Annotated in this window: 56 protein-coding genes, 1 tRNA gene and 1 pseudogene; 42 read left to right on the top strand and 16 right to left on the bottom strand. The window is 59.8% G+C overall.

Annotated features, from left to right (window positions below; genetic code table 11):
* Positions 1–257: 257 nt before the first annotated feature.
* From CO666_RS16160 to CO666_RS16135, 6 genes are all read left to right on the top strand, one after another.
* A complete protein-coding gene (locus tag CO666_RS16160) occupies positions 258–1,853 on the top strand; it encodes an ABC transporter substrate-binding protein (RefSeq protein ID WP_097613110.1) in 1,596 nt (531 codons plus the stop codon).
* Between the two features lie 87 nt (positions 1,854–1,940).
* A complete protein-coding gene (locus CO666_RS16155; RefSeq protein WP_097613109.1) occupies positions 1,941–2,945 on the top strand; it encodes an ABC transporter permease subunit in 1,005 nt (334 codons plus the stop codon).
* 9 nt (positions 2,946–2,954) lie between these two features.
* Positions 2,955–3,845, top strand: coding sequence for an ABC transporter permease subunit (locus tag CO666_RS16150; RefSeq protein WP_097613108.1), 891 nt, complete (start codon positions 2,955–2,957; stop codon positions 3,843–3,845).
* Positions 3,845–4,861, top strand: a complete 1,017-nt coding sequence (locus CO666_RS16145) for an ABC transporter ATP-binding protein (RefSeq protein WP_097613107.1) — start codon at positions 3,845–3,847, stop codon at positions 4,859–4,861. The genes CO666_RS16150 and CO666_RS16145 overlap by 1 nt, the downstream gene beginning before the upstream one ends.
* On the top strand, positions 4,858–5,811 hold the full coding sequence (locus CO666_RS16140) for a peptide ABC transporter ATP-binding protein (RefSeq protein WP_097613106.1): 954 nt from the start codon (positions 4,858–4,860) through the stop codon (positions 5,809–5,811). Before CO666_RS16145 ends, CO666_RS16140 begins: the two co-directional genes overlap by 4 nt.
* 27 nt (positions 5,812–5,838) lie before the next feature.
* The gene (locus CO666_RS16135) at positions 5,839–6,378 is read left to right on the top strand and encodes a gluconokinase (protein WP_097613105.1); all 540 of its coding nucleotides are present in this window, start codon (positions 5,839–5,841) and stop codon (positions 6,376–6,378) included.
* On the opposite strand, the gene CO666_RS16130 is transcribed toward CO666_RS16135, so the two are convergent.
* The 3 genes from CO666_RS16130 to CO666_RS16120 form a co-directional block, all read right to left on the bottom strand.
* Positions 6,368–7,615 carry an NAD(P)/FAD-dependent oxidoreductase gene (locus CO666_RS16130; RefSeq protein ID WP_097613104.1) on the bottom strand — a complete coding sequence of 416 codons (1,248 nt, stop codon included), beginning with the start codon at positions 7,613–7,615 and terminating at the stop codon, positions 6,368–6,370. The two genes, CO666_RS16135 and CO666_RS16130, sit on opposite strands and share 11 nt — an antisense overlap.
* 89 nt (positions 7,616–7,704) lie before the next feature.
* Entirely contained in the window at positions 7,705–8,208 is a 504-nt protein-coding gene (locus CO666_RS16125) for an isoprenylcysteine carboxyl methyltransferase family protein (RefSeq protein ID WP_097613103.1), read from the bottom strand.
* Positions 8,205–9,257 (bottom strand): type III polyketide synthase, encoded by a 1,053-nt coding sequence (locus tag CO666_RS16120; RefSeq protein WP_097613102.1) that lies wholly within the window; start codon positions 9,255–9,257, stop codon positions 8,205–8,207. Before CO666_RS16120 ends, CO666_RS16125 begins: the two co-directional genes overlap by 4 nt.
* Positions 9,258–9,429: 172 nt before the next feature.
* On the opposite strand from CO666_RS16120, the gene CO666_RS16115 reads away from it, so the two are divergent.
* From CO666_RS16115 to CO666_RS16105, 3 genes are read left to right on the top strand one after another with little or no spacing between them, the layout of a single operon-like run.
* Positions 9,430–9,966, top strand: coding sequence for a tetratricopeptide repeat protein (locus CO666_RS16115; protein ID WP_097613101.1), 537 nt, complete (start codon positions 9,430–9,432; stop codon positions 9,964–9,966).
* 46 nt (positions 9,967–10,012) lie between these two features.
* Positions 10,013–10,618, top strand: coding sequence for an RNA polymerase sigma factor (locus tag CO666_RS16110; protein WP_097613100.1), 606 nt, complete (start codon positions 10,013–10,015; stop codon positions 10,616–10,618).
* Complete coding sequence (locus CO666_RS16105) at positions 10,615–11,418, top strand: anti-sigma factor family protein (protein WP_097613099.1); 804 nt, start codon at positions 10,615–10,617, stop codon at positions 11,416–11,418. Before CO666_RS16110 ends, CO666_RS16105 begins: the two co-directional genes overlap by 4 nt.
* A gap of 13 nt (positions 11,419–11,431) precedes the next feature.
* Here CO666_RS16105 and CO666_RS16100 read toward each other — a convergent pair whose 3' ends face one another.
* The 3 genes from CO666_RS16100 to CO666_RS16090 form a co-directional block, all read right to left on the bottom strand.
* Complete coding sequence (locus tag CO666_RS16100; protein WP_097613098.1) at positions 11,432–12,643, bottom strand: GGDEF domain-containing protein; 1,212 nt, start codon at positions 12,641–12,643, stop codon at positions 11,432–11,434.
* A complete protein-coding gene (locus tag CO666_RS16095; protein WP_245436797.1) occupies positions 12,627–14,552 on the bottom strand; it encodes a putative bifunctional diguanylate cyclase/phosphodiesterase in 1,926 nt (641 codons plus the stop codon). The genes CO666_RS16100 and CO666_RS16095 overlap by 17 nt, the downstream gene beginning before the upstream one ends.
* A gap of 451 nt (positions 14,553–15,003) precedes the next feature.
* The gene (locus tag CO666_RS16090) at positions 15,004–15,792 is read right to left on the bottom strand and encodes a glycosyltransferase family 2 protein (RefSeq protein ID WP_097613096.1); all 789 of its coding nucleotides are present in this window, start codon (positions 15,790–15,792) and stop codon (positions 15,004–15,006) included.
* A 254-nt stretch (positions 15,793–16,046) separates the two neighbouring features.
* Between CO666_RS16090 and rfbA the strand changes: the two genes are divergently transcribed.
* The 20 genes from rfbA to CO666_RS15990 all read left to right on the top strand — a co-directional run bounded on the left by rfbA (position 16,047) and on the right by CO666_RS15990 (position 34,490).
* Positions 16,047–16,958: a glucose-1-phosphate thymidylyltransferase RfbA gene (gene rfbA / locus CO666_RS16085; protein ID WP_097613095.1), complete on the top strand. Its 912-nt coding sequence runs from the start codon at positions 16,047–16,049 to the stop codon at positions 16,956–16,958.
* Between the two features lie 25 nt (positions 16,959–16,983).
* Complete coding sequence (locus CO666_RS16080; protein WP_097613094.1) at positions 16,984–17,358, top strand: sugar 3,4-ketoisomerase; 375 nt, start codon at positions 16,984–16,986, stop codon at positions 17,356–17,358.
* Position 17,359: 1 nt separating this feature from the next.
* Positions 17,360–18,466, top strand: coding sequence for a DegT/DnrJ/EryC1/StrS family aminotransferase (locus CO666_RS16075; protein WP_097613093.1), 1,107 nt, complete (start codon positions 17,360–17,362; stop codon positions 18,464–18,466).
* Positions 18,463–19,341: an ABC transporter permease gene (locus tag CO666_RS16070; protein WP_097613092.1), complete on the top strand. Its 879-nt coding sequence runs from the start codon at positions 18,463–18,465 to the stop codon at positions 19,339–19,341. Before CO666_RS16075 ends, CO666_RS16070 begins: the two co-directional genes overlap by 4 nt.
* The gene (locus tag CO666_RS16065; protein ID WP_097613091.1) at positions 19,341–20,660 is read left to right on the top strand and encodes an ABC transporter ATP-binding protein; all 1,320 of its coding nucleotides are present in this window, start codon (positions 19,341–19,343) and stop codon (positions 20,658–20,660) included. The genes CO666_RS16070 and CO666_RS16065 overlap by 1 nt, the downstream gene beginning before the upstream one ends.
* A complete protein-coding gene (locus tag CO666_RS16060; protein ID WP_097613090.1) occupies positions 20,657–21,637 on the top strand; it encodes an NAD-dependent 4,6-dehydratase LegB in 981 nt (326 codons plus the stop codon). The genes CO666_RS16065 and CO666_RS16060 overlap by 4 nt, the downstream gene beginning before the upstream one ends.
* Complete coding sequence (locus CO666_RS16055) at positions 21,630–22,343, top strand: nucleotidyltransferase family protein (protein ID WP_097613089.1); 714 nt, start codon at positions 21,630–21,632, stop codon at positions 22,341–22,343. Before CO666_RS16060 ends, CO666_RS16055 begins: the two co-directional genes overlap by 8 nt.
* Positions 22,336–23,181, top strand: a complete 846-nt coding sequence (locus CO666_RS16050) for an NAD-dependent epimerase/dehydratase family protein (protein WP_097613088.1) — start codon at positions 22,336–22,338, stop codon at positions 23,179–23,181. Before CO666_RS16055 ends, CO666_RS16050 begins: the two co-directional genes overlap by 8 nt.
* Position 23,182: 1 nt before the next feature.
* Positions 23,183–24,253, top strand: a complete 1,071-nt coding sequence (locus tag CO666_RS16045) for a radical SAM/SPASM domain-containing protein (RefSeq protein ID WP_097613087.1) — start codon at positions 23,183–23,185, stop codon at positions 24,251–24,253.
* Positions 24,254–24,373: 120 nt separating this feature from the next.
* Positions 24,374–25,390 (top strand): N-acetylneuraminate synthase family protein, encoded by a 1,017-nt coding sequence (locus CO666_RS16040; protein WP_097613086.1) that lies wholly within the window; start codon positions 24,374–24,376, stop codon positions 25,388–25,390.
* Positions 25,391–25,416: 26 nt separating this feature from the next.
* Positions 25,417–26,064, top strand: a complete 648-nt coding sequence (locus CO666_RS16035; protein WP_245436803.1) for a cytidylyltransferase domain-containing protein — start codon at positions 25,417–25,419, stop codon at positions 26,062–26,064.
* Positions 26,046–27,011 carry a PseG/SpsG family protein gene (locus tag CO666_RS16030; RefSeq protein ID WP_097613084.1) on the top strand — a complete coding sequence of 322 codons (966 nt, stop codon included), beginning with the start codon at positions 26,046–26,048 and terminating at the stop codon, positions 27,009–27,011. The genes CO666_RS16035 and CO666_RS16030 overlap by 19 nt, the downstream gene beginning before the upstream one ends.
* Complete coding sequence (locus CO666_RS16025) at positions 27,008–27,709, top strand: WbqC family protein (protein WP_097613083.1); 702 nt, start codon at positions 27,008–27,010, stop codon at positions 27,707–27,709. Before CO666_RS16030 ends, CO666_RS16025 begins: the two co-directional genes overlap by 4 nt.
* The gene (locus CO666_RS16020) at positions 27,706–28,338 is read left to right on the top strand and encodes a PIG-L deacetylase family protein (RefSeq protein WP_004677164.1); all 633 of its coding nucleotides are present in this window, start codon (positions 27,706–27,708) and stop codon (positions 28,336–28,338) included. Before CO666_RS16025 ends, CO666_RS16020 begins: the two co-directional genes overlap by 4 nt.
* Positions 28,323–29,189 (top strand): hypothetical protein, encoded by an 867-nt coding sequence (locus CO666_RS16015; RefSeq protein ID WP_179869699.1) that lies wholly within the window; start codon positions 28,323–28,325, stop codon positions 29,187–29,189. Before CO666_RS16020 ends, CO666_RS16015 begins: the two co-directional genes overlap by 16 nt.
* Positions 29,190–29,233: 44 nt before the next feature.
* Positions 29,234–30,100, top strand: coding sequence for a TIGR04325 family methyltransferase (locus CO666_RS16010; protein ID WP_245436802.1), 867 nt, complete (start codon positions 29,234–29,236; stop codon positions 30,098–30,100).
* A gap of 2 nt (positions 30,101–30,102) precedes the next feature.
* A complete protein-coding gene (locus CO666_RS16005; RefSeq protein ID WP_097613081.1) occupies positions 30,103–31,596 on the top strand; it encodes a glycosyltransferase in 1,494 nt (497 codons plus the stop codon).
* On the top strand, positions 31,496–32,710 hold the full coding sequence (locus CO666_RS16000; protein WP_245436796.1) for a CgeB family protein: 1,215 nt from the start codon (positions 31,496–31,498) through the stop codon (positions 32,708–32,710). The genes CO666_RS16005 and CO666_RS16000 overlap by 101 nt, the downstream gene beginning before the upstream one ends.
* On the top strand, positions 32,710–33,522 hold the full coding sequence (locus CO666_RS15995; protein ID WP_097613079.1) for a class I SAM-dependent methyltransferase: 813 nt from the start codon (positions 32,710–32,712) through the stop codon (positions 33,520–33,522). The genes CO666_RS16000 and CO666_RS15995 overlap by 1 nt, the downstream gene beginning before the upstream one ends.
* Positions 33,498–34,490 carry a glycosyltransferase family protein gene (locus CO666_RS15990; RefSeq protein ID WP_245436795.1) on the top strand — a complete coding sequence of 331 codons (993 nt, stop codon included), beginning with the start codon at positions 33,498–33,500 and terminating at the stop codon, positions 34,488–34,490. The genes CO666_RS15995 and CO666_RS15990 overlap by 25 nt, the downstream gene beginning before the upstream one ends.
* Before the next feature lie 40 nt (positions 34,491–34,530).
* Here CO666_RS15990 and rfbB read toward each other — a convergent pair whose 3' ends face one another.
* Positions 34,531–35,586 (bottom strand): dTDP-glucose 4,6-dehydratase, encoded by a 1,056-nt coding sequence (rfbB, locus tag CO666_RS15985; protein WP_097613077.1) that lies wholly within the window; start codon positions 35,584–35,586, stop codon positions 34,531–34,533.
* A gap of 178 nt (positions 35,587–35,764) precedes the next feature.
* Between rfbB and gmd the strand changes: the two genes are divergently transcribed.
* The gene (gene gmd / locus CO666_RS15980) at positions 35,765–36,826 is read left to right on the top strand and encodes a GDP-mannose 4,6-dehydratase (RefSeq protein WP_097613248.1); all 1,062 of its coding nucleotides are present in this window, start codon (positions 35,765–35,767) and stop codon (positions 36,824–36,826) included.
* Complete coding sequence (fcl, locus tag CO666_RS15975; RefSeq protein ID WP_097613076.1) at positions 36,827–37,777, top strand: GDP-L-fucose synthase; 951 nt, start codon at positions 36,827–36,829, stop codon at positions 37,775–37,777.
* A 237-nt stretch (positions 37,778–38,014) separates the two neighbouring features.
* On the opposite strand, the gene CO666_RS15965 is transcribed toward fcl, so the two are convergent.
* A tRNA-Gln gene (locus CO666_RS15965) sits at positions 38,015–38,088 on the bottom strand.
* Between the two features lie 243 nt (positions 38,089–38,331).
* Between CO666_RS15965 and CO666_RS15960 the strand changes: the two genes are divergently transcribed.
* The 3 genes from CO666_RS15960 to CO666_RS15950 are packed head-to-tail and all read left to right on the top strand — an operon-like array spanning position 38,332 to position 41,034.
* Complete coding sequence (locus CO666_RS15960; protein ID WP_097613074.1) at positions 38,332–39,888, top strand: Ppx/GppA phosphatase family protein; 1,557 nt, start codon at positions 38,332–38,334, stop codon at positions 39,886–39,888.
* Positions 39,889–39,896: 8 nt separating this feature from the next.
* Positions 39,897–40,616, top strand: a complete 720-nt coding sequence (locus CO666_RS15955; protein WP_097613073.1) for an RlmE family RNA methyltransferase — start codon at positions 39,897–39,899, stop codon at positions 40,614–40,616.
* Positions 40,617–40,650: 34 nt separating this feature from the next.
* Positions 40,651–41,034 carry a VOC family protein gene (locus CO666_RS15950; RefSeq protein ID WP_097613072.1) on the top strand — a complete coding sequence of 128 codons (384 nt, stop codon included), beginning with the start codon at positions 40,651–40,653 and terminating at the stop codon, positions 41,032–41,034.
* A gap of 4 nt (positions 41,035–41,038) precedes the next feature.
* Here the strand turns inward: CO666_RS15950 and CO666_RS15945 are convergent, their stop codons facing one another.
* Complete coding sequence (locus tag CO666_RS15945; protein ID WP_097613071.1) at positions 41,039–42,463, bottom strand: DHA2 family efflux MFS transporter permease subunit; 1,425 nt, start codon at positions 42,461–42,463, stop codon at positions 41,039–41,041.
* Between the two features lie 247 nt (positions 42,464–42,710).
* Between CO666_RS15945 and CO666_RS15940 the strand changes: the two genes are divergently transcribed.
* The 3 genes from CO666_RS15940 (at position 42,711) to CO666_RS15930 (ending at position 45,954) form a co-directional block, all read left to right on the top strand.
* Complete coding sequence (locus CO666_RS15940; protein WP_097613070.1) at positions 42,711–43,703, top strand: MBL fold metallo-hydrolase; 993 nt, start codon at positions 42,711–42,713, stop codon at positions 43,701–43,703.
* A 209-nt stretch (positions 43,704–43,912) separates the two neighbouring features.
* Positions 43,913–45,397 (top strand): IMP dehydrogenase, encoded by a 1,485-nt coding sequence (guaB, locus tag CO666_RS15935; protein WP_097613069.1) that lies wholly within the window; start codon positions 43,913–43,915, stop codon positions 45,395–45,397.
* Positions 45,398–45,399: 2 nt separating this feature from the next.
* Complete coding sequence (locus CO666_RS15930) at positions 45,400–45,954, top strand: hypothetical protein (RefSeq protein WP_097613068.1); 555 nt, start codon at positions 45,400–45,402, stop codon at positions 45,952–45,954.
* 9 nt (positions 45,955–45,963) lie between these two features.
* On the opposite strand, the gene CO666_RS15925 is transcribed toward CO666_RS15930, so the two are convergent.
* Positions 45,964–46,881 (bottom strand): LysR family transcriptional regulator, encoded by a 918-nt coding sequence (locus tag CO666_RS15925; RefSeq protein WP_097613067.1) that lies wholly within the window; start codon positions 46,879–46,881, stop codon positions 45,964–45,966.
* A 92-nt stretch (positions 46,882–46,973) separates the two neighbouring features.
* On the opposite strand from CO666_RS15925, the gene CO666_RS15920 reads away from it, so the two are divergent.
* The 3 genes from CO666_RS15920 to CO666_RS15910 all read left to right on the top strand — a co-directional run bounded on the left by CO666_RS15920 (position 46,974) and on the right by CO666_RS15910 (position 49,180).
* Entirely contained in the window at positions 46,974–47,729 is a 756-nt protein-coding gene (locus tag CO666_RS15920) for an SDR family oxidoreductase (protein WP_097613066.1), read from the top strand.
* Between the two features lie 121 nt (positions 47,730–47,850).
* Complete coding sequence (locus CO666_RS15915) at positions 47,851–48,267, top strand: MAPEG family protein (protein ID WP_097613065.1); 417 nt, start codon at positions 47,851–47,853, stop codon at positions 48,265–48,267.
* A gap of 271 nt (positions 48,268–48,538) precedes the next feature.
* Positions 48,539–49,180 carry a TetR/AcrR family transcriptional regulator gene (locus CO666_RS15910; RefSeq protein ID WP_097613247.1) on the top strand — a complete coding sequence of 214 codons (642 nt, stop codon included), beginning with the start codon at positions 48,539–48,541 and terminating at the stop codon, positions 49,178–49,180.
* Between the two features lie 70 nt (positions 49,181–49,250).
* Here the strand turns inward: CO666_RS15910 and CO666_RS15905 are convergent, their stop codons facing one another.
* Complete coding sequence (locus CO666_RS15905; protein ID WP_097613246.1) at positions 49,251–50,207, bottom strand: LysR substrate-binding domain-containing protein; 957 nt, start codon at positions 50,205–50,207, stop codon at positions 49,251–49,253.
* A gap of 257 nt (positions 50,208–50,464) precedes the next feature.
* Here CO666_RS15905 and CO666_RS15900 point away from each other — a divergent pair, with 257 nt between their 5' ends.
* Positions 50,465–50,764 carry a YjiS-like domain-containing protein gene (locus CO666_RS15900; protein WP_097613064.1) on the top strand — a complete coding sequence of 100 codons (300 nt, stop codon included), beginning with the start codon at positions 50,465–50,467 and terminating at the stop codon, positions 50,762–50,764.
* Positions 50,765–50,855: 91 nt separating this feature from the next.
* On the opposite strand, the gene CO666_RS15895 is transcribed toward CO666_RS15900, so the two are convergent.
* From CO666_RS15895 to CO666_RS15875, 5 genes are all read right to left on the bottom strand, one after another.
* The gene (locus tag CO666_RS15895) at positions 50,856–51,710 is read right to left on the bottom strand and encodes a DUF937 domain-containing protein (protein WP_097613063.1); all 855 of its coding nucleotides are present in this window, start codon (positions 51,708–51,710) and stop codon (positions 50,856–50,858) included.
* Between the two features lie 145 nt (positions 51,711–51,855).
* Positions 51,856–53,229: a glutamate--cysteine ligase gene (locus CO666_RS15890; RefSeq protein WP_097613062.1), complete on the bottom strand. Its 1,374-nt coding sequence runs from the start codon at positions 53,227–53,229 to the stop codon at positions 51,856–51,858.
* Positions 53,230–53,376: 147 nt separating this feature from the next.
* Positions 53,377–54,114 carry a 16S rRNA (uracil(1498)-N(3))-methyltransferase gene (locus tag CO666_RS15885; RefSeq protein ID WP_097613061.1) on the bottom strand — a complete coding sequence of 246 codons (738 nt, stop codon included), beginning with the start codon at positions 54,112–54,114 and terminating at the stop codon, positions 53,377–53,379.
* A 17-nt stretch (positions 54,115–54,131) separates the two neighbouring features.
* Positions 54,132–55,628, bottom strand: a complete 1,497-nt coding sequence (locus CO666_RS15880) for an inorganic phosphate transporter (protein WP_097613060.1) — start codon at positions 55,626–55,628, stop codon at positions 54,132–54,134.
* 63 nt (positions 55,629–55,691) lie between these two features.
* The gene (locus CO666_RS15875) at positions 55,692–56,240 is read right to left on the bottom strand and encodes an NUDIX hydrolase (protein ID WP_097613059.1); all 549 of its coding nucleotides are present in this window, start codon (positions 56,238–56,240) and stop codon (positions 55,692–55,694) included.
* Between the two features lie 233 nt (positions 56,241–56,473).
* On the opposite strand from CO666_RS15875, the pseudogene CO666_RS34555 reads away from it, so the two are divergent.
* A pseudogene (locus tag CO666_RS34555) lies at positions 56,474–56,656 on the top strand (LysR family transcriptional regulator); the annotation flags it as partial.
* Positions 56,657–56,740 lie beyond the last annotated feature (84 nt).

The raw sequence follows: 56,740 nt of genomic DNA, 5'->3' as shown, positions 1-56,740 counted from the left end.
GGGGCGGGCGAGTCCGGCCGATTGTACACGCTCCGAAGGCGCAATTATCCAAAATACGACGAAATCCCGGTCATTTTTATCCGAAAATGTCCAAATGAGGCCGATTTTTGACTGAAAATTTCTAAAATTGTCCAACTGGAAAAATTTTCTCCGTAGACCGTTGCTTTCAGTAGATAAATGTCGTTCCATCGAGCGTCGATCGGGATGTCTGTCCCAGGTCTCCAAACATCAAAAAAGAACAACCGGGAAACAATATTATGAAAAAGATCTCTGTCATGCTGGCAGCGACGGCCCTGATTTCGGTCATGGCGACGTCGGCCTGGTCCAAGACCCTTGTTTATTGCTCCGAGGGTTCGCCTGAGGGTTTCGACCCGAGCCTCTACACGGCAGGCACGACCTTCGACGCCTCGTCGCGCACGGTCTATAGCCGCCTCGTCGAATTCAAGCATGGCGGCACCGAGATCGAGCCGGGCCTGGCCGACAGCTGGAGCGTTTCGGCCGACGGCACTGAGTACACCTTCAAGCTTCATCCCGGCGTCAAGTATCAGACCACCGACTTCTTCACGCCGACGCGCGATTTCAACGCCGACGACGTCGTGTTCTCCTTCGAGCGCCAGCTGAAATCCGACAATCCGTGGAACAAGTATGTCGAGGGCGGTTCTTACGAATATGCCGCCGGCATGGGCTTCCCCGAGCTGATCAAGTCGGTCGAGAAGGTCGATGACCTCACCGTCAAGTTCACGCTCAACCATCCCGAAGCGCCGTTCCTCGCCGACCTCGCCATGGACTTCGCCTCGATCGTTTCCAAGGAATATGCCGACAAGCTCGCCGCCGACGGCAAGATGGCGCAGCTGAACCAGCAGCCGCTCGGCACCGGCCCCTTCACCTTCGTCGCCTACCAGCCGGATGCCGTCATCCGCTACAAGGCCAACGAAACCTATTTCAAGGGCAAGGAAAAGATCGACGATCTGGTTTTCGCCATCACCTCTGACGCCGCCGTGCGCGCCCAGAAGTTGAAGGCCGGCGAGTGCCACCTGATCCCCTATCCGAATGCAGCCGACGTTCCCGAGCTGAAGAAGGATGGAAATCTGACGGTGATGGAACAGGCCGGCCTCAATGTCGGCTTCCTCGCCTACAACACCCAGATGGCTCCCTTCGACAAGCCGGAAGTTCGCCGCGCGCTGAACATGGCGATCAACAAGCAGGCCATCATCGACGCCGTCTTCCAGGGTGCGGCCGCCGTTGCCAAGAACCCGATCCCCCCGACGATGTGGTCCTATAACGACGCCGTTCAGGACGACAAGTACGATCCGGACGCCGCCAAGAAGGCGCTCGCCGATGCCGGCGTCAAGGATCTCAGCATGAAGGTCTGGGCGATGCCGGTGTCGCGTCCCTACATGCTGAACGCGCGCCGCGCCGCCGAACTGATCCAGGCCGATTTCGCCAAGGCCGGCGTCAAGGTCGAGATCGTCACCCATGAATGGGCCGAGTACCTGAAGCTCTCCTCCGACGTGAAGCGCGACGGCGCCGTCATCCTCGGCTGGACCGGCGACAACGGCGATCCGGACAACTTCATGGATACGCTGCTCGGCTGCGATGCTGTCGGCGGCAACAACCGCGCACAGTGGTGCAACAAGGAATATGACGAGCTGATGACCAAGGCCAAGCTCACCGCCGATGTCGGCGAGCGCACCAAGGCCTATGAGCAGGCTCAGCTGATCTTCAAGAAGGAAGCCCCCTGGGCGACCCTCGACCATTCGCTCGTCTTCGTTCCGATGAGCAAGAAGGTCTCGGGCTTCTTCATGGATCCGCTCGGCATTCACCGTTTCGACGGCGTCGACGTATCCGAATAACAAGAATAATGTAAGAATGCCCGGCAGAGCTGGGCGCAGCCGGCGGTCAGGCACCCCCTGACCGCCGGAAACTATTGGACATCTGCCATGTTGCGTTTTTTCATCGGCCGCCTTGCGGTGCTGATCCCGACATTCCTCGGCGTTTCCCTCATTGCCTTCTCGTTCATCCGCATGCTTCCCGGCGATCCAGTCATGCTTCTGTCGGGTGAACGTGTCATGGCGCCGGAGCGGCACGCCCAGATCATGCACGATCTCGGTTTCGACCGGCCCATGTATGCGCAGTATTTCGATTATCTCGGAAAAGTGCTGCATGGCGATCTCGGCACCTCGATCGTGACCAAGCGGCCTGTTCTCGGCGAATTCCTGACGTTGTTTCCGGCAACGCTCGAGCTTTCCCTCTGTGCCATCATCCTCGCCGTCTGTCTTGGCGTGCCCGCCGGCGTCTTTGCCGCCGTCAAGCGAGGCACGTGGTTCGACCAGAGCGTGATGGGCGTGGCGCTCGTCGGTTATTCCATGCCGATTTTCTGGTGGGGATTGCTGCTCATCATCTTCTTCTCCGGCTATCTCGGCTGGACGCCCGTTTCCGGCCGCATCTCGCTGATGTATTTCTTCAAGCCGGTCACCGGCTTCATGCTGATCGACAGCCTGCTCTCCGGCCAGAAAGGCGCTTTCGCCTCGGCCGTCAGCTACCTCATCTTGCCCACCATCGTGCTGGCGACCATTCCGCTTGCCGTCATTGCGCGCCAGACGCGCTCGGCCATGCTCGAGGTTCTGGGGGAAGATTACGTCCGCACGGCGCGCTCGAAGGGCCTGAAGCCGCTGCGCGTCGTCGGCGTGCACGCGCTGCGCAACGCGATGATCCCGGTCATCACCACGATCGGTCTGCAGATCGGCGTGCTTCTGGCCGGCGCCATCCTCACCGAGACGATCTTTTCCTGGCCCGGCATCGGCAAATGGATGGTCGATTCGGTCTTCAAGCGCGATTATGCCGTGGTCCAGGGCGGTCTTCTTCTGATCGCCGGCGTCATCATGATGGTCAATCTGATTGTTGATGTTCTCTACGGCTTCATCAATCCGCGCATTCGTCATTAGGAGCGGTTCATGAGCACCGTCACCGTCAAAACCGGCCAGCCATCCGCGGTTGCGGAATTCTGGCATTATTTCTCCCGCAACAAGGGCGCCGTCATCGGCCTCGCGGTCTTCATCGTCATCCTGGTCGTCGCCGTCTTCGCGCCGCTCTTTGCGCCGCATGAACCGAACGAGCAGAACCGTGCGGTGTTGCTCGCCGTGCCTTCCTGGATGGAGGGCGGCAGCGCTTCCTTCCCGCTCGGAACCGATGCCGTCGGCCGCGATATCCTCTCGCGGCTGATCTACGGCGCGCGGTTTTCGCTCTTCATCGGCGTCGTCGTCGTCACGCTTTCGGTCATATGCGGTGTGCTGATCGGCCTCGTTGCCGGATATTTCCGCGGCAGCATCGATACCGCGATCATGCGCCTGATGGACATCATCCTGGCTTTCCCGTCGCTGCTGCTCGCCCTTGTGCTGGTGGCCGTGCTCGGGCCTGGCCTGACCAATGCGATGATTGCGATTTCGCTGGTCAACCAGCCGCATTTCGTGCGCTTGACACGCGCCTCGGTGATATCGGAGCGCGAGAAGGAATATGTGATCGCCTCGCGTGTCGCCGGTGCCGGTACGCTGCGCCTGATGTTCAAGACGATCCTGCCGAACTGTCTTGGGCCGCTGATCGTTCAGGCGACGCTTGCCTTCTCGGCGGCGATCCTCGATGCCGCCGCTCTCGGCTTCCTCGGCATGGGCGCCCAGCCGCCGACACCTGAATGGGGCACGATGCTCGCCGAATCCCGTGAGTTCATCTCGCGCGCCTGGTGGGTGGTAACTTTCCCGGGTCTTGCTATCCTGATTACCGTTCTCGCCATCAATCTGATGGGTGACGGCCTGCGCGATGCGCTCGACCCCAAGCTGAAGAGGTCGTGATGCCACTTCTCGAAATCGAAAATCTGACCGTCGAATTCCAGACGTCTTCCGGTCTTTTCCGCGCCGTCGACGGCGTTTCGCTTGCCTGCGACAAGGGCGAGATCCTGTCGGTCGTCGGCGAATCCGGCTCGGGCAAATCCGTGGCCATGCTGGCCCTGATGGGGCTTCTGCCCTGGACGGCGAAGATCACCGCCGACCGCCTGCAGTTCGACGGCCAGGATCTGCGCGGCATTTCCGCCCGCCAGCGCCGCCGGATCGTCGGCAAGGACATGGCGATGATCTTCCAGGAGCCGATGTCGAGCCTCAATCCGTGCTTCACGGTCGGCTTCCAGCTCGGCGAGACGCTACGTGTCCATATGGGCCTCAACCGCAAGGAGCGCCGCGAACGGTCGATCGAGCTTCTGAACCTCGTCGGCATCCCGGCGCCGGAGGACCGCCTGTCGAACTTCCCGCATCAGATGTCCGGCGGCATGAGCCAGCGCGTCATGATCGCCATGGCGCTCGCCTGCAATCCGAAGCTCCTGATCGCCGACGAGCCGACCACTGCGCTCGACGTGACCATCCAGGCACAGATCCTCGATCTGCTCGTCCGGCTGCAGAAGGAGCAGGGCATGGCGCTGGTGTTGATCACCCACGACATGGGTGTCGTCGCCGAAACCGCCGAGCGCGTGCAGGTGCAATATGCCGGCCAGAAGGTCGAGGAGCAGCCGGTGAGGGCGCTGTTTCGCGATCCGCACCATCCCTATACCGCAGCCCTGCTCGCCGCCTTGCCGGAACGCGCCGAGGTCGGCCATCGTCTGCCCTCGATCGCCGGCGTCGTTCCCGGCCAGCACGGCCGCCCGACGGGCTGTCTTTTCGCACCGCGCTGCGGCTACGCCACGGTCGAATGCGATCGCGGCGTCGTCCGCCAGGGACCGGAGCTCGGGCTGGCATTGTGCAACTATCCTTTGAAGGATGGCAAGCCGCTCGGGCATCCAGGCGTCTTGGCCACTGAAACCGCAGGAGACCTGGTATGACAGGCGCTGTTCTCGAGGGCAGGGATCTCGCCCGCTTCTACACCGTCAACCGCGGCCTCTTCAAAGCCGATGCCACCGTCAAGGCGCTGAACGGCGTCAGCTTCAGCCTCCATTCCGGCAAGACGCTCGCAGTCGTTGGCGAATCCGGCTGCGGCAAGTCGACGCTCGCCCGTCTGGTCACGATGATCGAGGATCCGACAGCCGGCGAATTGCTGATCGACGGCAAACCCGCGCGCGTCGGCGACCGCAGCCTGCGCAGCCAGGTGCAGATCGTCTTCCAGAATCCTTACGGCTCGCTCAACCCGCGCCAGAAGGTCGGCGCGATCCTCGAAGAGCCGTTGAAAATCAATACCGATCTCGATGCCGGCGCCCGCCGCCGTAAGGTCGAGGAGATGATGGCCCGCGTCGGCCTGCGCCCGGAGCATCACGGCCGTTATCCCCACATGTTCTCCGGCGGCCAACGCCAGCGCATCGCCATTGCCCGGGCTTTGATGCTGCGGCCGAAGGTGCTGGTGCTCGACGAACCGGTTTCGGCCCTAGATCTCTCGATCCAGGCGCAGGTGCTGAACCTGCTGATGGACCTGCAGAAGGAGATGGGGCTTGCCTATCTCTTCATCTCGCACGGCCTCTCCGTCGTCCATCACATCGCCGACGAGGTGATGGTGATGTATCTCGGCCGGCCGATCGAAACCGGGCCTGCCGCCGAGGTCTTCGCCAGGCCGCGTCACCCCTATACGGCAGCGCTGCTGTCGGCGACACCGATCGCCGATCCCGAGCGCGAGAAGAACCGCATCCGCCTGCAGGGCGAACTGCCATCGCCGCTGAAGCCGCCGTCCGGCTGTCATTTCAATCCCCGCTGCTGGAAGGCGCAGGACCATTGTCGCCAGGTTTCTCCCGAATTAAGGGGAGAGGGCGCGCAGCAATATGCCTGTCACTTCCCGCTCGACTGAGTGGGAAACCATGGCTTGGGAGGAATCATGCAGGGTGAGCGGATGAACAAACCGCATGCGATCATCGTCATGGGGGTCAGCGGCTGCGGCAAATCCTCCGTCGGCGAAAAGCTCGCGGGAGCCTTGCACCTCGCCTTTGTCGAAGGTGACGCCCTTCATCCGGCCGCCAATGTCGAGAAGATGTCGAAGGGCATTCCGCTGACCGACGAGGACCGGATGCCCTGGCTCGACCGCATCGGCGAAGACATGCAGGCCTCGCTGGAGAAGGGCGAGGGTATCATCGTTTCCTGTTCGGCGCTGAAGCGCATCTATCGCGACAGGCTGCGGGCGGCTGTCGGCGGCAATCTGTTCTTCGTCTACCTCGAAGGCTCCAAGGCGCTGCTGACGCAACGCATGGGCGAGCGCAAGGGACATTTCATGCCGGTGTCGCTGCTCGAAAGCCAGCTGGCGACGCTCGAAGTGCCCACAGCCGAGCCGGGCGTCGTCACCGTCGATATCGACGACACGGTGGACGGCATCGCGGTGACGGCCCTCAAGGGCCTCGCTGCCCTCGGCGTTACGGTTTGAAACGCTGCGGCGAATAGGCCGCGATATCGATGAACGGCGTCTCGCCGGTGATGAGTTCGGCAAGCGCGCGTCCGGTCACCGGCCCGAGCGTCAGCCCGTGATGGGCATGGCCGAAGGCGAACCACAGGCCCTGATGGCGCGGTGCCTTGCCGATAACAGGCATCATGTCGGGCGTGCAGGGGCGCGCGCCCATCCAGGGTTCGGGATCGAGCCTGCTTCCGAGTGGGAAGATCGTGCGCGCCACGGCTTCGGCCCGGTCGAGCTGGACCGGCGTCTTCGGCGCATCGAGTGTTGCGAACTCCGCCCCGGTCGTCAGGCGGATGCCGCGGTTCATCGGCGCCAGCAAATAGCCGCGTTCGGCATCGAGCATCCAGTTGTTGAGCATGGCATTGCCCTCGGCGGCATAATGCATGTGATAACCGCGCTTGACGCCGAGCGGAAAGGAATAGCCGAGCCGGCGCGTGGCAACGGCCGCCCACGGGCCGAGCGCCATCACCGCATCCTCGGCTTCGAGCGGCCCTTCCTCGGTCATGATCTTCCAGCCGGAGCCGAATTGGCCGAACGAGGCGGCGTCGCCTGTGACGAAGCGGCCGCCGAGGCTTTCGAAATAGCGGCGATAGGCCGAGGTCAGCCCATGCGGATCGAGCACCGACCAGGGGTCGCGCCAGCGAATGCCACCGGAAAAATCGCCGGTCAGATCAGGCTCCATGCGGGCGATATCGGCCGGAACCAGGCTATCGTACTCCACCCCGAATTCGTTCTGCCAGAGTGCTGCCTCTGCCAGAGCCTCGTCGCGCCTGGCCTGCGTCCGGAAAAGCTTCACCCAGCCGTCCTTGCGGATCAGCGCTTGCGCCTGCGACGCTTCGATTAGGTCCTTGTGCTCGGCAATCGAATGTTCGATCAGCGGCGCATAGACCCGGGTGATGATCGCGTGGCGCCGCGCATTGGAATTCCACCAGTAGCGGGCGAGAAAGGCGATCTGGCTCGGCAGCGCCCCGAGGTGATAATGCGCGTCAATGCGGTTATTCAAAGCATAACGCAGCAAAAGCCCGAGCTGTTGCGGAAAGCCGTAGGGCGCCACACCTTCGCGCTGGATCAGACCGGCATTGCCGAAGGAGGTCTCGTTGCCCGGCTCCTTGCGATCGATCAGCGTCACCTGCCGGCCGCGCCGCTGGAGATGGATGGCCGTGGAAACCCCGACGATGCCGGCGCCGAGCACGATTGCGTTCTTCGTCATTCCCCTGCATTCCGCTGTGTTGTCGGGGTGAAAATGCCCCTGCCGATCCCACGGCGCAAACGAAAAATCGCATTCATTTCAAAATCCAATCATTTCAAAATCATTGCGCTTTCCAGTGCGGCATTTTCGGCTTTCATGCGGATATGAAGGACGCAGGCGTTGAGAAGCGAAAAGCCGATCGCGTAGAACGGCAGGCCGAAGGCCAGCGGAAGGGCGGCGATCTCGCCGACGACGATCGCGTAATTCGGGTGCCGGAGGAAGCGATAGGGGCCGGATCTGACCAGCGGTGCGCCGGGCAGGATAATGATGCGCGTTGTCCAGCGCTCCTTCAGCGTCGCCAGCACCCAGAGCCTGAGCGCCTGCAGCCCCAGGAACACGCCAAACCAGAAGAGCTCGACCGGCCTTCCCGCTGCCAGCAGCCATAGGCCGACGAGCCAGCCGGCATGCAGCGCCACCATGACGGGATAGTGCTCCGGCGCCACTTCTCTGGCGCCTCGGGCGAGGAGGGCTGCCGTGTTGCGGCGGGCGAGCACGAGTTCGCCCAGTCGCTGCAGCGTCACGAAGGTCAGGAGCGCGATCGACGGCCACATTATGCGATCCTCCGAAGCGTCACGCAGCTCGCCGAGAAGCCCGGTCCCATGGCGATCATCGCCGCGCGCTCCGGCAATCCGGTGCGGATCGCCCGCTCAAGCACGAAGAGGATGGTCGGCGACGACATGTTGCCGTATTCGGCAAGCACGGCGCGTTCGTGATCGAGCGAGCCCGGGGCCAGCGACAGCGCGCTCTCCATCGCGGCCAGCACCTTGGTGCCGCCGGGGTGGCAGATGAAGCGGTCGATATCACCGGGTGTCAGCCCCTTGCGCGCCAGAATGGCCGTCACGGCCGGGCCGAGCTCCCGTTCGGCAAAGGGCGGCAGCGATTGTGCCAGCACGATGCCGAAGCCGCCGTCGTCGATCTTCCAGCCCATGATATCGAGCGTATCGGGAAAGAGATGCTCGCCTGTTGATTCCACCTCCGCCAGCCCGCCTTGGCCGGATCGCAGCACGCAGGCGGCGGCGCCATCGCCGAAAAGCGCCGTTGCAATGATGTTCGGCCGCGTCAGCTCGTCCAGCCGGAAGGCCAGCGTGCAGAGTTCGATCGAGACGAAAAGCACGACGGCGCCCGGCCGGCTGCGCGCCAGCCGCGAGGCGATCGCAAAACCCGACACGCCGGCCGCACAGCCGAGCCCGAACACCGGCACGCGTTCGATATCGGCCCTGAAACCCATCCGGCGGGCCATCTGCGCATCGAGGCTCGGCGTCGTAAAACCGGTCGACGAGACGGTCACGACACAATCGACATCGCCGGCCTCGATCCCTGCCTGGCGAAGGGCCGAGCTGGCGGCCTCGACGAAGAGCGCGCCCGCCACCTCGGCATAGGCCTGCATCCGGTCCTGCCAGCCATGCGGCTCGTCGAACCAGGCAAGCGGCCGCGCCGCATGGCGCTTTTCAATGCCGGCGCTGTCGAAGACACGGGCAAGGTGGCGGAAATCCTCGAAACGGTCGGCAAACAATCGGGCCGAGGCTTCGACCGCCTCTCTCTGGAAAATGACATGTTCGGGTGCGGCGACGGCGAGGCTGACGAGTTTGACGGTATCGGTCACAAAATTCTCCTTATCGTTCCCGGCGGAACGACGGAAAACACCCGGTTCCTGCAATCTATTCGGCTTCGAGCACTTCACGAAGCAGTGATTGAAGAAAATGGGAAGGCTTCCGAATAAAGCGAGGTGCAGCGGTGTTCTCTCCTCGCAACGTCACCTCCAGAGGAGTTTCCCCATGACGATCATGACCGCCCGCATTGCTTCCATCCTTCTCGGCGGCTGCCTTGCCGCTTCCGTTTTCGCCGGCCCGATGTTTGCTGCCGGCAATGACAGCAGCACGATGCCGACCTGCAAGAAGGGCGAGATCTACGACCAGAAGACCAAGAAATGCGTCAAGCAGCAGAGCGCCAACGTCTCGGACGAGAACCGCACTGACTATGCCTATTCGCTGGCCAAGGACGGCCGCTATGAAGAGGCGCTTGCCATGCTCGACACGGTCAAGGACCAGAACACGGCCGAGGTGCTGAATTATCGCGGTTATGCCACCCGCAAGCTCGGCCGCACCGACGAAGGCATCTCCTATTATCTCAAGTCGGTGAAGATGGATCCGCAATACGCCAAGGTCCGCGAATATCTCGGTGAAGCCTATGTCATCAAGGGACAGCTCGACCTCGCCAAGGACCAGTTGAAGTCGATCAAGGCGATCTGCGGCACGGGCTGCGAGGAATATCAAGATCTGCACGCCGCAATCCTCGATCCGTCGAAGATCTGATCGGCAGGTCAGGGGCGAAAAACGCAACCACGAAAGGGATTTCCGAATGTCGGTCGCGCGCACCCTGTTTCCTGCCTATAGTCACGCGAGAACGGAATCGCCGGTTCGTCGGGCGGTTCCGAAAGATGCAGGATCGTCGGAGGCGGCCATCGCGAGCGCAGCGGATATCAGGAGCGGCCTGACGGAAAATCTGGCCAGGCTCTGGCGTTATGGTCTCGTTCTCTCGCATCAGCGCGATGTCGCCGACGATCTGGTGCAGGCGACATGCCTGCGCGCGCTGGAGCGCGCCGATCAGTTCATCCCCGGCACCCGGCTCGATCGCTGGCTGTTTTCGATCCTGCATTCGATCTGGCTGAACGAGATCCGCTCGCGCCGGGTGCGCCAGGGCCAGGGTTTCGTCGATGCCGGCGAGGCGCTGACCTTCGACGGCGCCCGTGACACCGAAACCCATGTGATGGCGAACCAGGTGCTGAGACAGGTGAATGCGCTGCCCGAGGCGCAGCGGACGGTGGTTTTCCTCGCCTATGTGGAAGGACTTTCCTATCGCGAGGTTGCAGGCATACTGGACATCCCGATCGGAACCGTGATGAGCCGGCTGGCGGCTGCCCGCGCCAGGCTCGCCGGCGCCGGATCGGAAGGGGGACGGCAATGAACACCAAGCACACCATTCCCTCCGACGAAGACCTCATCGCCTTCATCGACGGCGAACTGACGGCCGAAGAGGCCGCGCGCATCGAAACGTTGGTAAACGAGGATAAGGCCGTCGCCGAACGGCTGGAATTCCTGGCCCGCGCCAGCCTGCCTTTCGAGCAGGCCTTCGCCCCGCTGTTGTCACAGGCCCCGCGCGAGAAACTGGAGAGGATGCTTGCCGCCATCCCCGCGTCTGAGACCGCAAAATCCGGCGTCGCGCCTATATTCGCCAGCCGCCGCCGCTTCCTCGGCGCGCTCGCCGCCTCGCTTATTGTCGGCATCGCGATCGACCGCGCCGTCATCGGCATGGGAGCACGCTTTTCGGCCAAGGATGAAAACAGCGAATGGCGCAGCGTGGTTGCCGACTATCTCTCGCTCTATACGCCGGAAACTCTGGCCGGCCCCGTGCCCGCCAGGGAAGCCCAGGCCGCCCAACTCGGCACTCTCGACGAAAAACTCGGCCTGTCGCTTTCCCCCGAAGCCGTCGCACTTCCGGGCATCGATTTCAAACGCGCCCTGCTGCTTCAATATGACGGCAAACCGCTTGCCCAGGTCGCCTATCTCGACCCCGAAACCGGGCCGATGGCGCTCTGCATCGTCCGCTCCGATGCCGGCCCCAAGGCGCCGGATGTCGAAAGCCGCAAGGGTATGAACGTCGTCTACTGGTCGAACGGCACGCACGCCTTCATGCTGATCGGCCATGCGCCGGCGGACAGGATGACGGCGATTGCCGATGGGGTGCGGGGCAGGGTCAGTGCGTAGCTCCGCGCAGCATTCAGGCTGACGCGTCCGTTCTTGCAAGCTTACCCTCAATCGCCGACATGACGACGCAATTCCGGGTGACTTTAGCCTGATAGAGCAGCGCATCGGCCTCGGCAACGAGCGGGTCGATCAAGTGGAGGACAGCCGCCGGTACGGCCGCAACACCCGCGCTGAACGTGACGATGGGAAAACCGTCGCGTACCGGAGCCGCTGAAATCTGCTCGCGCAGGCGATCGACGACCCTTGCTGCCTGCTGCAGGCTTGTGTCCGGCATCAGCAGCACGAACTCCTCGCCGCCCCAACGCCCCAGCCTGTCGTCCGCACGGATGCCGGCGAGGATCTTTTGCGACACGAAGACAAGCACGTCGTCGCCGGCGGAATGTCCCAGGCTGTCATTGATCGATTTGAACCGATCGATGTCGATGAGCGCGAGAGAGACGGCCGCCGATCGCTGCTGCGCACGCGGCAGTGCTGCATCGAATTCCCGCATGAACCCACGGCGATTGAGCGCACCGGTGAGCAGATCGGTATTGCTCATCTGCACAACCTTATGGTGGAGGCGTTCGAAAAGCGTGACGATGAAACCCAGCGACATGGCCAGCGGAACGGTCAGATTGACGATCAGCCCGAAAGCCGGAGGAAGACGGGTGTCCGAGGCAGGCAGCGCCGGCGCATTCATGGTCAGCACCGCATCGATCGCCGCCAGCACCATGACGAGAAACATCGCGACGACGATCAGTCCGGCACCTCTGCGGTGACGCTGTCTGAGCCGCCAGACAATGGTGCTGGTCCAGATCAGGCATCCCAGGGTGAAGGGCAGCATGATCGGTTGCCTGTCGGCCGACGGCAGGCCTTGCGCGATCAGCGCGTAGGCGCTTGTGAGCACTACGGTCGGCAGGAAATCGGAAGGACCGGCGCCGCGCTCCGACAGCAGCATGCGAAGAGAGGTTGCCTGAAGTGAGGCGGCTGCCACGATGAGGGATGGAAACAGCAGGGTCGCCACGTTCTCAGGGATCGAACTCCAACTTTCAGGCAGTATAATTCCCGGCTGCAGGAGGGCAATGATATCGGCGGCAATTCCGGCCAGTTGAGCGGCAATCCATATGTTGACGGCGGAACCGGCATCGGCGGCGACGGGGCGCACGACGATCAATGCTCCGACCATCACGACGCCGACCAGCGCGCCGGCGAACAATAAACCGGCAGGATCAATGAAGGTGAGCATGATGCCGGCGTGACACGTTGGGCCGCAAATTCAAAAACGCAGGGATGTCGCTTTCGCGCATCGGCCGCGAATAGAAATATCCCTGGATCAGGAAACCGCCGAGTTCTCTGAGGACGGCCAGTTCCTCCCGCGTTTCGACGCCCTCGATGACGCAGTCGAGGCCCATGTCGCGACCGAGCGCCAGCAGCGATTTGACGATCTTGTAGCTGGCCGGTTTCTCATGCAGGTCGGTCACGAAACTCCGGTCGATCTTGATCTTGGTCAACGGCAGGGCGTGAAGCCGTGAAAGGCTCGAATAGCCGATGCCGAAATCGTCAAGCGATATGCCGCAACCGAGTGCCTTCAAGGCGGTGATCGCGCTTTGAATTTGACCGAAATCGGCGGCGAAAGCCGTCTCGGTAATCTCGAGTTCGAGACGTTTGGGATCGAAACGGCTGGCGTGGATAATGCTGATGAGATGCAGCAAACCTTCCGGCGAGGTCAGGTCCTGCGCCGACAAATTGAAGGAAAGCCGGATGCCCGTCGGCCAATTGGCCGCGACAGCGAGCGCCTTTTCGAGAAGCGGCCGCGTTATGCGATTGATGAAGCCCGCCCTTTCGGCGACGGGAATGAACTGAGCCGGGGGGACGTTTCCGAGAACGGGGCTCGTCCAGCGCGCCAGCGCCTCGAACCCGACGGTCTCATCCAATCGGACATCGACGATCGGCTGAAACACCACACTCAGCTCTTCCTGCAGATTGGCCATCTGCAGGACTTGTTCGATCTTTGCATCGCGACGGATTTCCGCGTCGTGATCCGAGGAGAACAGCACCGCCTTGCCACGCTTGGTCCGCTTGCCGTGATAGAGCGCGTAGTCGGCACGCTCGAAAAGATCTGCCGCGCTCGTGGCCTTCTCCGGATAGACCGCAAAGCCGATGGAACAGGAAATCTGCACGGCGGCTTCCGCAAAGACGAATGGCACCCGCAGCGCGGTACACAGGCTTTCGCCGAGGGCCAGCAATTCGGCCTCGCTCGTCGGCCCGGGCATGATCAGCGCGAATTCATCACCGCCGAGTCTGGCGAGATGCATGTTCGCAGGACATAGCCCGGCAAGACGCTGCCCGACTTCGTGGAGCAATTTGTCGCCGGTGCCGTGGCCATAGAGGTCGTTGACCGGCTTGAAGCCATCGAGATCGATGATGCCGACGGCAAGGCTTTGCCCATGGGTCTCGGCGTCGGCAAAGCTTTCCCCGAGATGGGAGAAGAACGCCCGGCGATTGGGAAGCTCGGTGAGGCTGTCGAGATTGGCGAGCCGAAAATTTTCGTTGCTCAGCGCCTCGGTCTTTATCTTCGCCTCGATCAGCCGGGTAAAATCCCGGTATTGAATGAGAAGGATGACCAGCATGGTGCCGGAAACAAGCCCGGTATTGATCGCGATGGCGATGAAGACGGCATTGCCCGACAGTGCGAAAAAGATGAAGAACGCGCCGTTGACGACGGCAGCCACGGTAAAGGCTGCCGGACGCAGATGCATCAAACAGAAAATCACGCCGATAACGGTAATCGCCATGTAGAAGGCCACATGGCCCTTCGCATAGGCGTCGCCGTAAGGAAACAGCAGCAGAGCCCAGCCGGTGAAGGCGACGGCGAGGATGCTGGCGAGGCGATTGGTGCGCGCGAGCGCCCGCGCGGCGACCTCATGGGTCGGCGCGATCCGCAGGGAGCGCGACCAGGAGATGATGCGAACCGCGCAAACCAATGTCAGAACGATCGGGATGTAGACAGCCAGCCAGGCGGGCGCGACCAATATATGGGTCGCGGCCAGCACCCATGTATTGATCAGGAGAATGACATACATGAGCGGCAGTTGATAGGAGAAGGCCCTGTACTGCGCCTTGAGCAATTCCGGCTTGTCCAGAGGGATGGACATGAACGCCCGAACCTTCGCGAGCCTGCTCGTCAGAGGGATCGGCTGTATTGTCATGGATCCGCGCTCTGCCCGACTTTCTTGTAGACCATGGTCACTTGCATAATTCTCATGAAGCTGAACGGAACGGCTTCGGTGAATAAACAAGTCGCAGGGCCGTCTTCCGGCCAGCCACGACGGTTCTATCGGCTTCGGGATCATTGTTTGAAAGATGCAATCGACTCATTCGATTGCATAGGCCTCTTGCAGGCCGATCGGTTGTGTCCTCGACTTAGATCAAGTCGAGGACAGGGAGCCTGTCGGACGTCTGGCCTTCCACGATCGATTTAAGCGCAGAATGCGTTAATGCTTCTGCATCGCAGACCGGATGCGGGCAGGATTATTCGCAAAATGGATATCCAGTTCGCAAAGCGGCTCCGGGTGCCGCATGAAAGCCAACGCGGCAAATCCGCTGCTACCGATTTCGTGTCAAGAACTGACCGAGGCGGTTGATAAGCTTCGATGCCCAGAACACAGGGACCGAGACCTTGAGGCCATGGCCGGCAAGCGCACGCAGCACTTCCTTGTTCTGACGCGATATGTTCTGGACGTTTTTGTTTGTCGCGCCCCCCAGACGCATCCTGACGAGCACGCGGGGGATATAAATGGTTCTAATGCGCGCGACTTCCAGAAATCGCATCATCAATTCGACGTCGGCTGCCAGCCGATAACGCAGATCGAACGTCCCGAACCGGTCATAGATGCGACGCCGAACATAGAATGTCGGATGCGGCGGACACCAGCCGCGCGCAAAGGAACCGGGTTGAAACGCACAGGATTTCCAATAACGGACTTTGCGATCGGTATGCTGGTTGGAAACATAGATGAGATCGCCATAGCAGCCGTCATAGGTTTCGTCTTCCAGCGCAGCCGCCACAGTTTCGAGGGAGCCGCTGCTCTCGAAAGTGTCGTCCGCATTCAAGAATCCGATGATGTCGCCGCTCGCAAGCCCAATCCCCTTATTCATCGCTTCATAGATACCTCCGTCCCGTCCCGAAAGTACGCGCCGGTTCTCCGCCGGCGCCGCAGCGATAATGGCGAGCGTGGAATCGCTTGAGCCACCGTCGACGATGATGTGCTCGAAGTCGCGGTAGGTCTGAGCGTCGACGGACCGCAACGTATCGGCAATGGTCTGCTCGGCGTTCCAGCAAACAGTGATAAGGCTTATCCGGGGCGGGCGTGGATCGGCAGTATCTGCGGCCATTTTAACGGGTGTCTTGCTCACGTTCTAAGGGAGGAAATTTGGCCAACCCGTAGCAGACGGAATGGCGGCGTCGCAATCCGGTACTGTAGATTATCCTTGATCAATGCCTGATCGATAAGCGATTGCACTGGTTCTCGTCTCGGTAAGTGCATTGCATGCAGGTCGATCTATCTGTAGTGAGCAGTGTCTAACAGCGATCGTCATCACGATAGGCTCGTGAGTGCGTGCGGATTTATCAAGTTACAGGAGGTCTCTTGTCTTCGAAGAAAAAGCTGCGCAAGGGCATCTTGCTCGCCGGGGGCTCGGGCACTCGGCTCCACCCCGCAACCCTCGCCATTTCAAAACAGCTTCTTCCGGTTTTTGACAAACCGATGATCTATTATCCCCTGTCGACGCTGATGCTTGCGGGAATCCAGGATATCTTGATCATCTCAACGCCTCAGGACACGCCGCGTTTTGAGCAATTGCTTGGTGACGGCGCCCAATGGGGGTTGAACCTTCAATATGCCGTGCAGGCCGCACCAGAAGGCATTCCCCAGGCATTCTCGATAGGCAGGGAATTCATCGGGCGAGAGTCGACCGCCCTCGTGCTTGGCGACAATATCTTTTACGGCAACCTCCTGACTCATGATTTATCCGCAGCTTCCGAAAGATCGGACGAAGCGACAATCTTCGCGTATAAGGTCCACGATCCCGAACGGTATGGGGTGGTGGAGTTTGACGGTCAGGGCAAAGTCCTCAGCCTGGAGGAAAAGCCAACCAAGCCCCGCTCTTCTTACGCTGTGACTGGTTTGTATTTCTACGACAATGACGTGGTTGAGATTGCTGGCAGTTTGAAACCCTCGCCGCGCGGTGAAACCGAAATTACCGACATCAATCGGCATTATTTATCGGCTGGCAGGCTGAATGTTGCCGTACTGGGACGGGGGCATGCCTGGCTTGACACGGGGACGCATGATTCTCTCCTTGAAGCCAGTCAGTTCATTGCCACCATCGAGCGACGCCAGGGGCTGAAGATTGCTTGCCCCGAAGAAATCGCCTTTCATTTGGGATACATAGATGCCGAGCAGTTGCTAAGGCTGGCAGCTCCACTTGAAAAGAGTTCTTACGGTCGATACCTCATCAGCCTGGTGAGGGAGCCAGCTCCGCATTTCCCTCCCGGCTGAACCGGCAAAAACTGGAAAACCGATCTTGTCTGCTTTTACCCTGCTTACGCTAAAGACGATGTCCGATGGAAGAGGCGCGCTGACCGTCATGGACGGAATATTGCCATTTCCGGTTGTTCGAAGCTTCTGGATCTATGGAGCCGACGGATATACACGCGGTGGTCATCGTCATCACCAGACTCGACAGGCGTTGGTGGCGCTTTCGGGAAGCGTGATGGTTTTGATGGACGACGGAAAAGCCCGAGAAGAGATTACCTTGTCGTCACCGGACCAGTGCCTGTTGGTAGAGCCAAGGGACTGGCACGAAATGACCTTCGGTCCCGGTTCAATCCTGCTCGTTTTTGCCTCTCGCGGATATGATAAGGATGATTACATCGACACCCCCTATGAACGGCTCTGAGATGATTGAGTATGAAAGTCTTGCGCAGGCCAACCGCGCGCTGATGGAAGAGTTGGAGTCGGTTGCTTCTCGTGTCATTCGCTCCGGGTGGTACATACTTGGGAATGAGGTCTCCTCATTCGAAGCTGAATTCGCCGCCTTTGCGCAAAGCAAGCATTGCGTAAGCGTAGCCAACGGTCTGGATGCGCTGATCCTATCGATCGAAGCGCTCGATCTGCCGAAAGGCAGCGAGATCATCGTTGCCTCCAATACCTATATAGCCACTATTCTGGCAATTCTTCGCGCCGGCCACAAACCCGTTCTGGTGGAGCCCGAGCGCGAAACTTTCAATATCGATCCGGAACGCTTGTCCGCGGCGATCACTCGCCACACGCAGGCAATCTGTGTGACGCATCTTTTTGGTAAGGCCTGCCGGATGACCGAGATCGCCGCGTTTGCAAGCGAGCATGGTCTCAAGGTGATCGAGGATTGCGCGCAGTCTCATGGGGCACGCTATGACGGCAAGCTGACCGGCACCTTTGGAATTGCCGGCTGCTTCAGCTTCTACCCGACCAAGAATCTTGGAGCTCTCGGAGATGCGGGCGCGATCGTCACGGATGATGACGAATTCGCAGATCGCTTGAGGCACATGCGCAATTATGGGTCGAAGAAAAAATATGAGAACGTCTATGTCGGTGTAAATTCCAGACTGGATGAGATGCAGGCGGCATTCCTGCGGGTCAAGCTGCGTTACCTCGATCAGGTGACTGAACATAAGCGGGCATTGGCCGGTATCTATTTTGCCAATCTGCCCAACTGGCTCGCGCAGCCGCTTCGTCGACCTGCCGAGTATGACGTGTTTCATATTTTCGGGATACGTCACCCGGCTCGCGACGAATTGCGTCAATGGCTGCTGGATAACGGGGTCAAGACCGAGATACATTATCCGATCGCGCCGCATAGGCAGAAGGCAATGCAGGGCATTCTTTCCGGCGATTATCCCATTGCCGATGAGCTGCATGCCACCGAGCTGAGCTTGCCTATTTCGGCCGGGCATAGCAGCGATGAGATCGAGCGCGTCTGCAGCCTTCTTGCGGCGCTCCCCGAAAAGCTGAAGTTGGCGGCATGATAGAGCGCCTGAAAGAACCGGCCTCGGCACGAGAGGGTGGCGATTGGGATATCGTTATCAAGCCTTCGAAGGGCAATACGCCGGATCTCGGCCTTGTCTGGCAATATCGCGATCTCGTCTGGATGTTCTTCCGGCGGGATTTCACGACATTCTACAAACAGACCGTTCTCGGGCCTGTCTGGTACATCATCCAGCCGTCGCTGACGGCCATGACCTATTATCTCGTCTTCGGGAAAATCGCCAACCTTTCCACCGATGGCCTTCCACCCTTTCTGTTTTACATGTCGGGCACGATCATCTGGAGCTATTTTTCCGCCTGTCTGACCAATAATTCCGACGTCTTCTCGAAGAACGCAAATCTGTTCGGAAAGGTTTACTTTCCCAGGCTTGTGGTGCCGCTATCCGTTGCGATGAGCGGCCTTGTCGCATTTGCGATCCAGTTCCTGCTCCTGTTGACGGTTTTCATCGGGATGAAAATTGCCAATCCTGACTTGGCCCTGAGCTATTGGTTCCTGCTTCTGACGCCGCTGGTGCTCATCTATATTGCCGTGCTCGGCATTGGTGCCGGGCTTGTCGTGTCCGCTCTTACGGTCCGTTTCCGCGATCTCGTCTACGCCGTCGGGTTCATGAGCCAACTCTGGATGTATGCTACGCCAATCGTGTATCCATTCAGTCAGATTCCGGAACGGTATCATTGGTTCTATTACATCAACCCAATGACGACGCCGGTTCAAACCTTCCGCTGGGCGTTATTCGACGCTCCCGCCCTGCCTGCCAGTCTTTGCCTCGCCAATCTGGCGGTAACGGTCGCCGTCACGCTATGCGGGCTGGCACTTTTCTCGCGCGCGGAAGCAAACGCGATGGATACCGTCTGATGAACGATATCGTTATTCGAGCTGAGCACGTCAGCAAGCTATATCGTCTCGGCGTGATCAATCACGGCACCCTCTATCGTGACCTGCAGAGCTGGTGGGCGAGATGGCGCAATCTTCCGGATCCGAACGTGTCGGTCTCCGACTTTACGTCCGACCGCAGCAGGCCATCGCGGCTCAAGGGAGACATTTTCCATGCGCTTGATGATGTCTCTTTCGAGGTCGGGCACGGCGAGATTGTCGGGATTATCGGCAGAAACGGAGCCGGTAAATCCACGCTGCTGAAGGTGATGTCGCGTATCACAATGCCCAATTCCGGCTTCATAGGGATACGAGGCAGAATTGCAAGCCTGCTTGAGGTTGGCACCGGATTTCACCCGGAACTCACCGGTCGAGAGAACGTCTATCTCAATGGCGCCATCCTCGGCATGAGCCGTGCCGAGGTCAGGTCGAAATTCGATGAAATCGTCGAGTTTGCGGAGATTGGCGAATTTATCGACACGCCGGTGAAGCGCTATTCGTCCGGCATGTATGTGCGTCTGGCCTTCTCCGTCGCGGCGCATCTCGAGCCGGAAATCCTTCTCGTCGACGAAGTATTGGCCGTGGGCGATGTCAACTTCCAGAACAAATGCATGGGGCGCATGCAGGAAGTCACCAAGGCTGGCCGAACGATTATCTTCGTCAGCCACAACATGACGGCGATAAGCAGCATCTGCCCGAAATCGATCCTGATGGCCGATGGAAAAGTCGCTGCGATGGGCGATACCGCGGATGTGATAAAGGCCTATCTCGACCGCCCCGAATTCGGGGGCGCGGCGGTCTACTCTGTCAATCCCGACGACGTCGACGGAAAGGCAGTCATTTGCCGTGTTGCGGTGCTGAATGCCGAGGGCGAGGCTTCGGGAACGCTGGAGTTGTCGAAGGATTTCACGGTCGAAGTCGAATACGAATTGAGGGAGCCGCTTTCCGGCCTCTCGGTCGGGATGCAGATCAAGATGGAAGACGGCTATACCACCTTCATCAGCCTTTCCGATCCCGAACTCGATGTCGGGCGTTTGGATGCACGCCCGGCCGGTTATTATCGCGCCCGGGTCAAATTTCCAGGATATCTTCTCAACACCGGCACCTACTACGTGCGTTTGGGCATATCGAGCCGGTTCTCGATATATTCCGTCGCCGAGGGTATTCGGTTTGACGTAGAGGACAATGTGGGAATCATCCAGATGCTGGGTCAGCAACGGAAGCCGTCGATTTCGGCGATACAGTTGCCTTGGGAAGTTGAGAAGCTTTTCCTGCGCGATTCTGAAGGTGTTTTGAAATGAAGAAAGCGCTTGTCACCGGGGCAGACGGGTTTATCGGCTCTCATCTTGTCGAGACTCTGGTCAGATCGGGCGTCGAAGTTCGCGCCCTCTGCCAATACAATTCGTTTTCCAGCTGGGGCTGGCTGGACCAATCGGAATACCGCGGCCAGTTCGAGGTGATCCTTGGAGACGTCCGCGATCCCGCGCAGATGCGCTCCGTTGCTAAGGGCGTCGACACGATCTTCCATCTTGCCGCCCTGATCGCCATTCCCTACTCCTATCAGGCCCCCTCAAGCTATATCGATACCAATGTGCATGGGACGCTGAATGTTCTTCAAGGTGCTCTCGACGCGGGTGTCGGAAGGGTGATCCAGACCTCGACGAGCGAAGTCTACGGCACGGCGCGTTTTGTGCCCATCAGCGAGAGCCATCCCCTGCAGGCGCAGTCGCCCTATTCGGCTTCCAAGATCGGCGCCGATGCGATCGCCTACAGCTATCATTCGAGCTTTGATCTCCCGGTGACGATTGCAAGGCCGTTCAACACCTTCGGGCCGAGGCAATCGGCAAGGGCGGTTATTCCGACTGTGATTTCACAGCTTTTGAGCGGACGGACGACCCTGAAGCTCGGTGCGCTCTCGCCCACCCGGGATTTCAATTTCGTGCAGGATACCTGCGATGGCTTTCTGGCGCTCGCGGCCTGCGACCGAGCGATCGGCCAGACGGTCAATATCGGCTCCGGCAGCGAGATATCGATCGGCGATACCGTCCAGCTCATCGCCGACATCATTGGCGTCAGCGTCGAGATCGAATGCGACGAACAGCGGTTGCGTCCGGCAAATAGCGAAGTGGAGCGCTTGTGCTGCGACAACAGTCTGATCAAGTCTCTGACGGGGTTTTCGCCGCGCTACAGCGTGGAGGATGGTCTGAGAGCGACGATCGAATGGCTGCGTCAGCCGCAGAATCTGGCGCGATACAAGGCGGATATTTTCAATGTCTAGACGCGCAGTCATTCTGGCGGGGGGGATGGGAACGCGGTTGCGGCCCTATACCGTCGTCCTTCCGAAACCGCTGATGCCGATCGGCGATTATCCCATTCTCGAGGTCATCATCCGGCAGCTGATCTCAGGCGGATTTCAGCACATAACGCTTGCCGTCAACCATCAGGCCGAACTGATCAAGGCGTTTTTCCAGGATGGCGACAAGTGGGGCGTCCGCATCGACTATTCGCTCGAGGACGAGCCGCTTGGCACGATGGGGCCGCTGCGGTTGATCAAGGATCTGCCTGAGAATTTCCTGGTGATGAACGGCGACATTCTGACCGACCTGAACTATGCCGACTTTCACGATACCCATGTCCGTGACGGCAATATCTTTACAATTTCGTCCAAAACCCGTCAGCATCGCATAGACTACGGCGTTCTCGATACCAACGAGGCAGGACGCCTGACCGGCTTCCGGGAGAAGCCGACGGCCGAGTATAAGGTCAGCATGGGCGTCTACATGGTGTCTGCGAGGGCCGTCGAGCATATACCGCAACGCGGTGCTTATGGCTTTGACCAGCTGATGCTCGATCTCCTGGCCGCCGGCAAGCCGGCCACGGTTCGCGATTTTCCCGGCTATTGGCTCGATATCGGACGCCCCGACGATTATGCGTTGGCGATCGAAGAGTTCGAAACCATGCAATCCAGGTTCTTGAATGGTTGATGCCATCGTCACCGGTGCTGGCGGCTTTCTCGGGAAACGCCTGGTAGAGCGGCTTGAACGGGCCGGCGTTGATGTGCTTGCGCTTGACAGAACACATGGCGACATAGCCGAAGAGCGCCTTTGGCAGGAGCTTCCGGCGGCGCGCACGCTGTTTCATCTTGCCGGCAGAACATTCGTTCCGGATAGCTGGACACAAGGCCCGAGCTTCACCGCCGCCAATGTTCTCGGTACGCAGCATGCTTTGAACTGGTGCAAGCGACACAAGGCCAAACTGGTATTTGCAAGCGCCTATGTTTATGGGGTGCCGGAGCGGCTGCCGATCCACGAAAGCGACCCGGTTAGGCCGAACAACCCCTACGCTCTTTCCAAACATCTGGCCGAACAGCTCTGTGAGTTCGCTGCCACATACGAGCAGATACCGGTGGTGGTATTGCGCCTTTTCAATATATATGGGGTTGGGCAGCGCCTGGAATTTCTGATACCGACGCTTCTGGATCAGATACGAACAAAGCAGGAAATACAGGTCATGGACCTCAGTCCGCGGCGGGACTATGTCTTTGTTGACGATGTTCTGAGCGCCTTCGCCAAAGCCATGGACGTGGCCGAAGGCTACCACTGCATCAATATCGGGTCTGGAACGTCCTATTCGGTGCAGGAAATCATCGATATCTTGCAGAAAGCCGCCGGCACTGACCTACCTGTAGTGTCGTCTTGCGCTGTTCGGCGGAATGAAATACCTGACGTGCGGGCGGATATTACGCGGGCTCGCGACGTTCTTGGATGGCGGCCGGAGTGGGATCTGCCGGCCGGCATCGGCGTGATGATGAAGGAGTCGTAAATTGAACGAGCGTTACGTTCCGATCAATAAGGGCAACTACTCGATGGACACGGACGAGCGCGAAGCCGCGTTCGACAGATTCCGTGGCGAAGGATGGGAAGCCGAATACGCGGATTACCGTCGCAAATGGTCGGAATATGCCCTGAACCAGCAAGTTTCGGATTACCCGCTGCTCGTCGATCTCGAGCTGGCGTCGATCTGCAATCTGCGTTGCCCGATGTGCTATACGATCAGCGACGAGTTCAAGAAGAGCGTCAACACGACCCGAATGGACTGGGACCTCTATTGCCGCATCATCGATGAGATCGGCGGCAAGGTTCCTGCGATCCGCTTGTCGCTGCGCGGCGAGGCGACGCTGCACAAACGCTTCGCCGACTGTGTGCGCTATGCCAAGGACCACGGGATCAAGGAAGTCTCGACCCTGACGCATGGCTTCAAGCTCAACAGAGACTATTTCGCCCAGCTCGTCGATGCCGGCATCGACTGGATCACCGTTTCGATCGACGGCACCGGTGAGACCTATGAGAAGATCCGCAAGCCGATCAAGTTCCAGGCCCTGCTCGACAAGATCAAGGACATAAAGAAATACAAGGACGAGCGCGGTCTCCATCGTCCTGTCATCAAGGTGCAGGGCATTTGGCCGGCAATCCGGGAAAATCCTGATCTCTATTACGACACCTTCGCGCCTCACGTCGATCTCGTGGCCTTCAATCCGCTGATCGACTATCTCGGAAACGATTCCGATATCGCCTATCTCGACAACTTCACCTGCCCGCAGCAGTACCAGCGCCTGGTGATCGGTGCCGACGGATTGGTCATGAAGTGCTCGAACGACGAGGAGAACCGTGAGGTTATCGGCGATGCGAACACCGAAACCGTGCACCAGATATGGCACGGGGAAAAAATGAACGCAGTGCGCGCTTTGCACAAGGAACCGCAGGGCTTCCTGAAGAGCGAGGTCTGCCGCAGGTGCTACCTGCCGAGAGAGACCAATGACGAAACGGCTGAGATTTGCGGCAGACAGGTCATTGTGCGGAATTACGTCGATCGGAACCAGGAAATCGGGCGATAATCGACTGAAATACGTGCGCACAGGCAACCTCTTCAGGTCGACATTTATCGCGCCTGGAGCATAGGGCATGCTGCCAAGGGCGCGAGGCAAATTGCCGGTCGTGATTACAGGGAGTAACAGATGTTCCGCAACTATCGGCCTGATCGCTGCTATATTATAGCCGAGATCGGCGGCAACTTTACGACGTTCGATCAGGCAAAGCGCCTGATTGACGAGGCAAAGGCGTCAGGGGTCGATGCTGTCAAGCTCCAGACTTACCGGGCAGAAACACTGTCGAGCCGCAACGCCATGTTCGATATGGAAAACACCGGCGTCACCTCGCAGTTCGAACTTTTCCGTAAATATGAAATCAGTCACGAACTGCACGAGGCGGTTTTCCGCTATGCCGAGGAGAGCGGGCTGGATTGGTTTTCGTCGCCTTCGCACGAGACGGATGTCGATCTCTTGGAGAGATGCGGAGTTGGAGCCCATAAGGTGGGCTCGGACGACGCGGTCAACATTCCCTTTCTCCGTTATCTCGCAAAAACCGGCAAGCCGATCATCCTGTCGACGGGGATGTCGACGCTCGATGAAGTTCGGGAATCCGTCGCCGCAATCAAGGAAGCCGGCAACGACAAGCTCATTCTGCTGCATGCCATCACGAGTTATCCGACGCATCCGGAAAATGTGAACCTGCGCGCGATGGAGACGATGATGGAGGCGTTTCCGGATCTCGACGTCGGCTATTCCGACCATACGCTGACGCCTGTCGCAAGCCTTTGTGCGGCGGCAATGGGTGCCCGCGTTATAGAGCGGCATTTCACTTACGACAAATCCGCCGACGGTCCAGACCACATGCTTTCTGCCGATCCGGCGGAAATGAAATGGCTTGTGGATGCGATCCGCGCCTTCGAGATCATGAAAGGCAGCGGTCGCAAGGAACCGGCTGCAAGCGAGGCGACGACCAGGCTGAACAACCGCAAGAGCATCGTTGTCAGCCGACCGCTCAAAGCCGGCCATATCATCTCTGCCGGCGACATCTCGGTCAAACGGCCGGGGACGGGAATCGAACCTAAACATCTCGAAACCCTTGCCGGGCGGCGAGTGATCAAGGATCTGGACGGCGACGCCGTCCTCCAGTGGAGCGATCTGGCGTGACGCTTGGGATCATTATCCAAGCGCGGATGGGGTCGACGCGGCTGCCGGGAAAAGTGCTTCGCGACATTTGCGGAAAGCCCCTTCTCGGACATGTCCTTGGCAGACTTCAGATGTTGAAGCGCCCTGCCAAGGTTGTCGTTGCGACATCGTCCGCCAGTGAGAACGATATGATCGAAGCCTGGTGCCTTGAGCATGGCGTCAGCTGCTTTCGCGGCGACGAAACCGATGTTCTCGATCGTTACTTTCAGTGCGCGAGAGCGCTCGGCATGTCGGATATCGTGCGGTTGACGGCAGATAATCCTTTCACTGACATTGAGGAGCTTGAGAGGCTGATCGATCTGCATCAGAAGCAGGGATTCGACTACACGCATGCCTTTGGCCAGTTGCCTATCGGTGTCGGCGCCGAGATATTCACCTTCGAAGCCCTGTCGCGCAGCCACCGCGAGGGGAAGCTGCCGCACCATCGCGAACACGTGAATGAATACTTCACCGATCGGCCCGAACTGTTCAAGATCGGTCAGCTCGATGTGCCCTCGGCCAAAATCTCTCCGGAGCTGCGCCTGACGGTGGATACGGAGGAAGATTGGAGCCGCGCTCGTGCGCTCGCAGCGCAGGCGGGCGAAAATTGGCTCGGGACGGAAGAAGCGATCAGACTATGTTCGTCTTCTGCATAGAAAGTTCACATGCACGCGGCATGGGGCATCTGTTTCGGTCGCTGACGCTCGCCACCGAATTGCGTTCACGCGGTCATCAGATCCGGTTTTTGGCGAACGATCATCCGAATTCTTTGAAAATTATCCGGGAGCGCGGCTTTGACGTGGCGTGTTACGATCTCGCCGCCGTGACGGGCTGGGAGAAGGATTTCCTCGAAGCCACCGCCCCGTCCTCGATCTGGATCAACGACCGCCTCAATACGCAGCGGTCCCACAGCGAGACCATCAAGCGCCTGGGCGCCAAGCTTGTTACTTTCGACGATCGTGGTGATGGCGCGGAACTTACCGACATGAATATCTGCGCTCTGTTGTTTGAAAAGACGGAGGGGCTGAAGGGCGGGGATGTACGGCTGGGGGTGGAGTATATGATACTCAATCCCGAAATCGCTGGGTATCGCCGAGTTCGGGAAAAACTTGCATCGATACTCGTCACGCTCGGCGGCGCCGATACTTATGGAGTGACGGTCCGCGTCGCCAAATGGCTGAGCAGCAAGCCCTTCCCCGTCACCATCGTGACAGGCCCGAGCTTCCAGCACATGGCGGAGCTTGAAGAGGTCGTCGCGATGGCTGCACCGGATCGGTTCAGATTGCTGAATCAGGTGCCGTCGCTTGCGGCGGAGATGTACGGGCACGATCTGGCGATTACCGGGGGCGGTCTTACGCCCTTCGAAGCGTGTGCGGCCGGTCTGCCCTGCGTCGTGGTCGCAAACGAGCCTTTTGAAATCCCGGTCGGGCGTGCGCTCGAAGAGCTTGGAGCAGCGTTTTTCGCCGGACATCACTCCGCTTTTGATCTCGGCATCCTGGAAAAGGCAATTCCCATCAGGAGTATGAGCGAGACTGCCATGACCAAGGTCGACCTTGGCGGGGTTGGCCGCGTCGCCGATCTGTTGGAAAGATTGGCGGCATGAGCCTGACAGTCGTGATCCATCAACCGGATTTTGCATCCTATCTCGGCTTTTTTCAGCGTTTCCTGAACGCCGACCTCTACATCGTTCTGGATCACGTTCAGTTCGTCCACGGCACGAGCAAAAGCTGGACGCACCGTGACAAGATAAAGACGGCGCAAGGCGATCGCTGGCTCACTGTCGGGATCAAAAAGCCGAGCCTTGGCACCCCGATCAATGCGGTGGAATTGGCGCCCGGCACTGGGTGGATAGATCAGAACCTTTCGCTGCTTCGTGAAAACTATCGCAAATCCGCCGGCTGGAGCGAAGTCTTTCCCCGCATCGAAGCCCTCTACGGCAAGCGGTTCGACCTCTTGGCCGATTTCAATATGCATTTCCTGGACGGTATTCTGGATATGCTTGAAATCACCATGCCGACAGTACGATCAAGCACTCTAAGCCCCGAGGGTCATAGGAACGAGTTGCTTGTCGAATTGCTGGGCAAAGTGGGAGCGACGCGTTATCTCTCGGGTCTCGGCGCGCGCGACTATATGCGGCCGGAACTGTTCGAGGCAGCCGGAATCGAAATCGAATGGCAGCATTTCGTCCATCCGGTTTATCCACAGCCCTTCGGCGAGTTCATTCCCTATCTCAGTATTCTCGACACACTGTTGAATTGTGGTATTGCAGGCACGCGTGACCTGCTCTGGAGTTGCAAATGAATATTCTCGCGATCGGTGCCCATTTTGACGACGTGGAGCTCGGCTGTGGTGGTGCACTGGCGCGCCATACAGCAAACGGCGATACGGTTTACGTCTATGTCGCGACCGTATCCGGCTTTTCCAACCAATATGACCAGTCCGTGCGCAGCAGCCAGGTCGCCAGAGCAGAAGCGGACGCCGCGATGGAAATCCTCGGCGTGCAAAAGATGTTTTGCGGCGAGTTCAAAACGCTCCAGATCGAATTCGTCGACCCGCTGAATATCGAGATCCTCAAGCTCGTGCAGGATCTGAAGATCGATATGGTCTATACCCACTGGGTGGGCGATATCCATCATGACCATCTGGCATTGTCGCGTGCATCGCTGCACAGCTGCCGCCATGTGCCCCGCCTGCTAATGTACCGCAGCAACTGGTATCATTCGACGGTCGATTTCAGGGGGAATTTCTACGTCGACATCACCGCCCATTGGGACCAGAAGGAAAAGGCGATCCTTGCCCATGAATCCGAGATGGAGCGCACCGGGCGGAAATGGGTGAGCTTCTTCCGCAATGAAGCCGAGAACGCCGGCCAGCGCATTGGTGTAAAATACGCCGAAGTCTTCGAGGTGGTGAAGTGGCTGCAGCCTTGAGAAAGATTTTGACCTTTGGCTCCATGCTGCTTCCGTATGGTGTGCATGAGCTGAAGCGCAGGCTAAAAAATCGTCACAAGTTATCTGCGGATGTCGCCAGATCGCTGGCCGAAAATAGACAGCTTGCCGGGCTGCACGCAGGGCAACGCTGTTTCATTTTAGGAAATGGCCCGAGCGTCAAGGGCTTGGACCTGTCGCGGCTGCAAGGCGAAAATGTCATAACCGTTTCCAATGGTTATCTGCACTCCGATTTCGACAAGTTCCAGTCTCGTTATCATTGTGTTCCGCAAATTACCTACGGATTGATGACACCGGAGGACGTGGTCCGCTGGTTTGAGGAGATGCATTCGCACCTGGGTGGCGCGGAACTGTTCCTCAGCTCCACGGAAGCGGAACTGGTTCGAAAACACGATCTGTTTTCAGGACGAGCGGTCCGCTATCTGATGCTCGGCGAAAGCTTCGACGAAAGACCGTCGATGGAAATCGTCGACATCTCTAAACCGGTGCCGCGTGTGGATTCGGTGCCGGTGATGGCCTTGATGATAGCGATGTATCTCGGCTTCAAGGAGATCATCCTGCTCGGCGTCGATCACGATCGTTTCCTCTCGAAAAGTTACGAATACGCGTTCGACCTCAAGGTGCAAAAAGGAAAAGATTTCACCGTAAATGCGGACGGCAGCCCGACCATGAGCCGTCACGACGACTTTCAGCAGGCCGCGCGGCTGTGGCGACAATATCGAGCCATCGCAAATATCGCGAGGGCGAATGATATCCGCATCTTCAATTCCACACCGGGTGGGGCGCTGGACGAATTTGAGCGACGGCCTTTCCAGGCCTGGTTTGAAGAATGAGACGGTTTAATTTCTCGCTCCCGGGAATCCACTGTTTGCTTGAGGTGACACGAGAATCGCCGCAAACGCGCGCACGGGAGATCTGGACCGAATTCCGGCGGCACAACATCGTTTTCGACGGACCTTACGACGATTGGCGTTCGGCAATGGTTGATTCAGCCGGCTATGATGCGCCGGCTATTCTTGCAAAAGCAGTCGAAGCGACGCGCGCAGTCGTTCAGGGTCGTGCCTCATACGAGCGGGACACGGTCATCTTCAAGGAAGGAAGCTCCTCGCATCCGCTGCTCGCCTGGCTTCTCTATGCTGCCTCCAGATCCGATCGTCGTTTGAGAGTGGTCGACTTTGGTGGGGCGCTCGGAAGTTCCTATTTCCAACACCGTTCGAAACTGGCTCATCTCGCGGAATTGAAATGGTGCGTGGTCGAGCAGCCTCATTTCGCAGACGCAGGGCGAGCAGAATTTGAAGACGGGGTTCTGAGCTTTTCTCATAACCTCGAAGAGGCAATCGATCTTGTGAATCCCCACATCGTCCTGCTCTCTGGCGTGCTCCAGTATCTTGAATATCCTCATGAGCAACTCGAGAGCCTTCTTTCGAAAGGCGTCAAGTTCATCCTTGTCGACAGGACAAGTGCGCAGTTCGATGTCGCCGAAGTCCCTTTTGTGCAGCATGTGCCGGAACGCATCTATCGCGCGAGTTACCCGGTATGGTTCTTGAACGCGAACGAATTGCAGGATCATTTCGCGAGGCATGGCTACGAGGTGCTGGACAATTTCCAGCCCGCCGGGGCATTCGGAACAGCAACTCCGCCACCCTTGCAGGAATTGAAGCGGTGGGGCATTGGCGTTACGCCAGCTCGGGGACAATACGAATGGTCGTATTCTGGCTGGTTTCTTGAGAGGCGGGAAATTTAGCGATGCGGGTTAACGTCATTATCCCTGTCTTCAATCGTCTGGAAGACACTCGGAAGGTGTTGGACTCTCTCAGGAGACAAACTCTCGCCGACGCTTTGACAATCGTCGTTGTCAACGACGGTTCGACCGATGGAACGGCAGAATACCTGCAGTCGCAGGGCGATGTGGTCGAAATCCGAGGCGACGGCAATCTTTGGTGGGGAGGCGCCATCGGGGAAGGACTGAAACACGTCCTTCCATCCTGTCAGGCCGAAGATTATATCCTGCTTCTGAACAATGACACCTGGTTCGATGAGAATTATGTTGAAACCCTGGTGCAAACTTCCAAGGCGAATGGCGAAGCCGCCGTCGGAAGCGTTATCCATGAAGAGGGGAAGGACCCACCTATTGTCAGTATTGGCCCTCGGGTCAACATCAACAGGTTCGCGATTTGGGATCTCCTTTCGGAATTAACCAAAGCGCAACAACGGTCGCCTGACAGCCAATACCGCGTGGATGCATTGAGCGGTCGAGGGACTCTCTATCCAGCCCTGCTGTTTCGGAAATATGGCGGCGTTCGGCCACGCCTTCTGCCACATTATATGGCCGATTATGAAATCGCTATGCGCTTTTCGCGCGCTGGAGTGCCGCTGATCGTCAGCTCAAAAGCAATCGTTTATTCGCCTCCAATATATGGAAACGACGTCTCCAAGCTTTCATGGAGAAAACGATTGTTTGGCAGCCGCTCTCCTCACAATGTGTTTCAACGCTTGGTCTTCTATTCGCTTGTCGGTTCACCGGTGCAGAGATTGACCGCACCTTTCCGCATGGTCTATTTCTTCTGCGCTCGTGTTCTTTTAGGAAGCGTGACGTCAAGGCTTAAGAAATTTGCCTTTTCCCTTGTGCGTGCAAAGCGGCTTGGCGAACTGAGACGTCACGGAGTAAGCTTCGGCCGCGATGTTGTGCTCTATGGCGCCCCTCTGTTGCAACGGCATCCTGACAGTGAGATCGACCTCGGTGATCGCGTCGTCCTGTGTTCTGATTCACGATTTACAGCGCTAGCTCTCAATCATCCGGTCAAGATAGCGACCATTCGCGCGGGATCGAAGATCAGCATTGGCGCAGACAGCGGAATCAGTGGTGCAACCATCGTCTCGGCTGTCCGGATTTCAATTGGCGCGGAAGTACTGATGGGAGCCAATGTAACGATTTTCGACACGGACTTTCATCCAATACATCCGGAAGGGCGCCGTCATTCGGATGTCGAGGCGGATATTAAGACTGCACCGGTGCATATTGGCGATAATGTGTTCATTGGTACCAATGCCCTGATCTTGCGGGGCACAGACATAGGACGTGACAGCATTGTCGCTGCGGGTGCGGTCGTCCGGGGAAATTTCCCCGCAGGGGCGATAATTGCCGGGAACCCTGCAAAGGTTGTCGGTAGCGTCTATACAACATCCCAGGAACGTCCTGGTAGCCAACCGGACGGTGAACATGAAAATAGCAATATTTGACACATATTACGCGCGTTTTCTGAGCCAATTCTATGCGCGGCGGCCACAGCTGCGAAAATCGGCCTCGCCGGAACAGACCAAAGCCTTGTTGGCTGCTGCGTTCGGCACGTCTGATTTCTATTCGCGCCACCTCACGGAGCTTGGCTGCGATGTCATCGATATCATCGGCAATTGTGTCCCGCTTCAGTCGGCCTGGGCGCAAGAAAACAACGAACCGTTCAGCGCTTGGGCGATGAAATTGCCGCATCGGTTTTTCAGGCTGCCTTATGTGGGCGCACGCCTGGCGGCGCTTCCCGGCTTGCTGGAGGTCGCGATGGCCCGGGTTCGAGCATTCAAGCCGGATGTCCTCTACTGTCAGGATCTCAGCTTCTTTCCTCCGCATGCGCTGGCAGAGTTGAAAAAGAGCGTGCCGCTGATTGTCGGCCAGATCGCCTGTCCGCTGCCGCCGGACGGGTTCCTGCGGCCCTATGACCTTATTCTGACGTCTTTCCCCCATTTCGTGCCCCGTTTTCACGAGATGGGGATAAAGTCCGAATATTTCAGGATCGGCTTCGATACTCGGGTGCTCGATATCCTCGGCAATGTCCCACGCGACGTGCCGGTGAGCTTCGTCGGCGGCATAAGCCGTCATCATGGCAAGGCCGTCCCCTTGCTCGAACATCTTGCCGATACGACGCCGATACAGTTTTTCGGCTATGGCGCGAAGACGCTTCCGCGTTCTTCGCCGATTCGTAAACGTCACAATGGCGAAGTCTGGGGGCCGGATATGTATCGCGCGCTGGCGCGCAGCCGGATCACCATCAACCGACACATCAATGTTGCCGAAAACAATGCCAATAACATGCGGCTCTATGAGGCGACCGGTGTCGGATCGCTGCTGATAACCGACAGGAAAGACAATCTCGGTGAGATTTTCGACGTCGGCAAGGAGGTAGTCGCCTATTCCAGTCCTGAGGAAGCGACAGAACTCGTCCGCTACTATATAGACCACCCCGATGAGGCCGATGCCATCGCAAAGGCCGGTCAGGCAAGGACGCTGAAGGACCACACTTACAAGTCGAGAATGGAAGAATTGGTGCCGATCCTCGAACGATATCTGGAGAAACACGGCTGATGTCGTTTCTGCGCGCGAGTCTCAATCGCTTTCCGGGAGTGAAGAGCCGGTTGAAGCGATTGCGTGAACAACTGCTGCCGGCGACGTCGGTGTCCTCCCACTATGTCGAGATTGATTCAGCGCGGCGAGACAGCGAAAGCTCGCGCCTTGCCGCATCTTGGAAAGCGAGTGATCTGCCGGCACGCCAGAGGGCCCTCGTCGAGCGACAACTGAAAGAATATCGCGTCGGTGTTTCCGTCGATGTATTCGATGTTTTTACCGCTGCGCTGCGTAAGATCGACAATCTCCCAGCCGCCGGTTCATTGCTCGAAATCGGTTGCTCCAGCGGATATTACTCCGAGGTCCTGGAGGTGAGTGGCCTGCCGCTGCGATACCGCGGCTGCGATTACTCCGATGCTTTCATCGATATGGCGCGCAACATCTATCCGGGGCTGTCGTTCGATGTGGAGGATGCGACGCGGCTCAGCTATCAGGATGGCGCTTTCGATATTGTGGTCTCCGGATGTTGTCTGCTGCATATTCCCAATTATGAAGCGGCGATCGCCGAGAGCGCCCGCGTTGCCAGGGAATACGTGATTTTTCACCGTACGCCTGTTGTCTACGGCGAGCCGACCAAGTATTTCCGCAAGCAGGCCTATGGCATCGAGACCATAGAGATCCATTTTTCCGAGCCTGAGCTATTGGATATGTTTCGAGTTCATGACCTGGAAGTCCAGGCGACCTTTACGCTGAGCGAGAATGCCGATCCACGCGACAGCAGCAAGGGCAACGCAGGCCGCACCTATTTGTGCAGGAAACAATCCCCATCATGACGAACTACTTTTGCACCCTTTTTGATAGCGGCTATCTCATCAAAGGGATGACCATGATGGAGAGCCTCGTCCAGTGGTGCCCCGACGCCCATGTTTTTGTGCTTTGCATGGACGAAAAGACGCGGGAAATATTGACCGCTTCCAAGAGGCCCTACATCACCTGCATTGCGCTTGCCGATCTGGAGACCCCGGAACTCCTGGAGGCCAAGAAAGCGCGCGGGGTTGCCGAATATTGCTGGACCCTGTCTCCGTGCTTGCCGAGTTTCGTGCTGGAGCACCATCCGGAAATCGATTTCATCACCTATCTCGATTCCGACCTGCTGTTCTATTCGTCGATCCAACCAATCTTCGACGAAATCGGCAATAATTCCATTGCCATTATCGAGCATCGCTTTGCCCCGCGGCTGAAAGACAGGGAAGTGAATGGCCGTTTCTGCGTGGAATGGGTGAGTTTCCGACGCGACGAGGAGGGAATGCGCTGCCTGAACCGCTGGCGCGAGCAGTGCATCGAATGGTGCTACTACCGCCTCGAAGATGGTAAGATGGGCGACCAGAAATATTTGGACGAGTGGCCGGATCTCTATCCGAATTGCCATATCATCGAGCATCCGGGAGCTGGGATTGCTCCCTGGAATTACGAAAAGCTGCATTTTTCGCAGGATGCCTCAGGCAGGATCGAGGTCGAAGGTGCGCCTCTGATCTTCTATCACTTCCATCAGTTCCAGTTGCTGACCAATGGCCTGTTCGATCGACTGTCAGCTTTTTACACCGCCGTTTGCGAGGAGCCGGCCGCTGTCTACAAGGCTTATGAGCGCGCGCTGATGCGAGCCCTGAAGGGGATCAGAACGATTTCTCCAGGCTTTTCCGACGGCCTCCGCCCCTTTTTCATGGTAATGGCACGCAGATGGGTGCAACGTCATGTGCCTCTGTCGCTCAAGCGCTTCCTGCACCATTTCATCAGGTATTAAAGTCACGCTTACGCAGAGGAGTCTTGCTTCCTCCAACCTGTTATTGGTACTGACAGTCGATCCATTGGCGGTAGCTGCCGCTTGTGACGTTCTCGACCCATGCTTGGTTGGCGAGATACCACTCGACGGTTTTGCGAATGCCCGTATCGAACGTCTCGTTCGGACGCCAGTCCAGTTCCCGTTCTATCTTGGCCGCATCGATAGCGTAACGGCGGTCGTGACCAGGCCTATCCCTGACGAAAGAGATCTGCGCTTTATAGCTTGCCCCGTGTGGCAGGGGCCTCAATTCGTCGAGGATCTCGCAGAGCGTGTTGACCACCGACTGGTTGGTTAGCTCGTTTCTGCCGCCGACATTATAGGTTTCTCCGACCTTTCCGCTCTCCAGAACGCGCCGGATCGCGCTGCAATGGTCCTTGACGAACAGCCAGTCGCGAACTTGCATTCCGTCCCCGTAGATCGGGATTTGTTTCCCCGCGAGCGCATTGTGAATGACCAGGGGAATAAGCTTCTCCGGAAAATGATAGGGACCGTAGTTGTTCGAACAGTTCGTCGTCAGTACCGGCAGGCCGTAGGTGTGATGATAGGCGCGAACGAGATGATCACTGGCCGCCTTGCTCGCGGAATAAGGGCTGTTTGGTTCGTATTTGCGATGCTCGCTGAAAGCGGCTTCCGCGGGTGCAAGTGAACCATAGACCTCGTCCGTCGACACATGGAGAAAACGAAAGCTTTCTTGGTGAGCTGCATCCTGCAGGGCGAGAAATCCACGGACGGCCTCCAGCAGGCGAAAAGTGCCGACAATATTCGTCTGGATAAATTCCTCCGGCCCATGGATCGATCGGTCCACGTGACTTTCGGCAGCGAAATTGATGATTGCGCGGGGACGGTGGGAGCGGAGCAGATCTTCGACGAGATCGCAGTCCGCGATGCTGCCTTTGACGAAGAGATGACGCGGATCACCCCAGATGGAGCCAAGATTGTCCAAGTTGCCGGCATAGGTGAGGGCATCCAGGTTGATCACCGGCTCATCATGAAATGCAAGCCAGTCGAGCACGAAATTCGCACCGATGAAGCCGGCGCCTCCCGTGACCAGGATCATATTATCCCCCTCGGATATCTGGTAATGGAAAGCTCTAGTCTCATTGTGTCAGTCTCGCGTCAACCGAAGAGATCGACAATGCGCTTTCGCTGGATTCGGCCGGGCCACATTGGGGTTGCACTCGTTCGGCCGTTTCCATAAACACGACCCGAGGATTGTATTGAAAGACGATGTGAAAATGACAAAAATCGCGCTTATTACTGGGGTGACCGGTCAGGACGGTGCCTATTTGGCCGAATTGCTGCTGAGCAAAGGCTATACGGTGCACGGCATCAAGCGGCGGTCCTCGTCTTTTAACACCGGCCGTATCGAGCATATCTACCAGGATCCGCATGAGGCCCATCCACGCTTCGTCCTCCACTATGGCGATATGATCGACTCGACCAACCTTCTAAGGATTGTGCAGCAGACGCAACCCGATGAAATCTATAATCTGGCAGCACAAAGCCATGTGGGTGTCAGCTTCGAGACGCCGGAATACACGGCCGATGCCGATGGTATCGGGACGTTGAGGCTGCTCGAAGCGATCCGTATTCTGCGGCTCGAGGGAAAGACCCGGTTCTACCAGGCATCGACGTCGGAACTCTACGGCCTTGTTCAGCAAGTGCCGCAGAACGAGAAGACGCCCTTTTACCCGCGTTCTCCCTATGCCGCAGCCAAGCTCTATGCCTACTGGATCGTCGTGAATTATCGCGAGGCTTACGGCATGCACGCGTCTAACGGCATTCTTTTCAATCACGAAAGCCCGCTTCGCGGCGAAACCTTCGTCACGCGCAAGATTACGATGGCAGTGGCGGCCATCAGCCTCGGCCTTCAAGAGAAGCTCTTCCTGGGGAACCTTGACGCCCAGCGTGACTGGGGCCATGCACGAGAGTATGTCGAGGGCATGTGGCGCATGCTGCAGCAGGACAAGCCGGATGACTACGTGTTGGCGACGGGTGAGACGACGCGTGTCCGCCAGTTTGTCGAGTGGGCCTTTGCCGACGTCGGCATTACCCTGGAATGGAAGGGGTCCGGCGTCGACGAAAAGGGCTATGACTCTGCGTCCGGTGCGTGCCTTGTGGAAATCGATCCTCGGTACTTCCGCCCGACGGAAGTCGATCTTCTGCTTGGTGATCCGACCAAGGCGCGCCAGAAGCTGGGCTGGCAGCACAAGACCCCGGTTCGTGAGCTCGCCGCCGAAATGGTGCGCGAGGATGTCAAGCACTGGAAGGCTCTAAACAGCCGGAAAGAGATCTGAGTGTACGACTTATCCAACAAGAAGATCTGGGTTGCCGGCCATCGCGGTATGGTCGGCAGTGCTCTTGTGCGTCGGCTTCAATCGGAAGATTGCAACGTCATCACGGCCACGCGCCGTGAGGTCGATTTGAAGCGGCAGGATGAGGTCGAGAAATTTGTTGAAGCAAACCGGCCTGATGTGATCGTTCTCGCCGCTGCCAAGGTTGGCGGCATCCTCGCGAATGACAGCTATCCCGCGGAATTCATCTATGACAATCTGATTATTGAAGCCAACATCTTCGAAGCCGCCCACCGCGGCGGAGTGGACCGGCTGCTGTTTCTGGGTTCAAGCTGCATCTACCCCAAGCTCGCTCCGCAGCCGATTCCCGAAGAGGCTCTGTTGACCGGTGCGCTTGAGCCAACCAACGAATGGTACGCGATCGCCAAGATCGCCGGTATCAAGCTCGCGGAAGCCTATCGCAAGCAATATGGGCGGGATTACATTTCCGCGATGCCCACCAATCTATACGGCCCCGGCGATAATTTCGACCTGAATTCCAGCCATGTACTACCCGCGCTTATCCGCAAGGCGCATGCAGCGAAACTTCGCAAAGACCCGGATATGGTGGTCTGGGGCACAGGCACCCCGCGCCGGGAGTTTCTTCACGTCGACGACTGCGCAGACGCGCTGGTGTTCCTGCTCAAAACCTATTCGGGCGCGCAGCACGTCAATGTCGGCTCGGGTACGGATCTCGAAATTATCGAGTTGACCCGTTTGGTCTGCCGCGTTGTCGGTTACCAGGGCAAGATCATTCATGATCTTTCCAAGCCCGATGGCACGCCGCGAAAGCTGATGAGCAACCAGAAACTGCAGAACATGGGCTGGAAGCCGCGCATTTCGCTCGAGGACGGCATCCGCACCACTTACGCGTGGTTCCTGGAGTCCGAGAAGAGATCAGATCGAGCGGTCTGATATCGGGTCGGCGAGAACTGGTGTCTCTAGTTTCGTGTCGATGTTCCGACAGAGAATGTGTTGGCGGGCAATGCCTGAGCAACGATGCGTGGATTTCAAAGCGTGAGAGAGTCCATTCTGCGTCGCACGGCGCTCCATGGAATCCGCGAGAATCAACGCTTTTTCCGTGACTTCTTCGTCTTCAATTCAGGCAGTAGCGAGAAAGAGCTTGATACGTGCTTGATCAGCAAAATTGATTGGCTGGGGAACCTGGACTCGAACCAAGATTAACGGAGTCAGAGTCCGTCGTTCTACCATTGAACTATTCCCCAGCAGTTGCCGCCGAAGCATGGCTTGGCTGCTGTGCGGCGCTTATAACCAAAAGCGGGCGGATTGCAAATACCCGTTTTGAAAAAAATCGGTGCCGCGCGAAAGGCGTGAAACCCGCCGCAAATCCCCCGTCCAAAAAAGAATTTGGCGATTTCGGCGGGCGCTGATATTCTTGCGGCAACGCAAAAATCGAATGAGCGCCTGCTGCATACCTCAGGACTTGCGCGGCGCGGTGGAAAAACAACGTGGAAGACCCCGAAGGCGGCGCAAAGCCGCAATTTGACGGGGCGTCGGCGGCAGGGCGCAAGGACGGCAAGAAGTCCAGGCGCCGCAAGGGCAAGCGTGGCGGGCAATCCCGCAGCGCGGCTCATCCCGCTTCGCATGAGCCATCCGGCGGTGCCGGACAGCCTGCGCGCCCGATGGAAGATGCGGCCGGCAATCCGGCCCGCAAGCGCAAGCGTCGCCGTCGTGGCGGCCAGGGCGTTGCGCAAGGCGGTTCCCCTCATCCCCATGCCATGGAGCAGCCGCAAGCGGCGGGCAATGCTGCGCGCTCCGAAGGCGAGCCGGCGCCGGGCCGGCGCAACCGCCGCAAACATCGCGGCAAGCGCGGTCTGCAGGGCCGGCCGCTGACGGCGGCAAAGCCTTCCCCGCCGCAGCAGGAAAGCCGCGCCGAAGAGACGGCGCGTATATCAGTTCCGCGCGAAACGCAAAACGGTACAGCCGCCGGCCGCAAGGGCCGCGGCGATAATCATCCCGGCTTTCAGGGGGATCGCCAGGCCGGTGACTATCCATGGCCGGAAGAACTCTATGCCGCGCTCGACCTCGGCACCAACAATTGCCGTCTGCTCATCGCCCAGCCAACCCGCCCGGGTCAGTTCCGCGTCGTCGATGCCTTTTCCCGTATCGTGCGCCTCGGCGAGGGCCTTGCGGCCAGCGGCCGCCTGTCCGACGAGGCGATGGAGCGGGCGATCGAGGCGCTGAGGATCTGCGCCTCCAAGCTCAGAAACCGCGAGATCCGCCGCATGCGGCTGATCGCCACCGAAGCTTGCCGGCAGGCCGTCAATGGCGAGGAATTCCTCAGTCGGGTCGTTGCCGAAACCGGGCTCGAACTGGAAATCATCGATCGCGAGACCGAGGCGCGGCTTGCCGTCTCCGGCTGCTCCTCGCTGGTCGGGCGCGAGACGCGCTCGGTCGTGCTCTTCGATATCGGCGGCGGTTCGTCGGAAATTGCCGTCATCCGCATCGGCGACAATCGCTTCAGCCGGCTTGCCAATCACATCACCCATTGGACATCGCTGCCGGTCGGCGTCGTCACCCTGTCGGAGCGTCACGGCGGGCGTGACGTCACGCCGGAGGTCTTCGAGGGCATGGTGCGCGAGGTCGAGGGCATGCTCGTCGGTTTCGACTGCCCGGAGATCGAGATTGCCCAGACCGGCGACTTCCATCTGATCGGCACGTCGGGCACGGTGACGACGCTTGCCGGCGTGCATCTCGATCTGCCGCGTTATGACCGGCGCAGGGTCGACGGCATCTGGCTGTCCGACGACGAGGTTTCCGCCATGCAGGCAAAACTTCTCTCCTGGGATTTCGAAAGCCGCGCCGCCAATCCCTGCATTGGGCCTGATAGGGCCGATCTGGTGCTGGCCGGCTGCGCCATTCTCGAGGCGATCCGCCGCCGCTGGCCGAGCCCGCGCATGCGCGTGGCCGATCGCGGCTTGAGGGAAGGCCTGCTGACAGACATGATGGCCGATGACGGCGTGTGGCGGCGAAACCGCAACCGTCGCGGCCAGAGAGCGAGATAGAGGAAGGCATGACCAAGGCACCGATCGCGGGAAACCGCACCGGCCGCAAGCTCGGCCAGCGCGTCAAGAACAAGAAGATGAAGGCTTCCTCGCGCCAATGGCTGCAGCGCCACATCAACGATCCCTATGTGCAGCGCGCCCAGCTCGAGGGTTATCGCGCCCGCGCCGCCTTCAAGCTGCTGGAGATCGACGAGAAACACCACATCCTGCGCGGCGCCAAGCGCATCATCGATCTCGGCGCGGCGCCCGGCAGCTGGTCGCAGATCGCCGCCAAGGTCACCGGCTCGACGGATGACGATATCCGCGTCGCCGCGATCGATTTCCTTGAAATGGCCCAGCTGCCCGGTGTGAAGATCCTGCAGCTCGATTTTCTCGATCCGAGCGCACCGGAAAAGCTGATGGAGGCCGTCGGCGGCACGCCCGATCTTGTCATCTCGGACATGGCGGCCCCCACCACCGGCCACCACCGCACCGACCATTTGCGCACCATGCATCTCTGCGAAGTGGCGGCCCATTTCGCCATCGAGGTACTGGGGGAGGGCGGGCATTTCCTCACCAAGACCTTTCAGGGCGGCACCGAACGTGAGTTGCTCGCTATGCTGAAGCAGAATTTCCGTCAGGTCGTCCACGTCAAGCCGAACGCCTCGCGCGCCGAATCGGTCGAGATGTTCCTGCTCGCCAAGGGCTTCAAAGGCCGCAAGGCGGAAGCTGAAGCAGAGCAAGCTTGATCTTGGGCCGCTCCCGGCGGATGATGAGGACCTCATGCTTCTCTACGTCACGCTCGGAACCAACGACCTCGATCGCGCAGGGCATTTTTACGATGCCGTGCTGCCCGTGCTCGGCTATCGCCGACAGCACTATTCGCAGGAAGAGATCGGCTATTCCTCAGACGGCGATACGCGCTGCCGCTTCTGGGTGGTGACGCCCTTCAATCGCCGCCGGGCGACATCGGGCAATGGCGCCATGGTCGCCTTCGCGGCCGAAACGCGCGCTGATGTCGATGCCTTCCATGCCGCGGTGATCGCGGCCGGTGGAATGGATGAAGGCGGGCCGGGCCTGCGCTCCTATCACGCGCATTTCTACGCCGCCTATGTACGGGATCTCGACGGCAACAAGCTCAGCGCCGTCTGCGAGAGCCCGCAATAGGAGCCTATTTTACGGCCTGCTGCTCGGCTTCAACAGTCGAGGTCATCACCGCCTTCGAGCGGTGTCCGGAAACGAGCGCACCGGCATTGCGGTCCATCCTGAGGAAGGGAATGGTCGCGATGACGGTCAGTCCGGCGATGACGTAGAAGGCAAGGTGGAAATCGACGATACCAAGCGCTTCGCCCCTGAGATAGATCGAGCTTTCAAGGATCGCCGCGGCGAGGGCGACGCCGAGCGCCAGGCTGATCTGCTGCATCACCGAGCTCATCGATGTCGCCTGGCTGGCTTCCGCATCGTTGATATCGGCAAAGGCAAGCGCATTGACGCCGGTGAACATGAAGGAGCGGGAGAAGCCGCCGACAAGCAGCACGCCGATGATGACGAGATGCGGCGTTGCCGGCGTGAACAGGCCGGTGATAACGGTCACCAGGGTCGTTACCATGGCGGCGGCGAGCAGCGTCGTGCGGAAGCCAGCGGCGGCGAAGACGCGCTTTGCCATGAACTTGGTGGTGATCGCCCCGATCGCGCCGGCAAAGGTGATGAGGCCGGATTGGAACGGCGTCAGCCCGAAGCCGAGCTGCAGCATCAGCGGCGTCAGGAACGGCATGGCGCCGACGCAGATGCGGAAGAGGTTGCCTCCCGTGGTCGAGGCCCGGAAGGTCGGGTTCTTGAACAGCTTGAGATTGAGGATCGGTGCCGGATGGCGCTTAGCATGGCTGATGTAAAGGAAGCCGCAGGCAAGACCGATCAGGGTGGCGGTGACGCCGATGGCAGGCGGCAGCGCCGGCAGGCTGACCACCGACAGGCCGAAGACGACGCCGGCGGCCGAAAGCGAGGTCAGCACGAAACCGGTGACATCGAGCTTCGGCGGCGCCGTCGCTTCGACCTCCGGCAGGAAGATCGTCGCAAGCCAGATGCCGATGATGCCGACCGGCACGTTGATCAGGAAGATCCAGTGCCAGCTGAAATAGGTGGTGATGAAGCCGCCGAGCGGCGGGCCGGTGAGCGGCCCGACCAGCGCCGGGATGGTGAGCAGCGCCATGGCCGAAACCAGATCGCTGCGCTTCGTCGTGCGCACCAGCACCAGACGGCCGACCGGCGTCATCATCGCGCCGCCCATGCCCTGCAGGAAGCGGGCAAACACGAATTCGACGAGATTGGACGAGACGGCGCAGAAAATCGAGCCGATGACGAAGACGGAGATGGCCAGGCGGAAGATCTTCTTGGCGCCGAATCTGTCGGCCATCCAGCCGCTGACCGGGATGAACACCGCAAGCGCCACCATATAGGAGGTCAGCGCCAGCTTCAGCGTGATCGGCCCGACATGCAGATCTGCAGCAATTGCCGGCAGCGCCGTCGAGATCACGGTGGAGTCCATCTGTTCCATGAAAAGAGCGACGGCGAGAATCAGCGGGACGATGCGGTTCATAGGCGGGAGCCTTGATGGCCTGCGGATTGGAGCTGGAAGGCCCGTGCTGTTTAGTCCCACTTCAGAGGCCTGCCAATGCTCAAATCCGATTCGATGCCATGTTTGCTTCACGTCTGCGTGAGACCGCTTGTCCGACAACGTCGCCGGTCAAAATTGACATATGTTTACTCTGCCTGGGCAAGAAATCCGGCGGGAAACGTCATCGAGGCGTGCGGCGACACACCGCACGGCGGGGGAGAACAGATATATGGCAGTTTCGACGCGACTGAAGCGGCGCACGTTTTTTGCAGCAGGCCTTGGGCTGCTGGCGGCGCCGGCAATTTTGAGAGAGAAGGCCGAAGCGGCCGCGACTGGAGAAAGCAATAATATGAATGCAACGCCTTTGCCCGAGATCAATCAATTCAAGCTTGGTTCCTATAAGTTCACCGTCGTGCGCGACGGCATCAACATCTCCGAAAAGCCCTATGAAACTTTCGGCACCAATCAGGACCCCGAAACCGTCCAGGCATTGCTGACGGCAAACTTCCTGCCCGCCGACAAGCTGCTGAACGGCTATACGCCCGCTCTTGTCGATACCGGCTCGGATGTCATTCTCGTCGATACCGGCTTCGGCGAGAGCGGCCGCGCAAGGGGCAACGGCAAGCTTGCCCAAGGCCTGAAAGCGGCCGGATATTCGGCCGACGACGTCACGATCGTCGCGCTGACCCATCTGCATGGCGACCATATCGGCGGCCTGATGGAGAACGGCACGCCTGCCTTCAGGAATGCCCGCTATGTCGTCGGCGAGGCCGAGTATGATTTCTGGTCGAACAAATCGCGCGAGGGCACGCCGGCCGAGGCTAGCCACAAGGCGGTGCTCGCCAATGTGACGCCGCTTGCCGAAAAGACCACCTTCATCAAGGATGGCGACAGCTTCGCCCCTGGCGTCACCGCGATGCTGGCGGCCGGTCACTCGCCCGGTCACATGGTCTTCCACGTCGAATCCGAGGGCAAACGCCTCGTTCTCACCGGTGATACGGCCAACCATTACATCCTGTCGCTGTTGCGCCCGGATTGGGAGGTCCGCTTCGACATGGACAAGGCGCAGGCAGCCGCCAGCCGCCGCAAGGTTTTCGACATGATCGCGACCGACAAGATCGCCTTCCTCGGCTACCACATGCCGTTCCCGGCGGTCGGCTTCGTCGAGCGGCAGGACGGCGGCTACCGCTTCGTGCCGAAGACCTATCAGTTCGACATCTGAACGAGAAGCGGTTCGGTTTTTCCGGAATTGCTCTGGGTGCATGGCACCCATGACGAGCCCGGTGGAGATGCCGGGCTTTTTGCTATTTCCTTCCTGTCATAGACGTGTTACCAGCCCTCGCCAACTTCCAAGCAACTCATGCACACCGCCGGGGCGGACGATTCGTTTCCCGGCAGGCTCGCATTTTTCTAAAATGAAGGAATTTGGCCATGGCACGCATCATTGAAACGGCAACCGGCGCGGACGCGCTTACCTTCGACGACGTGCTGCTGCAGCCCGGTCATTCCGAGGTGATGCCCGGCCAGACGAACATCTCCACCCGTATCGCCAGGGACTTCGATCTCAACATCCCGATCCTGTCTTCGGCGATGGATACCGTCACCGAAAGCCGGCTGGCGATCGCCATGGCCCAGGCCGGCGGCCTCGGCGTCATCCACCGCAACCTGACACCGGTCGAGCAGGCCGAAGAAGTCCGCCAGGTGAAGAAATTCGAAAGCGGCATGGTCGTCAATCCGGTCACCATCGGCCCGGAGGCAAAGCTTGCCGAAGCGCTCGGCCTGATGAAGTCGCACGGCATCTCCGGCATTCCCGTCGTCGAGAAGTCCGGCCGCCTCGTCGGTATTCTCACCAACCGCGACGTCCGCTTCGCCTCCGATCCGGAGCAGAAGATCCACGAGCTGATGACCAAGGACAATCTGGTCACCGTCAAGGAGAACGTCGATCAGCAGGAGGCCAAGCGCCTGCTGCACTCGCACCGCATCGAGAAGCTGCTGGTCGTCGATACCGAAGGCCGCTGCGTCGGCCTCATCACCGTCAAGGATATCGAGAAGTCGCAGCTGAACCCGAATGCTTCCAAGGATGGCCAGGGCAGGCTTCGCGCCGCCGCCGCCATCAGCGTCGGCGATGACGGCTTCGAGCGTGCCGAGCGCCTGATCGAGGCCGGCGTCGACCTTCTGGTCGTCGATACCGCCCACGGCCACTCGCAGCGCGTCCTCGACGCCGTCACCCGCGTCAAGAAGCTCTCCAACTCGGTCAGGATCATGGCCGGCAACGTCGCCACCTATGACGGCACCAGGGCGCTGATCGACGCCGGCGCCGATGCCGTCAAGGTCGGTATCGGCCCGGGTTCGATCTGCACGACGCGCATCGTCGCCGGCGTCGGCGTTCCCCAGCTTGCGGCCATCATGTCGGCGGTCCAGGCGGCACAGGATCAGGACGTGCCCGTCATCGCCGATGGCGGCATCAAATTCTCCGGCGATCTCGCCAAGGCGATCGCCGCCGGCGCTTCCGCCGTCATGATCGGCTCGCTGCTGGCCGGCACCGACGAAAGCCCGGGCGAGGTCTATCTCTACCAGGGCCGTTCCTTCAAGGCCTATCGCGGCATGGGCTCCGTCGGCGCCATGGCCCGCGGTTCGGCCGACCGCTATTTCCAGGCGGAGGTGCGCGATACGCTGAAGCTCGTGCCGGAAGGCATCGAAGGCCAGGTTCCCTATAAGGGGCCGGTCTCGGCCGTCGTTCATCAGCTGGCCGGCGGCCTCAAGGCGGCCATGGGTTATGTCGGCGGCAAGGACATCAAGGATTTCCAGGAGCGCGCCACCTTCGTGCGCATCTCCGGCGCCGGTCTGCGCGAAAGCCATGCCCATGACGTGACGATCACTCGCGAGAGCCCGAACTATCCGGGCGCCGGCCTCTGATCATGAAAGCGGGCAGCGGGATACCTCTCTGGGTCGTCGCGCTGCTCGCAGCTCTTTGCCTCGCCGTGCTCGCCTGGACGACCTTCGGTTTCGTCGTTCCGTTCAAGCACGAGACCGGCCAGGCGGTGCTCGATACTTACTTCGCCGGTTACGACGAATCGGCGGTCTTCCACATGCAGAAGCTGCTCGATGAGAACGAGACGGCGACGAAGCTGTTGCGCGCCATGTATTTCGGGCCGGAACTGATCTTTCCGGCCCTGCTGACGGCGCTGCTGTTCCTCGCCTTCCTCATGCTTGGTTCTGCCCCCTCATGGTTCGGCCGGTCGGTGCATCCGCTCGCGGCAAAGGCGGTCTACCTGCTGCCGTTCGTCTACGGCATTGCCGACTATGGTGAGAATATTGCGAGCCTGATCGCCTTCGGCAACGGGGGATCGTCAGGTCTTGCCGCTGCGCTGCTGCCGTGGATGACGCGGCTGAAATTCGCAAGTCTTGCCATCTGCTTCATCCTGCTTGCCCGCCTTGCCATCATCCGCTGGCTCGCGCCGCGCGAGCACTGAGAGCGCCGTTCAGCCCAGCCAGCGCCACGGCGGATTGGAAAGCCGGGCCACCATGAAATCGGACAGCACCTCCACCTTCGCCGGCCGAGCGCGGGCCGAGGGCGTGACGAAATAGAGTGCACCGCTGGGCAGTGTCCAATCGCTGAGGATGGTTTTCAGCCGGCCATCGGCGAGATGTTCATGCGCCATGAACTCAGGGAGCTCGACGATCCCAAGTCCGCGAAGCGCCATCGGGATCAGCGCTTGCGAATTGGTGGCGCGCAGCGGCCCCGTTGGCTCGACCGTTTCCTCCTCGCCGGCCTTGTTGCGCAAGCGCCAGACATCGCGCTGCGGCCGATAGGCATAGCCCAGGCAGTGGTGGGCGGTAAGCTCGCGTGGATGTGCCGGTGTCCCGTATCTCTCAAGGTAGGAGGGCGCTGCGAGAATGAAGCGAGCGACCGGCGTTAGCCGCCGTGCCACCAGCGAGGAATCCCGCAGCACGGCGATCCGGAGCGCTGCATCGAAGCCGTCTCCCACCAAGTCGACCGTGGCGTCGCTCATATGCAGGTCGATGGAAATATCCGGATACATCTCGAAAAAGTCAGGCAAGATCGGCGCCAGCCAGCGCGTGCCGAAAGCCATCGGCACGGCAAGCCGGATCAGGCCACGCGGCCGACTGGAAAGTTCACGCGCCGCATTCTCGGCCGCCTCCGCCTCCGCATAGAGCCGTGAGGCACTGTCGACCAGCCGCAGGCCGAAATCGGTCAGCGCCAACTGCCGTGACGTGCGGTTGAAAAGCCGCGCGCCGAGCCTCTTCTCCAGCCGGCTAACGGCCCGCGAAACGGTCGGCACCGAGACGCCAAGTGTCTTGGCGGCTCGGGCAAAAGAACGTTCCTCTGCCACCTTCGCAAACATTGCGAGGCCTTCGAAATCGGGAAACTTCGTCATTTCATTTCTGCAATGATTGCTTTCATTTCTTTCTATTCCGAAACGATTCCCGCGTCCATATCTCAGTCTCGGTCGAACAACAGGAGACGACAATGACACAGAGACTGAATGGCAAGATCGCGGTCATCACCGGCGCTACATCCGGCATTGGCCTTGCCACCGCCAAACGTTTTGCTGCCGAGGGCGCGCAGCTCTTCGTGACCGGCCGGCGCAAAGACGTACTCGACGCCGCGATCGCCGAGATCGGCGGGAATGTCACAGGCATTCAGGCGGACTCGGCAAAGCTTGCCGATCTCGACCGGCTCTATGAGCTCGTGAAGCAGCAAGTCGGCCGTATCGACGTGCTCTTCGTCAATGCCGGCGGCGGCTCCATGCTGCCGCTCGGCGAAATTACCGAGGAGCAATACGACGATACCTTCAACCGCAATGTGAAGGGCGTGCTCTTTACCGTACAGAAAGCCCTGCCGCTGCTCGGCCAGGGGTCCTCCGTGATCTTGACGGGCTCGACAGCCGGCTCGACCGGCACGCCTGCCTTCAGCGTCTACGCTGCGTCGAAAGCTGCGCTCAGAAACTTTGCCCGCAACTGGATCCTCGATCTCAAGGATCGCGGCATCCGCATCAACACGCTGAGCCCCGGCCCGACAGAGACGACCGGTCTTGTCGAACTCGCCGGTAAGGACAAGGCGCAGCAGCAGGGCCTGCTCGACTATTTCGCAACCCAGGTGCCGATGGGCCGCGTCGGCCGCGCCGAGGAAATCGCCGCAGCCGCACTCTTCCTCGCCTCGGACGATTCGAGCTTCATCACCGGCACCGAGCTCTTCGCCGATGGCGGCATTGCCCAGGTCTGACATGTTCTTGTGACCCGCTGTCGCATGACGGTGGGTCATTGCCGCCGCCGCTGGTATCCGGCTCTTCTTTCGGCTACTGCTCGCAAGGAATGCGGAAACAAAAAGGACTTAAGACGCCCATATGACCGGCTATCAAATCTTCTGGCCACTCCTTGCCCATGTGGCTCTGGTCTATGGTCTTTATGCGCTGCTCGGCATGCGGCGCGCAAAAATGGTCCGCGCCGGCAGCATCGCCAAATCGGATTATCGCGAAAATCGCGGCGAGCCGGCGACAAGTCTCGTCGTCAAGAACTGCCTCGCCAACCAGTTCGAACTGCCGGTGCTGTTCTACGCCTGCTCAATTCTTCTCTATATCACCGAGGCCGACAATCTTATCTCCGTCGTCCTCGCCTGGGCCTTCGTCGCCCTGCGCTACGCCCATGCCGCCATTCACGTCACCAGCAACGATATGCGCTATCGCAGCCCGATCTTCGCCGCCGGTTACATCATACTTGCCGCCATGTGGGTCTGGCTCGCCGCTTGGATGGCCATGAGCTGAGGCGGCCTGCGGGGTCTGCCGGCAATATGAACAACAGTGCCGGTTTCACGGCAACCTCTTCTCAAGCACCGAATTCCGCAACCATTTCAAGGATTCCTTGCATAAGTGCAACCAGCGGGCACGCTAGGGCCCCGTTTTTCATACGCTTTTGCCGGCCGTTAAAATGCGAGCCTTTCCATTTACCGCTGATGAACACCTGCAATGTCATACCCGCCCGATGCGCTGGTTCGGCATGATGCCTTGCCTCGCGAACGATAAGAACGGGAACGACATGAGCGGGGAAAGCATGGATCGGATCGGCTTGCGCAGGAAGCCGAAGCAGGAGCGCAGCATCCAGAGGCTGGATCTCATTCTCGCCGCCGCCGCCAGGATCATTGCCGAAAAGGGTGTCAGCGCCATGCGGATGACGGAGCTTGCCGTCGCCGCCAAGGTGCCGATCGGCTCGGTCTACCAGTATTTCCCCGAGAAGGCGGCGATCGTCAAAGCCCTCTTCGACCAGCACGCCGCGGCGATCCAGGCGAAGACGGCGGCGATGTTTGCCGATGTCCGGTCGCTCGACCAGGCGATCGACCGCGTCTGCGCCATCATCGACTGGTATTACGATTCCTACCACGACGATCCCGTCTATCTCGGCGTCTGGATGGGAACGGAGACCGATCAGGATCTGCTTCAGCTGAATATCGAGCATAGCGGCCGCGTCGCCGGCATCTTTCAGGAGGCCGTTCGTCCGCTGGACCCCGACCTTTGCGACGAGCAGATGTATGCGCGCACCTACCTGTTCAGCCACCTGATCGGCGCCGTCATCCGGCTGGCCGCCGTCAGCGACGAGGCGCTCGCACGGCGCATGCTCGACGAGTGGAAACGCGTCATCCGCACCTCCCTGTTCGCCGCGACCGTGCCGGTTGCCGCCTGATGCACGTCGCCCGGAAGTGCCAGCGGTTCCGGGACAACGACATGCATGAAAACAAGGAGCTTCAGAGTTCTTACCAGCTCGGCACCATATTGGCGGCCTTCAGCCTGGGATAAAGGCGGGCCTGGGCGGATTTGACATCCGCCTCCAGGGTGTCGTCGACGACGGCAGGCGTGATGTTGTCGAGGCAGGCGGTGATATGCGCGGTGATCGCGTTCATCAGCGACAGTGAAACGCCCGGCCGCTTCATGATGCCGATCTGCACCGGCGGCAGCGCCGGAAAGCCGTCCGCCTGGCTCAGCACCTTCATGCCGGTTCGCAGCGCCGATTCCGGCATGACCGAGACCGCCATGCCGGCGAGCACCGCAGCGGCAACGACCGTGCAGGACCAGCTGGTGAACAGGATCTGGTGCTCGCGTCCCACGGCATCGAGCGCCGAACAGGCAAGCTGGCGCCACTGGCAATCGCGCCGGCCGACGGCAAGCGGCACCGGCGCGTCGTCGCGCAGCGGATGATTGGCCGAACCCACCCAGCAGAGCGGCTCGGTTCTCACCACATCCGACATGCGCTCACGCGGATTGTGGGTGACGAGCGCAATGTCGAGTTCGCCCTTGTGCATGCGCTCGGCAAGATCCACCGACGGCTCGCAGACGATGTAGAGCTCGACATTCGGATGGGTCTTGGCGAAGCGGCCGATGATTTCGGGCATGTAGCGGTCGGCATAATCGTCCGGCGTGCCGATGCGCAGCGTCCCCTCCAGCCTGTTGTCGTCGAAGGCGGCGATCGCCTCATTGTTGAGGCGGATGATGCGTCGGGCATAGTTGAGCAGTTTCTCACCCTCGACCGTCAGCCGGTTGCCGCGTCCATCCTTGATGAACAGCTGCTTGCCGATGCGCTCTTCGAGACGGCGCATCTGCATGGAGACGGCCGATTGGGTCTTGTAGACCCTGTCGGCGGCCTTGGTGAAGCTGCCGGAATCGACGATGGCGATGAAAGTCTGCAACTGGTCGAGATCAAGAGGCGCGGACATGGTGTCACCCATAAAGATAGCTGATGATAATCATTAGAAACATTCGTTGGACTGATCAATAGCTCTTTGGCATCTTCGGGATGCAAATCAAAGCAAAGTGAAGGACAGACACCCTGCCTGTCCAAGCGGAATTCAGCTTGCTCCTTCCCGCATGACCTCGCGGGAGGGGTGGGTTGCGTTGCGCGCCGATCTGAAACGTTACAGCGCCCTTCATCCGTCCGAAAAGACGCGCGGCACTGTACAGAAAGGAGAGTTCAATGCGCATGACAGAACAGACACTCGAACTCGACCGCGACAAGCCGGCCTCGACGTTTTCCCAGCGTCTGGCGGCAGGTCTCGCACCGTTGGCCTCTCTCTTTCGCGTGTTCCGCAATCGCATGGAGATCAACGCGCTGCATGATCTGAACGACACGCAGCTGAGGGATATCGGCCTCACCAGGGCCGATCTGACCTCCGCGTTCCTGGCCTCGACCTTCTTCGAGGACCCGTCGGAACATCTGACGCGTTCGGCGCGCAATCGCTGGCGCCTGTCGTCTTTTTTGCGCTCCTGCGATTAGCAGGAGCCTCGAGTTTCCCCGCAGGGTGATAGCCAATAGCCCTGCCGCTTGACCCGGTGATCGGCTTTTCCCAAGCCATCTCCGGGTTTTTTTATGACTTGGTGCCGGGGGCGGGCTTCGGCCGATAGGTCTCGAAGATCGCTTCCAGGTTCCGCTGGTAGGTCTTCTGCACTTCCAGTCCGCTGTCGAACATGGCGTTCAGCATCTCGCCATAGCTGTCGGCAGCAACCTTCGCCTCGTCCTTCGGCGCCTCCGGCGTCTTGCTTTCCGGCTGCTGGCCGAGCCCACCCATCATCTCCTGGAAGGCCTTGGCGAAGGGATTGTCGAGGAACGGGTTCGGCTGTGGCGCCGGTTGAGCCTTCGGCAGCGAAAACATCTGCTGCATCGCCTGCCTGAAGGGATTGTCGAAGATGCTGGGCGCCGGGGCCGCCTTCGGCTTCGGCGCGAAGCCGGTACTTTCAAGCCATTTCTGGATGGTGTCGCCCATCGGCGTGTTGACGAAGGGGTTGACCGGCGAGGCCATCTGGCCGGTCGTCTGCTTGAAGAGCCCGCCCATCAGCGTATCGGCCAGCACCGGCAGCATCCGCTTGTAGATGTCCTGGCCGATCCCGGTCATCTCAGCCGCCTGGGCGGCGATCGCGCGCGAAACTTCCTTCGAGCCGAAAAGCTGGGCAAGGATGTTGTTGCCGTCGGAAATGCCTTCGGGTGTGAAGGCCCGGCTCATATCCTCGAAATAGCGCGCATAATTGCCGGAGGCGACGGCCTGCATCAGCCCGACGAAATCATAAGGATTGCTGGTGCTGCGCTTCAGGCCGGCGGAGAAGGCCGGCATCAGCGCCGCCATCGCCTTTGTCGCCTGTTCCTGCGCCAGATTGAATTGCCGGGCGACCGCTTCCATCGCCGCGCCGTTCTGCGCCTGCATCATCATGTCGAAGAGTGGCAGCATGGAGGTCCCTTTCCCCGAGTCGTGACGCGTGTCACGTCACTATATCCGGAAACGGTAATGTGCAAACGGCTTTTTGCCATAAGAACTTAAAGCCATGCCTGCGAAAGTGCCGAGCGGTTCCGAGCTGGAGAAAACCCGGGTAGGCTCAGTACTGATACTCCTCGAAGACCGGTTCGACGGAGCCGTTCCAGCGGCCGTGATAGAGCGACAGCAGGTCCTCGGCGAGCGTCGCCTTCTTGGCGAGCACCTCGTCGAGCGGCGCGAGGAAGATCGTTTCGTCCTGGCCTTCGCGGTTGAGCCTGCCGCGTGCCTTGAGGCCGGCTCTCGATATCCCGACCACCTCGCGCGCCACATCGAGCAGCGCATGGCCGCGAAACTCAGCCTTCAAACCTTGCGCCGGAACGGCGTCGCGCAGGGCACCGACCTCGGCAAAGCTCCAATCCCGGGTCAGATTGTCGGCGGCCTGAAGGGCCGCATCGTCGTAGAGCAGGCCGACCCAGAAGGCCGGCAGCGCACAGATGCGCCGCCACGGGCCGCCGTCGGCGCCGCGCATTTCGAGAAAACGCTTCATCCGCACGTCGGGGAAGAGCGTGGAAAGATGGTTCGTCCAGTCGCCCATCGTCGGCGCGGGATCGGCGACCTCGCCCTTCAATGCGCCGTTCATGAACTGGCGGAAGGTGACATGGGTGCAGTCGTGATAATGGCCGTCGCGGACGATGAAATACATCGGCACGTCGAGCGCCCATTCGGCATAGTCGTGGAAGCCGAAATCGTCGCGGAAGGTGAAATCGAGCAGGCCCGAGCGTCTGTTGTCGACATCGCGCCAGATATCGCCGCGCCAGGAGAGCAGGCCGTTCGGCTTGCCCTCGGTGAAGGGCGAGGATGCGAAGAGCGCGGTCGCCAGCGATTGCAGCTTCATCGAGACGCGCATCTTCTGGCGCATGTCGGCTTCCGAGGAGAAGTCGAGATTCACCTGGATCGTGCAGGTGCGGTACATCATGTCGAGACCCTTTGTGCCGACCTTCGGCATATAGCGGGTCATGATCTCGTAGCGCGATTTCGGCATTTGCGGGGTTTGCGCATAGGTCCATTTCGGGCTGCCGCCGATACCGAGGAAGCGGATGCCCATCGGCTCGGCGATCTCGCGCAGCGTCGCCAGGTGCTGGTTCGATTCCCGGCAGGTTTCGTGCAGCGTTTCCAGCGGCGCGCCGGAGAGTTCGAACTGGCCGCCCGGCTCGATCGAGATCGCGCCCATGCCGCTCTGCTCGGCGAGGCCGATGATGTTGCCGCCGTCCATGATCGGTTCCCAGCCACTTTTTTCCTGCAGGCCGGTCAGCAGCGCCGAAATGCTGGCGTCGCCGAAATAGGGAACCGGGCTGTCGTCGGCGCGGAAGAAGGCGAACTTCTCGTGTTCGGTGCCGATCCGAAAGCGCTCCCGCGGCTTGTTGCCGGCGGCGATGTAATCGGTCAGATCCTGGACCGAAGAGAGCGGCGTCTGGTCGGTGGTGTCGCGGGCCATGCGGGATACCTGTATTCGAAAAGGCGCCCAGGGGGCCGGGCAGCTGGAAGGGTGATTAGGACCCAAGCCACGTATGTTGCAAGTGAAATTCTTTCAACGACGCATCAAAAAAATAGCAGCAATTTCCATGTCCACCCGTTTTCACCGTCAGCGCCAGTCGCCGATCGCCGCCTGGACCACGGCGAGCGCCGCAACCGCTGCCGTATCGGCCCTGAGGATGCGCGGTCCGAGCGGAATGGCGGTGACGAAATCGAGGCTTCGAAGCCGTGTCCGTTCCTCTTCCGAAAAGCCGCCCTCCGGCCCGACGAGCAGCGCGAGATGCCTTTCCTTGATCGCCGACAACACCGGCAGCGGGTTCTGCCCGGCGTCGCCCTCGTCGCAATAGATGATGCGGCGCTCCTTCGGCCAGCGGTCGAGCAGGTCGGAAAGCCGCGCCGGCTCGGCCACCTCGGGGATGCCGAGAATGCCGCATTGCTCCGCCGCCTCGACGACATTGGCGCGCAGCTTGTCGAGATTGGTGATCTTGCCCTGGACGTGCTGGGTCATGACAGGCTGCAGCAGGCCGGCGCCCATTTCCACTGCCTTCTGCACGAGATAATCCAGGCGGCCGATCTTGAGCGGCGCAAAGAGGTAATGCAGGTCGCAAGGCGCGGGCTGCGGCCGCGTCTCTTCGATTGCGGTCAGGAGGATGCGTTTGCGCGTGGGGAAGCTGAGGGCGGCCTTCCACTCGCCGTCGCGGCCGTTGAAGATGAGGATCTCCGCGCCTTCCTCCAGCCGCAGCACATTGGCGAGATAGTTGAACTGATCGGCCTTCGCCTCGAGGGCGGCACCGCGGGAAAGCGGCGCATCGACGAAAAGCCGTTGCATGCGGAAATTGGCGCGCATTCGAAAAACTCTAGGTTTCAGACAAAGAGCGCGAACATAGCCCAATAAATCATTGCCGCAAGCACTGCCGAAACCGGCACGGTGATGATCCAGGCGGCGATGATCGTCATGAAATGCGAACGGCGCACCAGATAGCGCCGCCGCCTCTCATGGATGTTCGGATCCTCCGGCTCGTCGAGATCGAAGCTCTCGGACTTGCGCCTGATATAGGCGATGCGGCGCGTCGAGTGGCGCGTATACCATTCGCGGAAGAAGCCGACGCCGAAGACGGAACCGACGGCGATATGCGTGGTGCTGACCGGCAGGCCGAGCCAGGAGGCGATGATGACGGTGAAAGCCGTCGACAGCGCGACGCAATAGGCGCGCATCGGATTGAGTTTGGTGATCTCTTCGCCGACGAGACGGATCAGGCGCGGGCCGAACAGCAGCAGGCCGACGGAGATGCCGAAGGCGCCGATCAGCATCACCCAGAGCGGCGGATGCCCCATGGCGCCACCGTCGATGCCGACCGAATGGACGATCGCCGAAAGTGGCCCGACCGCGTTCGAAACGTCGTTGGCGCCGTGCGCGAAGGAGAGCAGCGCCGCTGAGCCGATCAGCGGCAGCCGGAACAGCACCCGCAGCGAGCTGTTGCGGTTTTCGAGACCCCGCGCCTGGGCAAGAACCAGCGGCCGGGCGGCAAGCCAGCTGACCAGCCCGATGCCGATGCCGATGAGGATGATGGTGAAAGACGGAAATTTGCCGGTGGGCGACAGCTGCAGCACTATATAGGCCATGAAGCCGCCGGCCATTACCGCGACCAGCACCGGCACCCAGCGCTCTGCTGCCGCGATCTTGTCGTCGCGGTAAATGATGAGGGTCTTGACGAGATAAAGCAGCCCGGCCGCGATCAGTCCGCCGATCAGCGGTGAGGTCATCCAGCTCGAGGTGATTTCCAGCATCACCTGCCAGTTCACCGGCTCCGGCCCGACGGCTGCGATGCCGGCGCCGATCACCGCCCCGACGATCGCATGGGTGGTGGAAACCGGCGCGTTCATCCAGGTGGCGAGGTTGATCCAGAGGGCTGCGGCCATCAGCGCCGCCATCATGATCCAGCCGAGCAATGCCTGCGGCACCTGGACGGTGTCGACGATATTCGAGGAAATCGTCCTGACGACTTCGCCGCCGGCGATCGTGGCGCCGAGAACCTCGAAAATCGCGGCGATGACCAGCGCCTGGCCCATCGTCATGGCGCGGGCGCCGACGGCGGCGCCCACATTGTTGGTCACATCATTGGCGCCGATGTTCATCGCCATATAGCCGGCAAGGGCGGCCGCCGCCACAACGAGCACCGCTCCAGGCTGGTCGAACACATAGACACCGGCAAACAACATGGCCAGACCGACGAAGATCAGGCCGAGGCCAGGCGCCACCAGCCGCCGCAAGACATGCTTGGCCGCGTCCTCGGCATGGGTGATCTTGTCGAGATCCTTGTCGAGCGTGCGTTTCGTGAGGACTGTGGGACGTGGCGGCATTCTTTTTCCGAGATATGAATTCTGCTTCTAGGCTGCTTTTCTAGCACCGCAAGATGGCAGGATTCATTTCGCCGAAATCTGTTTGTCTGCCGAAATCTGCTTGGCCTCCGGGACCTGTTTGGCCCGTGGGGAGGCAAGCCTTTCCGTCATGACCCGCTTCAAGGCGAGCAGCAGGCCGCGAAGCTCCGGTTCGCGCACGCGCCCGGCCGCCTCGTCGAACGAGACCCATTCGATGGTGCGCTCGCCCTTTTCCTTGAAGTTCTTCACCATGTCGGTGACTTCGAGCGCATAGACCTGCACCTTGCAAACCACCTGCACGCCGTCGCGCAGCACTTTCGAATAGCTGTAAGCGCCGAGCGTGTCCTTCTCGACCGCGCCGCGGACGCCGGCTTCCTCAAGGGCTTCCTGTGCGGCGACCTCATGGGCGCATTTGCCCGTCATCGGCCAGCCCTTGGGAATGACCCAGCGGCCGGTATCGCGGCTCGTCATCAGAAGCACCTCGACGTCACCGCTCTTCTTTTTCACCCGGTAGCAGATCGCACCATATTGCTGTCGCGGCGGACGCCGGAACATCAGTTGGACATCGGATGCCAATCGGGCGAGAAGAGTCAATGGTCGGGTCACCTTCCAAGGGGTCGTTAGGAATCACTCATATACGTGTATCACGAAAAGCCTACACAATCCAAAAGAGCTGCGGGACGATCCGAACGCGATTCGATTGCCGTACATAGGGGAATCGAGGCCGGACAGGTTCGGAAAATCCGTCATGCCCTGTCTCGAATGCGTCACATTGCACAGGTGTACACTATGGCGCGGACTTGCCTTTCGTTCAATGGCAAGATCAAGTGATCCACTATCATTTGTGCTTGTGGTCATCATGCGTCTCCACCACTCAACGCCATCCGCGACTTCGAGGCCGTCTGCCGTCACGGCAGCATCATGAAGGCCGCCGAAGAGCTGAATGTGGTGCCTGTGCCGTGCGCCCGCAGATTGCTAGGCTGGAGAATCACGTCGGCCGCAACCCGTTCGCGCTAATTGAACGACCGGGTTGATGGTCGACAGTTTGGACCGGGATGATACCTGACAGTTTTCATTCTGTCGTGTGTGCTGCT

The sequence above is a fragment of the Rhizobium chutanense genome, from assembly GCF_002531935.1.
Taxonomy (GTDB): Bacteria; Pseudomonadota; Alphaproteobacteria; order Rhizobiales; family Rhizobiaceae; genus Rhizobium; species Rhizobium chutanense.
Note: the sequence above shows the minus strand (reverse complement) of the source record. Positions and strands in the feature narration are given on the sequence as shown.

Bases quoted from the DNA above. Each gene is read 5' to 3' on its own strand.
- CO666_RS16160 (WP_097613110.1), top strand. From the start codon at position 258: ATGAAAAAGATCTCTGTCATGCTGGCAGCGACGGCCCTGATTTCGGTC.
- CO666_RS16155 (WP_097613109.1), top strand. From the start codon at position 1,941: ATGTTGCGTTTTTTCATCGGCCGCCTTGCGGTGCTGATCCCGACATTC.
- CO666_RS16150 (WP_097613108.1), top strand. From the start codon at position 2,955: ATGAGCACCGTCACCGTCAAAACCGGCCAGCCATCCGCGGTTGCGGAA.
- CO666_RS16145 (WP_097613107.1), top strand. From the start codon at position 3,845: ATGCCACTTCTCGAAATCGAAAATCTGACCGTCGAATTCCAGACGTCT.
- CO666_RS16140 (WP_097613106.1), top strand. From the start codon at position 4,858: ATGACAGGCGCTGTTCTCGAGGGCAGGGATCTCGCCCGCTTCTACACC.
- CO666_RS16135 (WP_097613105.1), top strand. From the start codon at position 5,839: ATGCAGGGTGAGCGGATGAACAAACCGCATGCGATCATCGTCATGGGG.
- CO666_RS16130 (WP_097613104.1), bottom strand. From the start codon at position 7,615: ATGACGAAGAACGCAATCGTGCTCGGCGCCGGCATCGTCGGGGTTTCC.
- CO666_RS16115 (WP_097613101.1), top strand. From the start codon at position 9,430: ATGACGATCATGACCGCCCGCATTGCTTCCATCCTTCTCGGCGGCTGC.
- CO666_RS16110 (WP_097613100.1), top strand. From the start codon at position 10,013: ATGTCGGTCGCGCGCACCCTGTTTCCTGCCTATAGTCACGCGAGAACG.
- CO666_RS16105 (WP_097613099.1), top strand. From the start codon at position 10,615: ATGAACACCAAGCACACCATTCCCTCCGACGAAGACCTCATCGCCTTC.
- CO666_RS16100 (WP_097613098.1), bottom strand. From the start codon at position 12,643: ATGCTCACCTTCATTGATCCTGCCGGTTTATTGTTCGCCGGCGCGCTG.
- CO666_RS16095 (WP_245436797.1), bottom strand. From the start codon at position 14,552: ATGTCCATCCCTCTGGACAAGCCGGAATTGCTCAAGGCGCAGTACAGG.
- CO666_RS16090 (WP_097613096.1), bottom strand. From the start codon at position 15,792: ATGGCCGCAGATACTGCCGATCCACGCCCGCCCCGGATAAGCCTTATC.
- CO666_RS16075 (WP_097613093.1), top strand. From the start codon at position 17,360: ATGATTGAGTATGAAAGTCTTGCGCAGGCCAACCGCGCGCTGATGGAA.
- CO666_RS16070 (WP_097613092.1), top strand. From the start codon at position 18,463: ATGATAGAGCGCCTGAAAGAACCGGCCTCGGCACGAGAGGGTGGCGAT.
- CO666_RS16065 (WP_097613091.1), top strand. From the start codon at position 19,341: ATGAACGATATCGTTATTCGAGCTGAGCACGTCAGCAAGCTATATCGT.
- CO666_RS16060 (WP_097613090.1), top strand. From the start codon at position 20,657: ATGAAGAAAGCGCTTGTCACCGGGGCAGACGGGTTTATCGGCTCTCAT.
- CO666_RS16055 (WP_097613089.1), top strand. From the start codon at position 21,630: ATGTCTAGACGCGCAGTCATTCTGGCGGGGGGGATGGGAACGCGGTTG.
- CO666_RS16050 (WP_097613088.1), top strand. From the start codon at position 22,336: ATGGTTGATGCCATCGTCACCGGTGCTGGCGGCTTTCTCGGGAAACGC.
- CO666_RS16040 (WP_097613086.1), top strand. From the start codon at position 24,374: ATGTTCCGCAACTATCGGCCTGATCGCTGCTATATTATAGCCGAGATC.
- CO666_RS16035 (WP_245436803.1), top strand. From the start codon at position 25,417: ATGGGGTCGACGCGGCTGCCGGGAAAAGTGCTTCGCGACATTTGCGGA.
- CO666_RS16030 (WP_097613084.1), top strand. From the start codon at position 26,046: ATGTTCGTCTTCTGCATAGAAAGTTCACATGCACGCGGCATGGGGCAT.
- CO666_RS16025 (WP_097613083.1), top strand. From the start codon at position 27,008: ATGAGCCTGACAGTCGTGATCCATCAACCGGATTTTGCATCCTATCTC.
- CO666_RS16020 (WP_004677164.1), top strand. From the start codon at position 27,706: ATGAATATTCTCGCGATCGGTGCCCATTTTGACGACGTGGAGCTCGGC.
- CO666_RS16005 (WP_097613081.1), top strand. From the start codon at position 30,103: ATGCGGGTTAACGTCATTATCCCTGTCTTCAATCGTCTGGAAGACACT.
- CO666_RS15995 (WP_097613079.1), top strand. From the start codon at position 32,710: ATGTCGTTTCTGCGCGCGAGTCTCAATCGCTTTCCGGGAGTGAAGAGC.
- rfbB (WP_097613077.1), bottom strand. From the start codon at position 35,586: ATGATCCTGGTCACGGGAGGCGCCGGCTTCATCGGTGCGAATTTCGTG.
- gmd (WP_097613248.1), top strand. From the start codon at position 35,765: ATGACAAAAATCGCGCTTATTACTGGGGTGACCGGTCAGGACGGTGCC.
- CO666_RS15955 (WP_097613073.1), top strand. From the start codon at position 39,897: ATGACCAAGGCACCGATCGCGGGAAACCGCACCGGCCGCAAGCTCGGC.
- CO666_RS15950 (WP_097613072.1), top strand. From the start codon at position 40,651: ATGCTTCTCTACGTCACGCTCGGAACCAACGACCTCGATCGCGCAGGG.
- CO666_RS15945 (WP_097613071.1), bottom strand. From the start codon at position 42,463: ATGAACCGCATCGTCCCGCTGATTCTCGCCGTCGCTCTTTTCATGGAA.
- CO666_RS15940 (WP_097613070.1), top strand. From the start codon at position 42,711: ATGGCAGTTTCGACGCGACTGAAGCGGCGCACGTTTTTTGCAGCAGGC.
- guaB (WP_097613069.1), top strand. From the start codon at position 43,913: ATGGCACGCATCATTGAAACGGCAACCGGCGCGGACGCGCTTACCTTC.
- CO666_RS15930 (WP_097613068.1), top strand. From the start codon at position 45,400: ATGAAAGCGGGCAGCGGGATACCTCTCTGGGTCGTCGCGCTGCTCGCA.
- CO666_RS15925 (WP_097613067.1), bottom strand. From the start codon at position 46,881: ATGACGAAGTTTCCCGATTTCGAAGGCCTCGCAATGTTTGCGAAGGTG.
- CO666_RS15920 (WP_097613066.1), top strand. From the start codon at position 46,974: ATGACACAGAGACTGAATGGCAAGATCGCGGTCATCACCGGCGCTACA.
- CO666_RS15915 (WP_097613065.1), top strand. From the start codon at position 47,851: ATGACCGGCTATCAAATCTTCTGGCCACTCCTTGCCCATGTGGCTCTG.
- CO666_RS15910 (WP_097613247.1), top strand. From the start codon at position 48,539: ATGAGCGGGGAAAGCATGGATCGGATCGGCTTGCGCAGGAAGCCGAAG.
- CO666_RS15905 (WP_097613246.1), bottom strand. From the start codon at position 50,207: ATGTCCGCGCCTCTTGATCTCGACCAGTTGCAGACTTTCATCGCCATC.
- CO666_RS15900 (WP_097613064.1), top strand. From the start codon at position 50,465: ATGCGCATGACAGAACAGACACTCGAACTCGACCGCGACAAGCCGGCC.
- CO666_RS15895 (WP_097613063.1), bottom strand. From the start codon at position 51,710: ATGCTGCCACTCTTCGACATGATGATGCAGGCGCAGAACGGCGCGGCG.
- CO666_RS15890 (WP_097613062.1), bottom strand. From the start codon at position 53,229: ATGGCCCGCGACACCACCGACCAGACGCCGCTCTCTTCGGTCCAGGAT.
- CO666_RS15885 (WP_097613061.1), bottom strand. From the start codon at position 54,114: ATGCGCGCCAATTTCCGCATGCAACGGCTTTTCGTCGATGCGCCGCTT.
- CO666_RS15880 (WP_097613060.1), bottom strand. From the start codon at position 55,628: ATGCCGCCACGTCCCACAGTCCTCACGAAACGCACGCTCGACAAGGAT.